43 protein-coding genes are annotated in these 51,369 nt (G+C 72.9%); 29 read left to right on the top strand and 14 right to left on the bottom strand.

Features of this window, described 5'->3' with window-relative positions:
• Window positions 1-229: 229 nt before the first annotated feature.
• The 6 genes from RNC47_RS26065 to RNC47_RS26040 all read left to right on the top strand — a co-directional run bounded on the left by RNC47_RS26065 (window position 230) and on the right by RNC47_RS26040 (window position 7,402).
• Complete coding sequence (locus tag RNC47_RS26065; RefSeq protein ID WP_311602091.1) at window positions 230-496, top strand: hypothetical protein; 267 nt, start codon at window positions 230-232, stop codon at window positions 494-496.
• 381 nt (window positions 497-877) lie between these two features.
• Window positions 878-2,185, top strand: coding sequence for an extracellular solute-binding protein (locus RNC47_RS26060; protein WP_311602090.1), 1,308 nt, complete (start codon window positions 878-880; stop codon window positions 2,183-2,185).
• An 11-nt stretch (window positions 2,186-2,196) separates the two neighbouring features.
• Complete coding sequence (locus RNC47_RS26055) at window positions 2,197-3,111, top strand: carbohydrate ABC transporter permease (protein ID WP_311602087.1); 915 nt, start codon at window positions 2,197-2,199, stop codon at window positions 3,109-3,111.
• Complete coding sequence (locus RNC47_RS26050; RefSeq protein ID WP_394814882.1) at window positions 3,108-4,019, top strand: carbohydrate ABC transporter permease; 912 nt, start codon at window positions 3,108-3,110, stop codon at window positions 4,017-4,019. Before RNC47_RS26055 ends, RNC47_RS26050 begins: the two co-directional genes overlap by 4 nt.
• Before the next feature lie 49 nt (window positions 4,020-4,068).
• Window positions 4,069-6,429 carry a beta-xylosidase/alpha-l-arabinosidase gene (locus RNC47_RS26045; protein WP_311602085.1) on the top strand — a complete coding sequence of 787 codons (2,361 nt, stop codon included), beginning with the start codon at window positions 4,069-4,071 and terminating at the stop codon, window positions 6,427-6,429.
• A gap of 52 nt (window positions 6,430-6,481) precedes the next feature.
• Window positions 6,482-7,402 (top strand): oxidoreductase, encoded by a 921-nt coding sequence (locus RNC47_RS26040; RefSeq protein WP_311602083.1) that lies wholly within the window; start codon window positions 6,482-6,484, stop codon window positions 7,400-7,402.
• 20 nt (window positions 7,403-7,422) lie between these two features.
• On the opposite strand, the gene RNC47_RS26035 is transcribed toward RNC47_RS26040, so the two are convergent.
• Genes RNC47_RS26035 through RNC47_RS26025 form a run of 3 tightly spaced genes read right to left on the bottom strand, consistent with a single transcriptional unit; the run spans window position 7,423 to window position 9,234 of the window.
• Window positions 7,423-7,689 carry an Imm49 family immunity protein gene (locus RNC47_RS26035; protein ID WP_311602082.1) on the bottom strand — a complete coding sequence of 89 codons (267 nt, stop codon included), beginning with the start codon at window positions 7,687-7,689 and terminating at the stop codon, window positions 7,423-7,425.
• On the bottom strand, window positions 7,644-8,222 hold the full coding sequence (locus RNC47_RS26030; protein ID WP_311602080.1) for a hypothetical protein: 579 nt from the start codon (window positions 8,220-8,222) through the stop codon (window positions 7,644-7,646). Before RNC47_RS26030 ends, RNC47_RS26035 begins: the two co-directional genes overlap by 46 nt.
• Before the next feature lie 55 nt (window positions 8,223-8,277).
• A complete protein-coding gene (locus RNC47_RS26025; RefSeq protein WP_311602078.1) occupies window positions 8,278-9,234 on the bottom strand; it encodes a Bug family tripartite tricarboxylate transporter substrate binding protein in 957 nt (318 codons plus the stop codon).
• Between the two features lie 113 nt (window positions 9,235-9,347).
• Here RNC47_RS26025 and RNC47_RS26020 point away from each other — a divergent pair, with 113 nt between their 5' ends.
• Together RNC47_RS26020 and RNC47_RS26015 are read left to right on the top strand one after the other, a co-directional pair.
• The gene (locus RNC47_RS26020) at window positions 9,348-11,006 is read left to right on the top strand and encodes a sensor histidine kinase (protein WP_311602076.1); all 1,659 of its coding nucleotides are present in this window, start codon (window positions 9,348-9,350) and stop codon (window positions 11,004-11,006) included.
• Window positions 11,003-11,704 (top strand): response regulator, encoded by a 702-nt coding sequence (locus RNC47_RS26015; RefSeq protein ID WP_311602074.1) that lies wholly within the window; start codon window positions 11,003-11,005, stop codon window positions 11,702-11,704. Before RNC47_RS26020 ends, RNC47_RS26015 begins: the two co-directional genes overlap by 4 nt.
• Window positions 11,705-11,713: 9 nt before the next feature.
• On the opposite strand, the gene RNC47_RS26010 is transcribed toward RNC47_RS26015, so the two are convergent.
• Window positions 11,714-12,679 (bottom strand): ArsR/SmtB family transcription factor, encoded by a 966-nt coding sequence (locus RNC47_RS26010; RefSeq protein ID WP_311602073.1) that lies wholly within the window; start codon window positions 12,677-12,679, stop codon window positions 11,714-11,716.
• A 558-nt stretch (window positions 12,680-13,237) separates the two neighbouring features.
• On the opposite strand from RNC47_RS26010, the gene RNC47_RS26005 reads away from it, so the two are divergent.
• From RNC47_RS26005 to RNC47_RS25980, 6 genes are all read left to right on the top strand, one after another.
• Complete coding sequence (locus tag RNC47_RS26005; protein WP_311602071.1) at window positions 13,238-13,930, top strand: DUF4328 domain-containing protein; 693 nt, start codon at window positions 13,238-13,240, stop codon at window positions 13,928-13,930.
• Between the two features lie 68 nt (window positions 13,931-13,998).
• Window positions 13,999-14,625, top strand: a complete 627-nt coding sequence (locus tag RNC47_RS26000) for a DUF4178 domain-containing protein (protein WP_311602070.1) — start codon at window positions 13,999-14,001, stop codon at window positions 14,623-14,625.
• Window positions 14,622-15,128 (top strand): DUF2617 family protein, encoded by a 507-nt coding sequence (locus tag RNC47_RS25995; RefSeq protein ID WP_311602068.1) that lies wholly within the window; start codon window positions 14,622-14,624, stop codon window positions 15,126-15,128. The genes RNC47_RS26000 and RNC47_RS25995 overlap by 4 nt, the downstream gene beginning before the upstream one ends.
• Window positions 15,125-15,553 (top strand): DUF4247 domain-containing protein, encoded by a 429-nt coding sequence (locus RNC47_RS25990; protein ID WP_311602067.1) that lies wholly within the window; start codon window positions 15,125-15,127, stop codon window positions 15,551-15,553. Before RNC47_RS25995 ends, RNC47_RS25990 begins: the two co-directional genes overlap by 4 nt.
• Window positions 15,554-15,616: 63 nt before the next feature.
• Complete coding sequence (locus RNC47_RS25985; protein WP_311602065.1) at window positions 15,617-16,054, top strand: DUF350 domain-containing protein; 438 nt, start codon at window positions 15,617-15,619, stop codon at window positions 16,052-16,054.
• Complete coding sequence (locus tag RNC47_RS25980) at window positions 16,051-17,598, top strand: polyamine aminopropyltransferase (RefSeq protein WP_311602063.1); 1,548 nt, start codon at window positions 16,051-16,053, stop codon at window positions 17,596-17,598. The genes RNC47_RS25985 and RNC47_RS25980 overlap by 4 nt, the downstream gene beginning before the upstream one ends.
• On the opposite strand, the gene RNC47_RS25975 is transcribed toward RNC47_RS25980, so the two are convergent.
• Window positions 17,595-18,023: a winged helix-turn-helix transcriptional regulator gene (locus RNC47_RS25975; protein WP_311602061.1), complete on the bottom strand. Its 429-nt coding sequence runs from the start codon at window positions 18,021-18,023 to the stop codon at window positions 17,595-17,597. The two genes, RNC47_RS25980 and RNC47_RS25975, sit on opposite strands and share 4 nt — an antisense overlap.
• Before the next feature lie 101 nt (window positions 18,024-18,124).
• Here RNC47_RS25975 and RNC47_RS25970 point away from each other — a divergent pair, with 101 nt between their 5' ends.
• The 4 genes from RNC47_RS25970 to RNC47_RS25955 all read left to right on the top strand — a co-directional run bounded on the left by RNC47_RS25970 (window position 18,125) and on the right by RNC47_RS25955 (window position 23,269).
• Window positions 18,125-19,573, top strand: a complete 1,449-nt coding sequence (locus RNC47_RS25970; RefSeq protein WP_311602060.1) for an MFS transporter — start codon at window positions 18,125-18,127, stop codon at window positions 19,571-19,573.
• 408 nt (window positions 19,574-19,981) lie between these two features.
• On the top strand, window positions 19,982-21,271 hold the full coding sequence (locus RNC47_RS25965; RefSeq protein WP_311602058.1) for an MFS transporter: 1,290 nt from the start codon (window positions 19,982-19,984) through the stop codon (window positions 21,269-21,271).
• The gene (locus RNC47_RS25960; RefSeq protein ID WP_311602056.1) at window positions 21,268-22,404 is read left to right on the top strand and encodes a mandelate racemase/muconate lactonizing enzyme family protein; all 1,137 of its coding nucleotides are present in this window, start codon (window positions 21,268-21,270) and stop codon (window positions 22,402-22,404) included. Before RNC47_RS25965 ends, RNC47_RS25960 begins: the two co-directional genes overlap by 4 nt.
• Before the next feature lie 82 nt (window positions 22,405-22,486).
• Window positions 22,487-23,269, top strand: coding sequence for a hypothetical protein (locus RNC47_RS25955; protein ID WP_311602054.1), 783 nt, complete (start codon window positions 22,487-22,489; stop codon window positions 23,267-23,269).
• Here RNC47_RS25955 and RNC47_RS25950 read toward each other — a convergent pair.
• The 3 genes from RNC47_RS25950 to RNC47_RS25940 all read right to left on the bottom strand — a co-directional run bounded on the left by RNC47_RS25950 (window position 23,253) and on the right by RNC47_RS25940 (window position 32,130).
• Window positions 23,253-27,725 carry a DUF6531 domain-containing protein gene (locus RNC47_RS25950; protein WP_311602053.1) on the bottom strand — a complete coding sequence of 1,491 codons (4,473 nt, stop codon included), beginning with the start codon at window positions 27,723-27,725 and terminating at the stop codon, window positions 23,253-23,255. The two genes, RNC47_RS25955 and RNC47_RS25950, sit on opposite strands and share 17 nt — an antisense overlap.
• A gap of 280 nt (window positions 27,726-28,005) precedes the next feature.
• Entirely contained in the window at window positions 28,006-30,705 is a 2,700-nt protein-coding gene (ppdK, locus tag RNC47_RS25945; RefSeq protein ID WP_394814883.1) for a pyruvate, phosphate dikinase, read from the bottom strand.
• Between the two features lie 228 nt (window positions 30,706-30,933).
• Complete coding sequence (locus RNC47_RS25940; protein ID WP_311602052.1) at window positions 30,934-32,130, bottom strand: ROK family transcriptional regulator; 1,197 nt, start codon at window positions 32,128-32,130, stop codon at window positions 30,934-30,936.
• 168 nt (window positions 32,131-32,298) lie between these two features.
• On the opposite strand from RNC47_RS25940, the gene RNC47_RS25935 reads away from it, so the two are divergent.
• Together RNC47_RS25935 and RNC47_RS25930 are read left to right on the top strand one after the other, a co-directional pair.
• Complete coding sequence (locus tag RNC47_RS25935; RefSeq protein ID WP_394814881.1) at window positions 32,299-33,681, top strand: MGH1-like glycoside hydrolase domain-containing protein; 1,383 nt, start codon at window positions 32,299-32,301, stop codon at window positions 33,679-33,681.
• Between the two features lie 54 nt (window positions 33,682-33,735).
• Complete coding sequence (locus RNC47_RS25930; RefSeq protein WP_311602050.1) at window positions 33,736-35,685, top strand: amylo-alpha-1,6-glucosidase; 1,950 nt, start codon at window positions 33,736-33,738, stop codon at window positions 35,683-35,685.
• A 335-nt stretch (window positions 35,686-36,020) separates the two neighbouring features.
• On the opposite strand, the gene dusB is transcribed toward RNC47_RS25930, so the two are convergent.
• Together dusB and RNC47_RS25920 are read right to left on the bottom strand one after the other, a co-directional pair.
• The gene (gene dusB, locus RNC47_RS25925; protein WP_394814880.1) at window positions 36,021-37,172 is read right to left on the bottom strand and encodes a tRNA dihydrouridine synthase DusB; all 1,152 of its coding nucleotides are present in this window, start codon (window positions 37,170-37,172) and stop codon (window positions 36,021-36,023) included.
• On the bottom strand, window positions 37,172-38,074 hold the full coding sequence (locus RNC47_RS25920; protein ID WP_311602046.1) for a helix-turn-helix transcriptional regulator: 903 nt from the start codon (window positions 38,072-38,074) through the stop codon (window positions 37,172-37,174). The genes dusB and RNC47_RS25920 overlap by 1 nt, the downstream gene beginning before the upstream one ends.
• Before the next feature lie 100 nt (window positions 38,075-38,174).
• Between RNC47_RS25920 and RNC47_RS25915 the strand changes: the two genes are divergently transcribed.
• From RNC47_RS25915 to RNC47_RS25900, 4 genes are read left to right on the top strand one after another with little or no spacing between them, the layout of a single operon-like run.
• Window positions 38,175-39,620 (top strand): MFS transporter, encoded by a 1,446-nt coding sequence (locus RNC47_RS25915; protein WP_394814879.1) that lies wholly within the window; start codon window positions 38,175-38,177, stop codon window positions 39,618-39,620.
• 41 nt (window positions 39,621-39,661) lie between these two features.
• On the top strand, window positions 39,662-40,699 hold the full coding sequence (locus RNC47_RS25910; RefSeq protein ID WP_311602045.1) for an aldo/keto reductase: 1,038 nt from the start codon (window positions 39,662-39,664) through the stop codon (window positions 40,697-40,699).
• Between the two features lie 35 nt (window positions 40,700-40,734).
• The gene (locus RNC47_RS25905) at window positions 40,735-41,316 is read left to right on the top strand and encodes a TetR family transcriptional regulator (protein WP_311602043.1); all 582 of its coding nucleotides are present in this window, start codon (window positions 40,735-40,737) and stop codon (window positions 41,314-41,316) included.
• A 51-nt stretch (window positions 41,317-41,367) separates the two neighbouring features.
• Complete coding sequence (locus tag RNC47_RS25900; protein ID WP_311602041.1) at window positions 41,368-41,964, top strand: Uma2 family endonuclease; 597 nt, start codon at window positions 41,368-41,370, stop codon at window positions 41,962-41,964.
• 51 nt (window positions 41,965-42,015) lie between these two features.
• Here RNC47_RS25900 and RNC47_RS25895 read toward each other — a convergent pair whose 3' ends face one another.
• A complete protein-coding gene (locus RNC47_RS25895; protein ID WP_311602040.1) occupies window positions 42,016-43,398 on the bottom strand; it encodes a glycine--tRNA ligase in 1,383 nt (460 codons plus the stop codon).
• Window positions 43,399-43,577: 179 nt separating this feature from the next.
• Here RNC47_RS25895 and RNC47_RS25890 point away from each other — a divergent pair, with 179 nt between their 5' ends.
• The 4 genes from RNC47_RS25890 to RNC47_RS25875 all read left to right on the top strand — a co-directional run bounded on the left by RNC47_RS25890 (window position 43,578) and on the right by RNC47_RS25875 (window position 46,788).
• Window positions 43,578-44,606 (top strand): metal ABC transporter substrate-binding protein, encoded by a 1,029-nt coding sequence (locus RNC47_RS25890; protein ID WP_394814878.1) that lies wholly within the window; start codon window positions 43,578-43,580, stop codon window positions 44,604-44,606.
• A gap of 14 nt (window positions 44,607-44,620) precedes the next feature.
• Window positions 44,621-45,394, top strand: a complete 774-nt coding sequence (locus RNC47_RS25885) for a metal ABC transporter ATP-binding protein (protein ID WP_311602038.1) — start codon at window positions 44,621-44,623, stop codon at window positions 45,392-45,394.
• Window positions 45,394-46,269, top strand: a complete 876-nt coding sequence (locus RNC47_RS25880) for a metal ABC transporter permease (protein ID WP_311602037.1) — start codon at window positions 45,394-45,396, stop codon at window positions 46,267-46,269. The genes RNC47_RS25885 and RNC47_RS25880 overlap by 1 nt, the downstream gene beginning before the upstream one ends.
• A gap of 72 nt (window positions 46,270-46,341) precedes the next feature.
• Window positions 46,342-46,788: a Fur family transcriptional regulator gene (locus RNC47_RS25875; protein WP_311602035.1), complete on the top strand. Its 447-nt coding sequence runs from the start codon at window positions 46,342-46,344 to the stop codon at window positions 46,786-46,788.
• Window positions 46,789-46,807: 19 nt separating this feature from the next.
• Here RNC47_RS25875 and RNC47_RS25870 read toward each other — a convergent pair whose 3' ends face one another.
• The 3 genes from RNC47_RS25870 to recO all read right to left on the bottom strand — a co-directional run bounded on the left by RNC47_RS25870 (window position 46,808) and on the right by recO (window position 50,100).
• On the bottom strand, window positions 46,808-48,340 hold the full coding sequence (locus RNC47_RS25870) for a hypothetical protein (RefSeq protein WP_311602034.1): 1,533 nt from the start codon (window positions 48,338-48,340) through the stop codon (window positions 46,808-46,810).
• A 135-nt stretch (window positions 48,341-48,475) separates the two neighbouring features.
• Window positions 48,476-49,300, bottom strand: coding sequence for an isoprenyl transferase (locus tag RNC47_RS25865; protein ID WP_311602033.1), 825 nt, complete (start codon window positions 49,298-49,300; stop codon window positions 48,476-48,478).
• Window positions 49,301-49,350: 50 nt separating this feature from the next.
• A complete protein-coding gene (recO, locus tag RNC47_RS25860) occupies window positions 49,351-50,100 on the bottom strand; it encodes a DNA repair protein RecO (protein WP_311602032.1) in 750 nt (249 codons plus the stop codon).
• 72 nt (window positions 50,101-50,172) lie between these two features.
• Between recO and RNC47_RS25855 the strand changes: the two genes are divergently transcribed.
• On the top strand, window positions 50,173-51,342 hold the full coding sequence (locus RNC47_RS25855) for a PP2C family protein-serine/threonine phosphatase (RefSeq protein ID WP_311602030.1): 1,170 nt from the start codon (window positions 50,173-50,175) through the stop codon (window positions 51,340-51,342).
• Window positions 51,343-51,369 lie beyond the last annotated feature (27 nt).

Here is a 51,369-nt window from a genome sequence, read left to right as displayed (position 1 = left end):
CTGCGCGCTCCGCGCGGGCGATGCCCGCCTGCGGTGGGTTCGCCGGCCCGGCATGCCCGGCGGCTCCGCCGCCGGGCTGCATCAGCCCCGCCCATCCGCCCCGACACGCGCTGCGCGCGCCCCAGCCGGCTCCGCCGCCGAGCGGCGCCGCGGCATGGCCAGCGGAAGCCGGAGCACGCGCCTGACGCTTCGCGGCGCAGCCGCCCAGCGCGCGCCCCGGGAGCGCGGCGTGCGCTGCGCGCAGCCCGAGCGCGTCCCCGGCGACCGCACCGCCGAACGGCGGCGCGGCAAGGCCGGCGCGGCAGGGGCACGCCTGACACTCGGCGGCGCAGCCGCCCAGCGCGCGCCCCGGGAGCGCGGCGTGCGCTGCGCGCAGCCCGAGCGCGTCCCCGGCGACCGCACCGCCGGGCGGGCGGCCGGCGCTGCGCGCGCCCCAGGCGGCTCCGCCGCCAAGCGGCGGCGCGGCATGGCCGGCAAGGCAGGGGCACGCGCCTGACGCTTCGCGGCGCAGCCGCTCAGCGCACCCGGGCCCCCGGGCCGCACGCACCCCCGGGCAGTGTGGCGCGCGCTGCGCGCGGGCTGAGCGCTGTGCCGCCGGGCGGCAGCCCGGCGCTGGGCGCCGCGGCGCGGCCGCTCAGCGCACCCGCACCCGCACCCCCGCCGCGGCCACACCGCGCCGCGAGGCGCGGGCGCTGGGCCCGCCAGGGCGTGGACGTATCGCCCGAACCGGCAGACACCCAACAAACAGCCACCACAGGTCCCTTCGGGGCGTTCCGCCCGCCAGGGCGCGAGGGCTTGACCGCGTGCCCGGCGGGTCGTACGTTGCTTCGGCACTTGATCCGATAATTTTCGGCGAGTTTCCGGAAGGTGTGCGACGATGCAAAGCCTTAGCAGCCGGCGAATACGTCACCTCACGGCCGTGGCGGCCGGCGTCCTGTCGATGAGCGCCCTGGCGGCCTGTGGGAGCAGTGGGCCGGCGGGGCGTGGTGGTGGGGACGGTCTCGAGGTGTGGGTGTACCAGGACGGGTCGACCGTGATCCAGGAGGAGTTCGTCGAGCGCTTCAACGAGAGCTCCGACATCGACATCAACCTGACCCAGATCCCGGGCGAGAACTACCAGGACCGGATGCGCACCGCGATGGGCGGTTCCAACGCGCCGGACATCTTCTTCAACTGGGGCGGCGGCAGCATCTCCGACTTCGTCGAGCAGGACATGCTGGTCGACCTCACGGACATCATCGCCGAGGAGCCGGGGCTGAACGGCGCGTTCATCCCGTCGATCCTGGAGGCGGGCGGGATCGACGGGCGGATCTACGGGGTTCCGATGCGCGGCGTGCAGCCGGTGATCCTGTTCTACAACCAGACGCTGTTCGAGGAGGCAGGCGTGGAGCCGCCCGTGTCCTGGGACGACCTGATGGGTCTGGTGGACACGTTCACCGAGCGCGACATCACCCCGGCCGTGCTGGCCGGCGGCGACCCGTGGACCGAGCTGATGTGGCTCGAGTACCTGCTGGACCGGGAGGGCGGCGCCGAGGTGTTCGCGCGGATCCGGGGCGGTGACTCCGCCGCCTGGGGTGACCCGGCCGTGCTGGCGGCGGCCGAGCGGGTGACCGAGCTGGTGGACGCGGGGGCGTTCGGCAACAACTACCGCTCGGTGCGGTACACCACGGACGGCGCCTCCACGTTCTTCGCCCAGGGCGAGGCGGCCATGCACCTGATGGGCTCCTGGGAGTACGCCAACCAGCTCGCGCAGCAGCCGGAGTTCACCGAGAACGACCTGGCCTTCGCCGCCTTCCCGGCCATCGAAGGTGGCGCCGGCGATCCCTCGGCCGTGGTCGGCAACCCGACGAACTACTGGTCGGTTCACTCCGACGTCGAGGGCGAACGCCTGGACGCGGCCGTCGAGTTCCTGTCGCTGATGGCCAGCGAGGAGTACGCGCAGGCGCTGATCGACAACGGCGACGTCCCCACCACCGCCAACGCGGAGGCGCTGCTGGACAGCCACAGCAACCCGGAGTTCGCGCACTTCCAGTACGACATGGTCACAGGCGCCTCGGACTTCACGCTCTCCTGGGACCAGGCCCTGCCGGCCTCGCAGTCCACACCGATGATGGACAACATCGAGCAGCTCTTCGGCGGCGACCTGTCGGCGCAGGAGTTCGTCGACGCGATGCAGGACATCTAGGCGGTCGTCGAATGAGTCGCCAATCCGCGCGGGACTCCGCCATCGTCCCGCACGCCGGTCGCCCAGGCCTCGCCTGGGCGATCCCGGGCGTGTTGTTCTTCCTCGTCTTCGCCGCCGCGCCCATGGTGCTGGTCGCCTACCTGTCGTTCACCGACTGGGACGGCCTGGCCAGCCCCTCGTGGATCGGCTTCGACAACTGGACCCGGCTGTGGAACGACGACGGCATGCGCAACGCCATCTGGCTGAGCGTGCTGCTGACCGTGTTCACCTGGGCCGTGCAGACCCCGATCGCGCTGCTGCTCGGCGTGTGGGCGGCCGGCCGGCAGCGTTACCGGGCCGTGCTGTCCGCGATCTTCTTCCTGCCGCTGCTGGCGTCCTCGGTGGCGTTGGCGCTGCTGTGGCGCACGCTGTTCGACCCGAACCTCGGGCTGGCCGCGGACGTCGCCGAGTGGTTCGACCTGGAGACCGCCGACCTGCTCGGCTCGTCGCGCGGCGCGTTCATCGCCATCGTCTTCGTGGCCAGCTGGCAGTTCGTCCCGTTCCACACGCTGATCTACCAGGGCGGCGCCCGGCAGATCCCGCGTTCGCTCTACGACGCGGCGTCCATCGACGGCGCCGGCACCGTGCGGCAGTTCTTCTCCATCACGCTGCCGCAGCTGCGCAACACGATCATCACCTCGTCCGTGCTGATGGTGGTCGGCGCGCTGACCTACTTCGACACCGTGCTGATCCTCACCAACGGCGGTCCGGGCGACGCCACCAGGATCCTGCCCTTCCTGATGTACGAGGAGGGGTTCCGCACCTTCGAGCTGGGCTACGCCAGCGCCATCGCCGCCACCCTGGTGATCATCGCCACCGCCGTGTCGCTGCTGCTGGTGCGGCTGACCGGGTTCACCAGGATGCAGAGCACCAGGGAGGGGCTGTGACGCAGACCCACGCCGAGACCGTCGCGAAGCGGCGGCCCGAGCCACACCGGGAGCCGCCCGCGGCGGGCCCGCGGCGCGCGCCGCGGCGGCGGCTGCCGAGGGCCAACTACCCGGCCGGCTTCGCCGCGTTGCTGTGGTTGGGCATCGTGGTGGTCCCGCTGTACGTGCTGGTGATGTCCACCCTCCAGGACCGTGCCTCCTACCTGGAGAACGGGCCGCTCTCGCTGCCCACCAACCCGTCGCTGGACAGCTACCAGCGGGTCCTGGAGGGCGAGTTCCCGCGCTACCTGCTCAACACCCTGGTGGTGACGGTCTCCTGCGCCACGATCGCCGTCGTGCTGTCGGTCACGGTCGCCTACACGGTGGTGCGCAACCGCTCCGCGATCTCCCGGCGGGCCTTCCAGCTCTTCCTGCTCGGCCTGGCCATCCCGTCCCAGGCCGTGATCATCCCGATCTACTGGATCATCACCAGGCTCGAGCTGTACGACACGCTGCTGGCCGTGATCCTGCCGACGGCCGCGTTCTCGCTGCCCGTCAGCGTGCTGATCCTGGTGGGCACGATGCGCGACATCGACGAGGAGCTGTACGAGTCGATGGCGCTGGACGGCGCCAGCCAGACCAGGATCCTGCTGCAGCTGGTGGTGCCGATGTCCCGGGCCGGGATCTCCACGGTCGGGGTGTTCTCGGCGCTCGGCGCGTGGAACGGCTTCCTGTTCCCGCTGATCCTCACCCAGTCCCAGGAGAACCGGGTGCTGACGCTCGGCCTCTACGACTACATCGGCGAGTACCGGGCGGACATCCCCGCCCTGCTCTCGGCCGTCGTGCTCTCCATCGTGCCGATCTTCACCGCATACCTCTTCGCCCGACGGCAGTTGATCAACGGCCTGATGGGCGTCGGCGGCAAGTAACCCGCGCCGACCGCCGCCCAGCGGACCCGAGGGCTACAGAAGGAGCCTCATGCCCGAGCACAGCCACCACTCCGAACGCCCGTGGCAGGACCCGTCCCTGCCCCCAGAGGCCCGCGCGGCCGAGTTGCTCTCCCGGATGACCCTGGAGGAGAAGCTCGCCCAACTGGTCGGCATCTGGCCCGACTCGGAGGAGACCACCGGAGAGGACGACGCCGACGTCGCCCCACGCCAGCACGAGATCAACTCCTCGACGCCCGACCCTCGTTCGGTCGTGGTGCATGGACTCGGGCACCTCACGCGGCCGTTCGGCACCGGTCCGGTCGACCCGACCGAGCGGGCGCGGACGTTGGCCGAGGACCAGCGCAGGATCGCGGCGGGCAACCGGTTCGGGGTGCCGGCCATCGCGCACGAGGAGTGCCTGACCGGGTTCAACGCCTGGCAGGCCGCCATCTTCCCGACGCCCCTGGCCTGGGGCGCGTCGTTCGACCCCGAGTTGGTGGAGGAGGCGGCCCGGCTGATCGGGATCTCGATGCGGTCGGTCGGCGTCCACCAGGGGCTCTCCCCGGTGCTCGACGTGGTGCGCGACCCGCGTTGGGGCCGCACCGAGGAGTCGATCGGCGAGGACCCGTACCTGGTGGCCACCATCGGCGCCGGCTACGTGCGGGGCCTGGAGTCGAGTGGGATCGTCGCCACCCTCAAGCACTTCGCCGGCTACTCGGCTTCGCGCGGCGCCCGCAACCACGCGCCGGTCTCCATCGGGCCGCGCGAGCTGGCCGACGTCATCCTGCCGCCGTTCGAGATGGCGCTGCGCGAGGGCGGCGCCCGCTCGGTGATGGCCGCCTACAACGACCTGGACGGGGTGCCGGCGACCGCGGACCCGGAGCTGCTGACCCGGCTGCTGCGCGAGGAGTTGGGCTTCGACGGCGTCGTGGTCTCGGACTACTTCGGCGTCTCCTTCCTGGAGTTGAGCCACGGCGTGGCCGGCTCGTCGGCCGAGGCGGCGGTGTTGGCGCTCGCGGCCGGCGTCGACGTCGAGCTGCCCGCCGGGCGCTGCTACGGGGAACCGCTGTTGAAGGCGATCAGGTCGGGCGAGGTGGCCGAGGAGCTGGTGGACCGCTCGGTGCTGCGGGTGCTGACGCAGAAGGCACAGCTCGGCCTGCTGGACCACGACTGGTCGGGCGAGCCGTCCGCGCTCGCCGACGGGGCGGACCGGGTCGACCTGGACCCGCCGGCGATGCGGGCGGTGGCGCGGCGTCTCGCCGAGGAGTCGGTGGTGCTGCTGGCCAACGAGGGCGGCGCGCTGCCGCTGCCGCCCCGCGCGCGGATCGCGGTGCTCGGCCCGCTGGCCGACGACCCGGCGGCGATGCTCGGCTGCTACACCTTTCCCCGGCACGCCGGCGCCCAGCACCCCGGGCTGCCGCTGGGCGTCGAACTCCCCACGCTGCTCGACGGGTTGCGCGCGGAACTGCCCGAGGCCGAGATCAGCCGCGTCGACACCCCCGAGGAGGCGGCGGGCGCCGAGGTGTGCGTGGTGGTGGTCGCCGACCGCTCGGGCCTCTTCGGGCGCGGCACCTCGGGCGAGGGGTGCGACGCCGCGGACCTCGAACTGCCGGACGGGCAGGGCGCCGTGGTGGACGCGGCGCTGGCCACCGGCGTGCCGGTGGTGCTGGTGCTGCTCACCGGCCGGCCGTACGCGCTCGGCCGCTGGGCCGACCGGCTCGCCGCCTGCGTCCAGGCATTCTTCCCCGGCGAGGAGGGCGGCGGCGCGGTGGCCGGGGTGCTCTCGGGCCGGGTCGACCCGTCGGGCCGGCTGCCGGTGGGCGTGCCGGAGCACCCGGGCGGCCAGCCGTGGTCGTACCTGGCGCCGCCGCTCGGCCAGCCGGGCGAGGCGAGCTCCGTCGACCCGACGCCCCGCTACCCCTTCGGGCACGGCCTGTCGTACACGGAGTTCGCGTGGGCCGACGCCACGGTCGACGCCGAGGCGGTGGCCACCGACGCCGGGGCCGAGGTGCGGCTGACCGTCACCAACACGGGCGAGCGCGCCGGCACCGAGGTCGTCCAGCTCTATCTGCACGACCCGGTGGCCAGGACCGCGCGCCCGGTGAACCGGCTGATCGGCTACGCGCGGGTGGATCTCGCGCCGGGCCGGACGGCCGAGGTGCGGTTCGGCTTCCACGCCGACCTGGCCGCGTACACGGTGGCCCCCGGGCGGCGGGTCGTGGACCCGGGCGCGCTGGAGCTGCGGCTGGCGGCGTCGAGCGCCGACATCAGGCACCGGCTGCCGTTGACGCTGACCGGTCCCGAGCGCGTCGTCGGCCGCGACCGGCGGCTGCGCTGCCCCGTCACCGTGACGCCGGTGGATACGGGAGCGGACCCGGCGGACAGCCCGGCGGACAATCCGCGCACGTGACCGGGGGTTGACTCGTATCGCACGACACCGCGGCGCGGCCTACGCTTGGCGCATGGGCTGGACCGTGCGCGACATCCCCGATCTCAAGGGCCGCACCGCGGTGGTCACCGGCGCCAACAGCGGGCTGGGCTTTGTCGTGGCGCGCGAGCTGGCGCGCCGCGGCGCCCGGGTGGTGCTGGCCTGCCGCAGCCAGCAGCGGGGCCAGGCGGCTCTGGAGCGGCTGCTCGGCGAGGTCCCCGAGGCGCGGGCCGAACTGCGGCTGCTCGACCTGGCCGACCTGGCGTCGGTGCGGGCCTTCGCCGGCGACTGGGGCGAGCGGCGGCTCGACGTGCTGATCAACAACGCGGGGCTGATGGCCATCCCGTTCTCCCGGACGGCGGACGGCTTCGAGACCCAGTTCGGCGTCAACCACCTGGGGCACTTCGCGCTGACCGGGCTGCTGGCGCACCGGCTGCTGGAGACCCCGGGCGCGCGGGTCGTGGTCGTCTCCAGCCTGGCGCACCTGATGTCCAACATCGACCTGCGAGACCTCAACTCCGAGCGCCGGTACCGGCCCTGGATCGCGTACGCGCGGTCCAAGTCGGCCAACCTGCTGTTCACCCACGAGCTGGCGCGCCGGCTGCGCGGCCACGACGTGCTGGCGGCCGCCGTGCACCCCGGGTACGCGGCGACGGAGCTCCAGGCCAAGGGACCGCGGCTGGCCGGCAGCGCCTTCCAGGAGCGGGCGGCGGGGCTGCTCAACCGGCTGGTCGCGGCCCCGCCCGAGGTGGGCGCCACCCCGCTGCTGTACGCCGCGACCGCGCCGCGCGTCGCGCCGGACTCGTTCACCGGGCCCAGCGTCCTGGGCGCCCGCACCCTGCGCGGCGGCCCGGGCGGGCCCTGGCGGGCGGCCTGGACCAGGAACGACGCGATGGGCGAGCGGCTGTGGGCCGCCTCCGAGGAGCTGACGGGCATCCGTTTCGAGATCCCCTAGCGGGTTCGGAGATCCGGCCGTCAGTCGGGGACGACCTCCACGCGCTCGCCGTTCACGAGGTACGTCGGGAGGTACGGCTGCTTAGGGTCGACGGGGAACCCGCGCTCGTGGGCCAGGCTCGCCATCGCCAGCGGGCCGAGCGCCACCCGGGCGCGGGGCGCCGCCGAACCGCCCCAGTAGGCGCCGTGATGCGCGAGCGCCTCGGCGAGCGCCGCGCCGAAGGCGGCGTGGTCGCCGGTGATCAGCCGGCGGAAGAGCGCGGCCGGCTGGTAGTCGATCCGGTCCACGAACTCCCCAGGCGCCCCAGCGAGTGCAGCGGCACGCCACGCTCGACGGTCACCTCCCGGTGCTCGACGGGCACCCGCAGCAGGTTCGCGAAGCCGGCCTCGTCCAGTTCCCCGAGCCCGGCGCGCTCCACGTCCCGGTCGGTGAGGACGCGCACCGAGGTGGGTCCGTCGAGGGCGTGGACGAGGACCAGCCCGTCGGCCACCACGCGCGCGTAGCGCATCGCGTCCGCGAGCTCGGGGGTGAGGGCGTCGGCCGGCAGCAGCCGGGCGTGCGTGCCGCGCAGCAGTTCTTCGGCGCTCTCGCCGCCCTGGCTGGCCTCCCGCAGGGCGGCGAAGTGCGCCGCCACCAGCTCCGGCCAGCGGCTCTCCGGTTCCCGGCGGCACAGGAACCCGAGGTTCCGCAGGGAGGTGACGCGGTCCGCGTCGAGCCGGGGCGCGGCCAGCGCCCGCAGGTACGCCGCCTGGGCGGCGGTCAGCATGGACAGTTCGTGGTTGGGGGAGTCCGGTGGTGCCGGAGCGCTGTCGTGGGTCATCACCCCGACCCTACGGGCCTGTTGATCGTCGTCATGCCCAGGGAGACCGGGGGCCTCACGCGGCGAAACGGTCGAGCAGCGCCCCGACCCGCCGGGTCTCCGAGGCGAGGAAGTCGCCGAACGCCGCGCCCGGGAGGTACGCGTCGCCCCACCCGTTCTCGCGCAGCGCGGACCGCCACTCGCGGCGCCCGTGGAGCCGCTCGATCAGGTCGCGGAGCCGGTTCAGCCGGTCCTGGGCGAGGCCCGGCGGGGCGAGCAGCCCGCGCCAGTTGGTCACCTCGACGTCGTAGCCGCACTCCCGCAGCGTCGGCGCGTCGAGACCGGTCACCCGGCGCGGGCCGGTGACCGCGAGCACGCGGAGTTCGCCGGCCGCGACCGCGTGGCGGAGCTCGCCGAGGCCGCTGACGATCACGTCGGCCTGGCCGCTGAGCAGCGCGGCCAGCAGTCCGCCGCCGCCGTCGTACTGGTCGAAGGTGACCGCGTCGGGCGGCAGGCCCACGGCGTCGGCGGTCAGCATCAGCGCCAGGTAGTCGGGGCCGCCGGGCAGCGAGCCGATGCCGGCGGTGAGGCGGCCGCGCCGCCAGTCGACCAGCAGTTCGTCGAAGGTGCGGTACGGCGAGGAGGCCGCGACCACGATGGTGCCCGGCTCGTCGACGAGCCTGGCCAGCGGCGTGGCGTCGCCGATCCGCACCGGCGGCGAGCCGGTGTGCAGGCTGCCGACCAGGCCGAGGCCCATCTGCAGCAGCAGCTCGTCGTTGCCCGACTCGTGGACCAGGCGGGTCAGGGCGACCGTGCCCATGCCGCCGGTGAGGTTGAACACCTCGACCTCGCCGGCGAGCCCGGACTCGCGCAGCGTGATCGCCAGCGTGCGGGCGGTGAAGTCGTAGCCGCCGCCCGCCACCGTGGGCACCATCACCCGCAGCCGCCTGTCGCTCGGACCGGCCGCGCAGCCGGCGAGCAGCAGGCCCGGGACGGCCAGCAGCGCGGTGACCCGCGCCCGGTTTGGCAGCATCGCGGGGGATATCGGAACGGGCTTCACTCGGCGTAACGTACCTCGCGACGGGTCGGATGGACAGGGCCGCGCGTAGGGTCCGGTCGAGAGCGGCGAGAGGAGGTGGTGTTCCGATGCGGTTCCGGCTGCCCAGCCTGGCCAGGCTGTCGTTGGCCCGCCAGTTCCTGACCCTGCAGCTCGGCCTGATCGTCGTCGTGCTCGTGGTGATCGCCGGGGTGTCGATCGCCCAGGCGAACGCCGACTTCCGCCGCACCGAGGGCGGCCGGCTGCTGAACGTGGCGGAGAACGTGGCCTCGCAGGAGGCCGTGCGGATCGGCCTGGCCGACGCCGAGCACCGGGGCATCCTGCAGGCGTCGGCGGAGAGCGCCCGCAGCGTCTCCAGCGTCTCGTACGTGGAGATCACCGACGCCTCGCGCCGCATCCTGACCGCCGCCGACCCGCGCCGCATCGGCGAGGAGCTGCCGCTGGCGGACAGCACGGTCCTGCAGGGCCGGTCGTGGACGGGCTCGACCACCGACGGCTCGGGGAACACGTCGCTGGTGGCGCACGTGCCGGTGTTCGGCGAGAGCGGCGAGCTGCTCGGCGTCGTGGCGGCGGGCCGGGACACCCGTGGCTTCGCGGAGCGGGTGCGTACCGCGACGCCCGAGCTGCTGCTCTACCTCGGCATCGCGATCGGGCTCGGCGCGGCCGGCTCCTTCCTGCTGGCCCGCCGCATCAAGCGGCAGACGCTCGGCCTCGAACCGGGCGAGATCACGGCGCTGGTCGAGCACCGCGAGGCGATGCTGCACGGCATCAAGGAGGGCGTGATCGGCCTGGACGCGCAGGGCAGGCTGACGTTGGCCAACGACAGCGCGCGGGAGCTGCTGCGGCTGCCGGCCGACGCGCCGGGGCGGACGCTGGCCGAGCTGCGGGTGACGGGCCGGCTGCACGACGTGCTGACCGGGCGGGCGAAGGGCCGGGACCAGGTGGTGTTCACCGGGGAGCGGGTGCTGACCGTGAACCGGATGCCGCTGGTGACGCGCGGGCAGCCGGCCGGCTCGGTGACCACGATGCGCGACCTGACGGAACTGACGGCGTTGCAGCAGCAGTTGGAGGCGACGCGGAGCGCGACCGACACATTGCGGGCGCAGGCGCACGAGTTCTCCAACCACCTGCACGTGATCGCCGGCCTGGTGGAGCTGCGGGAGTATCCGGAGGTGGCGCGCTATGTGCGCGGCGTCAGCGGCACGCACGCGCAGCGCAGCGCGGACGTCAACGCGCACGTCGCCGACCCGTCGTTGGCGGCGCTGCTGATCGCGAAGGCGAGCCTGGCCGCCGAGCAGGGCAGCACGCTGCGGCTGACGGCGGACAGCGACCTCGGCCCGGTGCCGGAGTCGCTCGCCTCGGACCTGGTGACGGTGGTGGGGAACCTGGTGGACAACGCGCTGGACGCGGTGCGGGGCCGGGCGGGCGGGGAGCAGAGGGGCCGGGCGGGCGGTGAGCCGGCCGGGGAGGGCTGGGTCGAGGTGCGGCTGACGGAGACGCCGGAGGGCATCGACGTGCTGGTGCGGGACTCGGGTCCCGGGGTGGCGCCCGAGTTGGCGGAGGAGATCTTCCGGCACGGCTTCACCACCAAGGCGGCGGCCCGGGACTCGGGGCGCGGCCTCGGGCTCGCGCTGACCCGCCTGGTGTGCACCCGGCGGGGCGGCGAGGTGACGGTGCGCGGCGCCGAGTTCAGCGCGCGGCTGCCGCGCACGGCGCGGGAGAGGGCTTTGGAGGGGGCGGGTTCGTGATCCGGGTGCTGATCGTCGACGACGACTTCATGGTGGCGAGGCTGCACCGCAAGGTGGTGGAGCGGACGCCGGGGTTCGAGGTGGTCGGCGAGGCCAGGACGGGCGCGGAGGCGCTGGTCGCGGTGCGTGAACTCCGCCCGGACCTGGTGCTGTTGGACATCTACCTGCCGGACATCAGCGGTCTCGACGTGCTGCGCGAGCTGCGCGGCGGGGTGGCGGCCGAGGTGGGGCACGAGCCGGACGTGCTGGTGATCACGGCGGCCCGTGAGGTGGAGACGGTGCGGGGGGCGCTGCGCGGCGGGGCGGTGCACTACGTCATCAAGCCGTTCGAGGTGCCGGTGTTGCAGGAGCGGTTGCGGGACTACGCGCGCCGCTCGCGGGAGTTGGCGGCGATCGCGTCGTCGTTGCCGGGACAGGACGCCGTGGACCGGGTGTTCGGGGCCGCGGTGCCGCCGCCGCGGCTGCCGAAGGGTCTTTCGGAGGAGACGGCGGAGCTGGTGCGCAACACGCTGCTGGCGTGCGACGAGGACCTGTCGGCGGCGGAGTGCGCGGCGCGCAGCGGCCTGTCCCGGGTGAGCGCCCGCCGCTACCTGGAGCACTTCGCGGCCACCGGGCGGGTGGCGGTGACCCTTCGGTACGGCAGCACCGGCCGTCCCGAGCGCCGCTTCCGCTGGGCCGCCGCGCCCGACCGGCCGTAGGGGGCGGGCCTAGTGGCGGTGGTCGGCGGGGAGCAGGCCGAGGCCGTGCGGGGTGAGGGTGTGCAGCACCTCGTTGCCGCGGCGCATCGACATCACGAGTCCCGCGTCCCGCAGCACCCTGGCGTGCTGGCTGGCGGAGGCGAGTGACACCCCGGCGCGCAGGGCGAGTTCACCGGTGGTGGTGCCGTTCTCGATGCAGCGCAGCACGCGGGCCCTGGTGGTGCCGAGCAGCCGGCCGAGCGCCGCCGCGTTCTCGGGCGCGGCCTCGGCGTGCTCGATCGGGTAGACGAGGACGGGGGTGAGGTCGCCGTCGGCGTAGGTGACGGGCAGCCGCCAGCAGAAGAACGAGGGGACGAGCAGCAGGCCGCGGCCGGCCGGGTGGACCTCGCGCTCGACGGGGTAGTCGGACTCCAGCACCGGTGGGTTCCAGCGCAGCACGGGGCGCAGTCCGGCGAGCAGCCCGTCGATGCCGCCGGCCAGCAGGTGGCGGACGCGCAGTGCCCGGTCGGCGTCGACCTCGGCCTGGACGCGGCGCCAGACGCCGTCGGCGCGGATCGCCCGCTGGTGGTAGCGCTGGAGGTCGGCGGCGAGCTGGTCGAGCGTGGCGCGGTCGCCGCGGGCCAGCGACCTGACCCAGGCGGGCAGCGGCTGTTTGGTGTCGAGCCGCTCGATCTCGGCGCCGAGCCTGCGCCGCGGGGTGGCCCGCAGCGCCTCGACGCCCTCGTCCCAACCGTGCGTGGACTCGGGCGGGTTGAGGAAGTCGGGGAAGTAGCCGGTGAGCGGGACCAGCGCGCGTAGGGTGGCGGGCAGCGCGCCGACGCGGCGGCGGGACTGCTCGCGCCAGTGTCCGTAGACGTGTGGTGCGCGGCGGTCGCGCAGCCGGTGCGAGCTGAGGATGGTCTCCCACATCGGGTCGGGCCGCTCCGCGATGCGGATCCGGGCAAGGTCGTCCCCGGTGAGGTGGATGCGCAGCACCCGGCAACCTCCTTTGCAGCAGCCCGTCGCGCTGACCACAGAGTTTCAGCCTACGCCGAAACCGCTCGCCCGATCGAGGCGTTGTCCGCCACTGTTGGTGGGTGTTCGGCAACCGCTCGGGGACGGGGGGATCAGTGGATCGCTCAGGCATGCGCTGTTGTCCATGCCGCGCCGCGGGTCTCGGTATCGCTGCCTCTTCCGCCCACGGCAAGGCCCCCCGAGCGGACGCCGGACGATCCTGAGCCGGCCGCTGTCGTCGCGCGCTGTTATCGTCTGGCCTTCCGCTTTCCGTAAGCGTTTCCGCACACACACGACACGTCAACGGGCGGGCCACAGAAGGGCCGTTCGTGTCAGGGGGGATCAGACATGGGCGCGCCACCGCCTCCGCCACCGCCGCACAGTCCGTACGGCCAGCAGCCGTACCCCGGACAGCCTTACGGGCAACCGTCGTACCCGGGCCAGCCGTACCCAGGCCAGCCGTACGCCGGCCAGCCGTACTCGCACGAGCTGGGATCGGTCGGACCGATCGCCCCGTACGGACCGATCGGCGCCCCGCCCGTGCCGGTCGGGCCGGGCGCCGTCTTCGTCAGCCCCCGCGGGCTGGCGACGGCGCTCACGGTGCTGCTGACCGTCTGCGCCGGTCTCAGCCTCCTCGGGTCCGCGGCGGCCAGCCGGATGCGGACGACGGTCGCCGACATCAGGGACGGCAACCTCCCGACGCTCCGGGAGGCCCAGGACGTCGACGACTTCTACAACGGCGCCATCACGATCCAGGCGCTCGGCCTGCTGGCCACCAGCATCGTCTTCATCATCTGGTTCCACCGGATCCGGGTGAACGCGGAGGTCTTCGACCCGGCCGGGCAGCGGATGCGCCGGGGCTGGGCGATCGGCAGCTGGTTCGTCCCCGTGGTGAACCTGTGGTTCCCGAAGATGATCGCCAACGACGCCTGGCGGGCCAGCACCCCGTGGGGGGTCGATCCGGCGCGGGGCGTGGTGAACGCCTGGTGGGTGCTGTGGCTCCTGTCCTCGCTCGTCGACTTCTCGGCCCAGGTCCAGGACCTGGGCGGGGAGGGTCTCGGACACGCCGAGGACCTGGAGGCGCTGGAGAACCAGGCCAGCATCCTCACCCTGAGCGGCGTGCTTGGCGTGGCGGCCGCCGTGCTGGCGATCCTGTTCGTCCGGCGGCTGAGCCAGCGGCAGCAGACCAAGTTCGACCAGGGTCCGATTCCGCCCATGACGCCCGCTACCTGAGCCGCTCGCACGGCGTGCGATAGTGTCCCCCGTTCACTGTGGTACCGAACGGGGGATCGCCGATGGGCATGGCCCTGGCAATAGCTGTCGTCATCGTGTTGGCGCTGGTCGTCATCGTGCTGCTGGCGCGCCGGTCGCGGACGCCGGCCGCGCCGCCGGTGCCCCGGGATCCGTTCGCCCCCGGGGGGTACACGGCGGGGGATCCCCGGTATCTGAAGGCCGGGGACATGGTCGACTACCTGGGCGAACGGCTCTTCGTCCGCGGCTCGTTGCGGCTGGCCGAGGGCGACTACCGGTGGTCGGAGCACTTCGTCGACGCCATGAACGGCACGAGCGCGGGCCGACGGTGGATCTCCGTGGAGGCCGAGGTCGACCTCGAGGTCGTGATGTGGCACGAGTACCGCGGCGCGGTCCCGCTGCTGCCCGGCCAGCCGACCATCACCGTGGACGGCGTCACGTACCACCACAAGGAGCACGGCACCGCCGGCTACCTCTCCGAGGGGACCACGGGCCTCCCCCCGACCGGCCGCGTCGAGTACGTGGACTACGAGGGCCCTGACGGGCGCGGGCTCGCCTTCGAGCACTTCCTGAACGAGCCGGGCCTGGACGCGCGGGGGCAGGGCCGTTGGGAGGCGTCACTCGGCGAGCGGGTGCCCCCCGGCACCCTCACCATCTACCCGGGCGGCGGCGCGTGAGCGGCATAGCCGCCCTGGCCGCCCCCTATCTCGACACCAGCGCCGACCAGTTGTCCTACTCGCTGGGCGCCCCCACCCAGCCGGCGCTGGCCGTCGCGATGGTCGAACTCGACGGTCTCCTCGTGGAGTTGCGGCTGCTCGGCGCCTCGCACCAGGTGTTCGCCGGACCCGTGCGGGAGACCCTGGCCTGCCTTCCGGGCCAGCCGGGCGGCGGCCCGCCGCCCTCCGTCGACCGGCGCCTGGACGGCTGGAGTTACCGCTTCACCTCGCGCGTCGAGAACTGCGCGCCGGCCGACCTCTCCGCGCGGGTGACCGCGCTGCGCGCCCGACTCGCCGACCGCGACGGGGCGTTGTGCGGCGTCTTCCCCGGCTCGCCGGACGCGGTCACCGCGCTGTGGGCCAGGCGCACCGCGGACGGCGCCGGCGTCGAGTGGCGCACCTGGCACGCCTATCCGCAGGCCGACCAACTCGTCACGACCAGAACCAGGCTGGAGACCCCATGAGGCGTACCGCCATCTCCGCCGCCGCGCTCCTCGCCCTCCTGCCCCTGGCCGGCTGCGGCAGCGGCGACGACGAGCCCGACGTGCCGCTCGGCTTCATATCCGCCACCTACGAGCGCACCGGCAGCAGTTACGAGAACCGTTTCCTCGACCGCGACGCCACGCCCGCCCTCGTGGCGGACGCCATCGAGCGCGAGCGGGCGGCCATGGACCGGATCGAGGACGACGGTTCCGTCTTCCTCCGCTACGACGACGACATCGTGGCGATCGCCCCCTACGGTTCCGCCCTCGCCGGCAGCGAGATCGACGTCGACGACTACCGCTCCGGGCGCTCCCGCTACAGCGCGCACGTCGGCCACCGCTGGCCGGCCGCGCAGCGCGACAGCGGCGGCGACTTCCGGGGCGGCGGCCCCGGCAGCGGCAAGTAGCACCGACGTCCACCACCCGACCTCAGCGAGCAGTACCGACCTCACCGAAAGGACAGCGACATCATGGGGGAGATCCTCGAATCGGCCGGCGAGACCCTGCTCTACGGACTCGTCGGCTTCGCCGTGATGGCCGTGGCGTTCGTCGCCCTGGACCTGCTCACCCCCGGCCACCTGGCCAAGCAGGTCTGGAAGGAACGCAACAAGGGCGCCTCGATACTGCTGGCCGGCCAGATGCTGGGCGTGGGCATCGTGCTCCGGGCGGCCATCGGCGCCAGCGAGTCGGAGGACGGGCTCGACGACGGACTGCTGTCCACCGCCCTGTACGGCCTGGCCGGCGTGGTGTTGATGACGCTGGTCTTCTTCGTGGTCGCGGCCCTCACCCCGGGCCGGCGCGGCGCCTCCGTGATGGAGGACCGGGACGGCCACGCGCACCCCGCCGCCTGGGTGCACGGCGCGATGTACCTGGGCACCGCGCTGATGGTCGGGGCGGCGGTGTCGTGATCGCACGCCCCCGGCTGGCTCGTTTCCTGCTGCTGCTCACCGTCTTCCTGTGCGCGGCGTGCGGACTCGTCTACGAGCTGGCGCTGGTGGCGCTCGGTGGCTATCTGATCGGCAACACCGTCCTCCAGACCTCCCTGGTGCTGTCGATCATGGTCTTCGCCATGGGGGTCGGCTCGCTGGCCGCCAAGCCGCTGCAGCGCCGGGCGGTCGGCGCGTTCGCCCTGGTGGAGGGGGCGTTGGCGCTCATCGGCGGCTGTTCCGTGCTGACGCTCTACGTGCTGTTCGCGGTGCTCGGCGTCTACACCTCCGCGATGGTGGTGGTCGCCTTCGTCGTCGGTCTGTTGATCGGCGCCGAGATCCCGCTGCTGATGACGATGTTGCAGCGGATCCGCCGGCAGGAGGCGGGCGGCGCGGTCGCGGACATGTTCGCCGTCGACTACCTGGGCGCGCTGGTCGGCGGCCTGTGCTTCCCGCTCCTGCTGCTGCCCACCTTCGGGCAGTTGAAGGGCGCGCTGGTGGTCGGCATCGTGAACGCGGTGGCGGGCGTGGCGGTGGTGCTGTGGATCTTCCGCCGCCAGACCCGCCGCCTGGTGCGGGTCGGCCTGCTGGCCGGCATGGCCGCGATCGTGGCGGTGCTCTCCACCGCCTACTGGTTGGCCGACGACATCGAGGTCACCGCGCGGCAGCGCCTGTACCGCGACCCGATCGTGCACGCGGAGCGCACCCCGTACCAGGAGATCGTGCTGACCCGCTCGTTGGCCTTCACCGGCGACACCGACCTGCGGCTCTTCCTCAACGGGGACCTCCAGTTCTCCTCCGTCGACGAGTACCGCTACCACGAGGCGCTGACGCATCCGGCGCTGGCCGGCGGGCGCTCCCGGGTGCTGATCCTGGGCGGCGGCGACGGCCTGGCGCTGCGCGAGGTGCTGCGCTACGACGACGTACGCCGGGTCACCCTGGTGGAGCTCGACCCGGCCATGACCGAACTGGCCGCCGAATACGGGCCGTTGCGCGAGCTCAACGCCGACGCCCTGTCCGACCCGCGGGTCGACGTCGTCAACGACGACGCCTTCAACTGGCTGCGCGGCGCCTCGGGCCGCTACGACGCGGTGCTGATCGACTTCCCCGACCCCGAGGACACGGCGACGGCCAAGCTCTACTCGGTGGAGTTCTACGCGATGCTGGCCAACGTCCTGGCGCCCGACGCGCGGGTGGTGGTCCAGTCGGGATCGCCGTTCTTCGCCCCGCGCACCTACTGGTCGATAGACGCCAGCATCCGGCAGGCCGGCTTCGCCACCACCCCCTACCAGGTGGACGTGCCGAGCTTCGGCAACTGGGGCTTCACCCTGGCCACGCTCTCCCCCGACCCTCCCGACCTGCGCCTGCCCGCCGACGTACCCGCCCTCCACTTCCTCGACGAGGACGTGCTCACCGCCGCCGGCGTCTTCCCCGTCGACCGCCGCGCCCGCGACGACGTCCGCGCCTCCACCCTGATGGACCCGGTGGTCGTGGAGTACGCGCGCGGCGAGTGGCGGTTCGACTAGGGCGTGTCCCCCGTGGCGCGGGCATCGTAGGCCGCCCGCGCCGCCGCGATCTCCTCCTGGTGGGACTCGGTCCACCGCACCAGCGCCTGGATGGTGTCGTGCAGCGTCGCGCCGAGCGGCGTGAGCTCGTAGTCCACCCGGGGCGGCACGACCGGGTGGACGGTGCGCCGGACGAGGCCGTCCCGCTCCAGGTTGCGGAGGGTGACGGTGAGCATGCGCTGGCTGATCCCGTCGATCTCGCGCCGCAGCTCGGTGAACCGCCAGGAGCCCTGGTCGAGCAGCGCCACCACGAGCAGTGACCACTTGTCGGCCACCCGGTCGAGGATCTGCCGGACCTCGCAGTCCTCCCGGACGTCCCACTGGCGCACGGCGTCGTCCTTGGTGCCCTTGCAGTGACTCGGTGACTTCAGAGTGCCTTCTTCCACGCTCACCGAGGATGCCGCAGCATGAGGCTCGGTAACAAGAGGGAACCGACCCGCGTTCCCGTAACCATCACCTCGCCGTGTCGTCGAGAGCTGGAGCCACCATGCCCGCGCCCGCTTCGTCCCCACCCCGCTCGTCCTGGGGACTGCTCCTCGTGCTCTGCGGAGCGATCTTCCTGGAGGGCATCGACATCGCCATGCTCAACATGGCGCTCCCCACCATCCGCGCGGACATGGGCATGTCGACCGGCTCCCTGCAGTGGGTGATGAGCGCCTACGTGCTGGGCTACGGCGGCTTCATGCTGCTGGGCGGCCGGGCCGCCGACGTCTTCGGGCGCCGCCGGATGTTCGTGGCCTGGCTGGTGGTCTTCCTGCTCTTCTCCGGGCTCGGCGGCCTCGCCACCGAGGGCTGGATGCTGATCGTGGCCCGCTTCGTCACCGGCGTCGCCGCCGCCTTCATGACGCCGGCCGGGCTCTCGATCATCACCACCACCTTCGAGGAGGGCCCGCGCCGCAACCGCGCGCTGCTGGTCTACTCGGGGACGGCGGCCGGCGGCTTCTCGTTGGGCCTGGTCCTCGGCGGCTTCCTCGCCGCCCTCGACTGGCGCTGGGTCTTCTTCGCCCCGGTCATCCTGTCCTTCCTCATCCTGCTCGGCGCCCTCGCCCTCATCCCCCGCGTCGACGAGCCGCGGACCGCGGACCGCCGCATGGACGTCGCCGGCGCGGTCACCGTCACCGCCGCGATCGTCCTGTTGGTCCTCGGCGTGGAGCGGGCCACCCACACGGCCGGCGGCTGGACCGCGCTCACGATCGCCGCCAGCCTGGCCCTGTTCACCGCCTTCGTCCTCGTCGAACGCCGCGCCGCCACCCCGCTGTTGCGGCTGGGCCTGCTGCGCTCGTGGCCACTGCTGCGCGCCAACCTCGTCGCGCTGTTGCTCTTCGGCGCCTTCTACGGCTTCCAGTTCGTCGCCGTGCTCTACCTCCAGGAGCTGCGCGGCTGGTCCACGCTCCAGACCAGCTTCGCGATGCTGGTGCTGGGAGCGGACGCCGTCATCTCGCCGACCGTCGTCCCCCGGCTCGTCGACCGCTTCGGCAACGCCCGGGTGATCCTCGCCGGCATGGCCACGGCCGCCCTGGCCTACCTGCTCTTCCTGCCCGTCGGCGCCGACTGGACCTATCTCGCGATGTTCCCCAGCTTCGCCCTCCTCGGCCTGTCCTTCGCCCTCGCCTACGGCCCGCTGACCATCGCGGCCACCGAGGGCGTCGCCGAGGAGGACCAGGGCGTGGCCGGCGGCCTGCTCTACACGTCCTTCCAGTTCGGCGCGGCGCTCGGCCTGTCGGCCGTGACCGCCGTCAACGTGGCCGCCACCGGCGACGGGGGCTCCCCGGCCGCGCTGCTCGACGGCTACCGCGCCGCCCTGCTGGTGCCGCTGGGCTGCGCGCTGCTCGCCACCGTGGTGAGCGCCTTCGGCGCCTTCGCCCGCCGCCGCCCCGCGCCGAAGGCGCCGGCCGAGGCGACGCCCCCGATCTCCGCCGAGGCGCCGGCGCGCTGACGCACCGCCCGGCCAAGGACCCAGGCCCCGCCCGCGCTTGTCGGGCGGGGCCCGATTTTGTCAGAAGCGTTGACGAATGCCGTGGCCACTCCTACCGTCATCGCGTCGCACATCGTACGTCATATATGAGGGTCCGTTATGTCTGGTCAGGGCGCCCCCACAGCCCTTCGCAACGTCGGCCGCCCCGCTCACTCCCCCACGCCGTCGACCCGGTCGACGACGGCCGACCGGCCGCTCACCGCTCACTGAACCGAGAACCGCGGCCCGTTCACCGCCAAGATCCCGGGCCGCGACCGAGGACGAACGAACACTCCCTCTTCGGGGGAGCCTACCCAACTCCCTGGAGCCACGGTGTCCCTTTCCCCTGCCCGAAAGCCCGTCCCCACCCCCGCCCTCCACCGCAGCCGCATGCGCTGGACGATCGTCGGCTTCTCGGCGCTCGGCCTCACCATCGCCTACCTCGACCGCGCCGCGCTGAGCGTGGCCATGCCCTACATGTCGGACGAGTTCCACATCAGCGACGCCATGCAGGGCGTCATGCTCTCCGCCTTCTTCTGGACGTACGCCCTGTTCCAGATCCCCTCCGGGTGGCTGCTCGACCGCTTCGGGCCCCGGGTCGTCTACCCGATCGCGGTCGGCTGGTGGTCGATCTGGACGGCGCTGACGGCGCTGGCCCGGGGCGTCGGGTCCGTCATGGTGTTCCGCCTCGGCCTCGGCATCGGCGAGGCGCCGGTGCAGCCGGCCAACGTGAAGGTCGTCTCCCGCTGGTTCCCCCGCAAGGAACGCGCCTTCGCGTCAAGCCTGTTCGACATGGGCCAGCAGATCGGCACCACCCTGTCGATCCCCGTCGTGACCGGCCTCGCGTTCATCGGCGGCTGGCGCCTCGCCTTCGTCGTGATCGGCCTGGCCGGCATGCTGTGGATCGTCGGCTGGCTGGCCGTCTACCGCGAGCCCGAGGAGCACCCCCGGGTCTCCGCCGCCGAACTCGCCCACATCCACTCCGACCGGGAGAACGAACCGACCACCGCGGCCACCGCCAGCGGCCCCACCGAGGTCCCCTGGCGGAACCTGGTGAGCGACAACCAGGTCTGGGCGCTGACCATCGGCTACGTGTTCCGCTCGCTCTCCGGCGCCTTCTTCCTCACCTGGTACCCCAGTTACCTGCTCGACGACCGCGGCTTCTCCGAGGCCGACTTCGGCATGGTCGGCTGGATACCCTCGCTCATCGCCATCGGCTCCACCGTCCTCGGCGGCGTCGTCTCCGACCGGCTGCTGGCCGCCGGCCACTCCCCGAACCTGGCCCGCAAGATCCCCATCGTCACCGGGCTCGGCATCAGCGCCTGCATCGGCTTCGCCCCGTTCATCGACAGCAACCTCAACCTGATGATCCTGCTCACCGTCAGCAGCGCCGCCCACTCCTTCGCCGGCGCCGCCGTCCTGAGCCTGCCGGCCGAGGTCGCCAGCTCCTCCGACCACGTCGGCGCGGTGGCGGGCTTCCAGAACTTCGGCTCCCAGGTCGGCAACCTGATCAGCCCCATCGCCATCGGCATCTTCCTCACCACCAGCGGCGGTTCCTACGTCGGCCCGCTCGTCGGATCCGCCGCCTGCTGCCTCGTCAGCGCCGCCATCTACCTGTTCTGGGTGCGCATCAAGCCCGTCGTCACCGCCCCCGAGACCGTCCAGGAGCCAGCAGCGTGAAGATCGACTCCCTCACCACCTACCGGCAGCGCGTCGGCGACCGACCGCGGGTCCTGGTCAGGATCCGCACCGACGACGGCCTCGACGGCTGGTCCGAGGTCTACAACCACGGCCCCGACCTCGCCTACCCGCCGCTCCTCGACTACCTCTTCGAGCAGATCAGGGGCATGGACGCCGGCTCCCCCGGCCGCGTCAACCAGTTCCTCCTCCAGTCCAGCCGCTTCCCCCAGGGCGCCCTCGGCCTGGCCGCCATCGCCGCCATCGACCACGCGCTGTGGGACATCGCGGCCAAGGCCGTCGGCGTGCCGGTCTACCAACTCCTCGGCGGCGCCGTCCGCGACCGCGTCAAGGTCTACGCCGGCCTCTACAACGCCCCGGACGTCGCCGAACTCCGCGACACCACCGCCGCGTTGCACGAACGCCTCGGCGTCACCGCCTTCAAACTCAGCCCCTACCGCAGCGACCCGCACCGCACCCGCTTCGGCCTGCTGGCCCGCGAACTCGGCGACTACTTCGGCGCCGTCCGCGCCGCCCACCCGGCCGACTGGGACTTCGCCTTCGACGCCCACGCCGTCCTGTGGGAGCCCCGCCAGGCCGTCGACCTCGGCGCAGCCCTCGCCCCCAACGAACCGCTCTTCCTCGAAGAACCCATCCGCCCCGAGCACATCCCCGCCTGGTCCCGAATCCGCTCCGAGCTCACCGTCCCGCTGGCCACCGGCGAATGCCTCTACTCCCCCCACGAGTTCCTCGCCCTCCTCACCGCGGGCGGCGCCGACATCGTCCAACCCGACATCTGCGTCGTCGGCGGCCTCACCCAGATGACGAAGATCGCCACCATCGCCGACGCCCACTACGTCCCCGTCGCCCCCCACAACCCCCTCGGCCCCCTCGCCACCGCCGCCAACCTCCACTTCGCGGCCGCCACCACCAACTTCGCGATCCTCGAGTACAAACCCGACGACGTCTCCTGGTGCCCCGACCCCTACCTCCCGGTCGACGGCCACCTCCCCCTCCGCCCCGACCGCCCCGGCTGGGGCATCGACATCGACGAGTCCGCCCTCACCACCGACGACTGGACCGACTGGCACCGCAGGGTCCCGGTACGCCCGGACGGCTCGACGGCCTGGATGTGACGGCCCGGCGGCGCCGTGGCCCGCCGTCGGAACGGCGTGCGTCGGGGGTTGACGCCGTGCGCACGCCGTTACGATTGCTCGCATGTCCGTTGATCCGGAGACCGCCTACCCGAGCCTGCCCGAGGACGCGGCCCGGCTCTACTCCGGCCTCGGCGTCCATCCCACCGGGGACTTCCACCGCGACCTGGTGGAGCGTCTCGGCGGCTCGGGCGTCCCGGAGCGAGCGCGCGCCGCCATCGAACCGCTGGTGCGCGCCGGCCTCTTGGAGGCGACGGGCCCGGACCGCTACCACATGGCCCCCGCCGTGTGGCGGCACGCGCGGACCGTGCCAGGCTGGCGCGAAGACGCGCTGTCGGGCATCGCCGGCTGGTATCTGCGCCGGCTCGCCGCCGTCGACCTGCTGGTCGTGGACCGGCCGCGCTGGGGCCGGGCCTTCCGGCTCCGCGAGGTGATCGACCACGGCTTCGAGGGGCCGGAGCAGGCCCTCGCCGCCATGGACGCCGACCGCGACAACGTGCCGCGGGTGGTCGAACTGCTCCACGCCGAGGGCCGGTACGGATACGTGTACCAGCTCGCCGAGGCCATGCACGGCTACTACGTTCGCCGCCGGCTCCACGACGAGTGGATCTCCTGCCTGCACACGGCGGTCACGGCCGCGGAGGCCGCCGGCTCCGGGACGGCGCTGGCCCGCATGCACCTGGAACTGGCCGCGGCCCACCTGGACCGCTCAGGCCCCGACGACCGGGGCGCCGCCCGCCGCCACTACACGCTGGCCGGGGAGACGGCCCGCGCCCTCGTGCCACCGCACCAACCCACCGTCGACGCCGCGGAGGCCGGCCTCGCCTCGCTCACAGCGACCAGTTGATGGCGTTGAGGCCCGGCGCCAGATCCGACGCGCCGTTGGCCACCAGCACGCTCTGACACGACAGGCACGCCGCGTCCGGAACACCATCGAGCCGCAGCGTCAGGAACTCGATCTCCTGGAACATGTTCGCGGTGTCGCCCAGATGGTTCATGTCGGCACCGAACTCGCCGATCAGCGCGTTGACGGCGCGAATCTCGGCGCAGTTCGCCGCGTCCCAGTCCATCTGGCCGCCGTTGCGCAGCGCGTCCGCCAGTTCCTGCTCCATGTAGGACGGTCGGCCGGCCGGGCCGGAGAAGCCCGTCGCGACCATGTCGGTCCCCCGGATGCGCGCGACGGCGATCCTGCTGATGGACGGGCCCCCGGCGGCGTTGTGCCGCAGCGCGTCGGCCTGCGCCTGGCGCAGGGCCGCCGCCATGCAGTCCGGCGGGGACAGGCCCCAGGGGTCGCACTGGGACTGCGGATTGGGCACGTAGTTGCGGTTGTCGGGTCCTCCGGCCAAGCCGATGGGGTCGGGCGAGCAGTAGCGCGCCGACTCGGGATCGTAGTAGCGGCGCAGGTTGTAGTGCAGGCCGGTCTCGCGGTCGAAGAACTGTCCGGGGAAGCGCAACGGGCAGTCGGCGGTACCCGTCGCCGGCCCTGCCGCCGCGCCCCACAGGGTGAACGGCTGGTGCCAGGCCACCTCACCACCTGGTGTCAGCAGCTCGGTGGGGGTGCCGATCTGGTCGGTCACGATCGCGTAGAAGCGTCGGTCGACCTCGTCCTGGCTCAGCTGCCGCCGCTCCGCCTGGCACAGCGGGCGGTGCGAGTCGGGCATGTACTCCCAACCGACCACGCCCTGTTCCGTGTGACACTCCACCAGCCGGCTGCCGTCCCAGACGAAGTCGGTGCGCTCGGCGGTCTCCCCGTCGTCGCCGAGGCGCAGCTTGGCGATCCGCCGCCCCATCGGGTCGTAGAGGTAACGCCAACGGGTGCCGTCCGGGGTCGTCACCTCGGTGAGGCGGTCCTCGGCGTCCCAGACGTACGCCCAGGTCCTGCTACCGCCCGACAGGAGTTTCCGGACCCGCCGGACGACGCGCCCCCGCCGGTCGTGCGTCGTGCTGGTGCGCGGCCCGCCACGCACCAGGGTGCCGGCGCGATCGTACGCGTAGCTCTCGGTGCCGGCCGGCGTCCGCACGACGGTCACCCGGCCCATGGGGTCGAGTTCCATGGCCTGCTGGCCGTACTCGCTGTCGGTCATGGCGGTCAGACGGCCGTCGGCGCGGTAGGCGTAGTCACGCCGACGCTCGCGTCCACCCACGTCGTGCAGGAGTTGCGCCGTGATCCGGTTCCTGTCGTCCCATGAACGGCTCACAAGTCGGGTTCCGTCGACCTCGCGGCCGATCTCGCGCCGCGCGGCGTCGAAAGAGAACCGCACCGAGTGCCCGGCGAAGTCGAGCGCCAGCGGAAGCCGGCCGGGTCCGTAGCGCCAGGCGCTGGCCATGCCGCCGGGGGTCACGCGCTCCAGGCGGCGGCCGACCTGGTCGTACGCGCTGCGCAGCGTGCGCCCGTTGCAGGTCTCCGCGATCAGCCGGTTGGCCCCGTCGTACTCCATGACGAGTACGGCGTCGGTGTTCGCGGCGCGCACCAGACGTCCCAGCGCGTCGTAGTCGAACGTCGTCTCCTGGTCGCCGCTGCGCGAGCTGACGACGCGCCCCATGGCGTCGTGGGTGAAGCGCACCCACTGTCCCTCGGCGTTGGTCCGCGTGATGAGCTGTCCGGCCGCGTCGCGCTCATAGCGAGTGGTGATCCCGGCGAAGTCTGTCTCCGCCACCACGTTTCCGGCCGGGTCGTAGTCGTACGACCATGTCTCGCCGGCCGGGTTGGTGATGGCCACGGGACGGCACTCCGTGTCGTAGCGGAACGTGAACCGACCGCCGTCCGGGTTGGTCCGGACCGTCATCCGGTCCAGGTGCCCGTACTCGAAGCGGGTGACGGCGCCCGTGGCGTCGACATGCTCGACCAGGTTTCCCTCGCCGTCGTACGTGTAGTGGTCGCTCGTGCCGTCCGGATGGTCGTGCTGGAGCAGATGACCGGAGGTGGACCAGCGGAACCGGTTGGACTTGCCCGCCGGGTCGACGATCTCCACGATCCGGCCCATGGCGTCGTAGGCGTAGCGCGCCTCGGCGCCTTCCTCGCTGATCCTCAGCGGCTGCCCCGCCGGGTCGGGCACGATCTCGCGCACTCGGCCCAGGGCATCGGTCATCCGAACGAGATGCCCCAGATCGTCGCGTACGTAGCGGGTGACGGCACCCGTGGGATCCACGGTGGAGACGAGCTCGCCCCTGTCGTCATGCCCTCGCTGCCACAGGGAACCGTCCGCCTCGGTGATGCGCGTGGGCTGTTCCATGCCGTCACACTCGATCACGGAGGTGGTTCCGTCGGGTCGGATGATGGTGACGGTGCCGTCGTCTCCGTACGCGTACCGGGTGGTCCTGCCGAGCGCGTCGGTGATGGAGAGCGGACGGTCGTAGCGATCCCAGGTCCGCGTCGTCGAGTGCCCGAGCGCGTTGGTCTCCTCAACGAGTTGGTAGCAGTCGTTGAACTGGAAGACGGTCGGGTGGCCGAGGGAGTCGACGTAGACCGTGCGGTTCCGCTCCGGATCGTAGGAGATGGCGCTGTTGAGGATGGAGTCGACGCCCTCCGTGGCGACGCACCGGCCCTCGGCGTCGTAAACGTAGCGGTACCAGTTGCCGTTGGTGTCCTCCCAGCCGGTGAGGCGCGAGCTGTCGTCGTAGCGCAGCCGCAGTGGTCGGTCGGCCAGCGGCCGGTGGATCTCGGTGAGGTTGCCGGCCGTGTCGTACCCGTAGCGAATGAGGGTGGGCCGCCCCGGGTCGCTCAGCAGGCTGAGGCCGATCACGAGGCCGTCCTCGGTGGTGACGCCGATCGTGTGACCGGCGCTGTGCCGGATCTCGGTTGGTGTGCCGTGGGAGTCCCGCAGCACGCTGATCGTGTTGCCGTTGCGGTCACTGATCGCCGCCAGCGGCAACTCGGTGCCGGGACGGCCGGCCGACGGGCGGAAGTGCAGGGTACGGCCGCTCTCCACCTGGGTGACCGACAGCGTGCCGTGCGCCTCGCCGTTCCACGAGAGGCCCCAGCGCGGGCCCTCCACCGGCAGCACGGGGTGATCCGGGTCGTCCAGGGGGACGGGGTAGTCCAGGATCATGCCGTCCTCGGTGAACAGCCGCACGCCTCCGCTCTCCAGCACGAGGCGCTGGTCCAGGGTCGAGGACCACGCGCCCCCCAGCCAGACGCCGGATGGGCGGGAGCTCACGTGCTGCCTGCTGAGGCGCAGCGGGAGCACCCCCGGAATCTCGACGTCGACGGCCGACATGACGACCTCGCCGGTGGCCATGTCGACGGGGTCGCCGCACGCGAGCCGGTCGCCGCCACGGATTCCCGTCATGCGGAGGTTCCGGCCGAGCCGCAGCGCTCCGGCACGGAGCCCGCGCAGTCCGGTGGTGGCGAGGGAGCGCATGCCTCGGGCGAGGCCGCCGAGGGTGGTGAGGCCTTTCATGCCGGGGATGCAGTCGAGGGCGGCGAAGGCGACGTCCCAGAGGGAGGCGCGGCCGTTGGCGTAGTCGTAGAGGGTGTCGGCCAACACCACCAGGGCGGCGGCGAGGACGACCCAGGCGAGGGGTCCGCCGATGATCATGACGACGATGCCGAGGACGGCGACGACGACCTTGCAGATCTCGACGATGGTGTCCCAGTTTTCTGAGACCCAGTGGATGGCGTCTTCCCACCAGCGGCGGTTCTGGATGCCGGCGTCGGAGGCGGCGTCGATCTCGGAGGCGCAGGTGCGGGCGGCCTCCTCCCGCATCTCCTTGGCATCCAGGGCGAGTTGACGCGCGGCGGAGAGTGCTTCCTCGGCGGCGTCAACGCGGGACTGGGCGGAGCTCGCGGCTTCGTTGGCGGCGGTGGCATCGCGGGTGGCCGCGCGGACCTCCGCCTCGGATGGCGGTTCGACGTTCTCGCGTTCGCCCTCGCGTTCCAGGCGTTCGGCCTCGTCACCGGCGCGGGAGACCCAGTCCTGCGCGTCCGTCAACGCCGCCTGCGCCGAGGAGAGGTCGGCCTGCGCCGCGATCGCCCGGTCCAACGCCCGATCCGCCATGCCCTGCGCGGTCTCCAGCTTCGGCCAGTACGTCTGTAACGCCTGGGCGGCCATGTCGTAGGACGTCTGGAGCTTCTCCAGGTTGCCCGGCACGCCGTCGAACTCCGAGCGGAAGGCTTCGGCCGACAGGCCAGCCCAGTCCATCACCGCCCGGTCCTCCGCCATCCCGCGAATGCGGCCCAGCGCCTCGCCGACGTCGTCCGCGAAGGTCTGGAGGTCGTCGGCGAGTTCCCGTACCTCGTCCGGATTGCCGGGAGTCGGGTCCCGGTCCATGTCCACCGGAGACCAGTCAGAAGGACGCGCCATGATCTTCCCCCCGTGACGATCAAGCATCGCTCGCTTTCCGAAAGCAACGGTAGACGCCAAGCAGGGGGCGACTCAATGGGGTTGCAGCCGCCTTGTCAACTACGCCGGCAGCGTCCTGAACGTCACCGACACCCGGCGATGACCGGGCCGAAGCACGGGAGCCAGTCGACGTGGCAGCGGCGGCGCGGACTCCCGGGAGGCGGGGGCGGCGCCTCCGCACAGGCGCCGCCCCCGAGGGTTCCCCGCCCGCCAGGGCGGGGGCTTCCACCGGTGAGGGTTGTCAGGGGGTGGTGGTCGCCCCCGCCGTGGCCGCCCGGCCGGCTTCGAGCCGGGCGACGGGGATGCGGAACGGTGAGCAGGACACGTAGTCCAGGCCCACCTCATGGAAGAAGTGCACCGACTCGGGGTCGCCGCCGTGTTCGCCGCAGACGCCGAGCTTGAGGTCGGGGCGTGCTGCCCGGCCAGCGGTCACGGCGGCCCTGACCAGCGAGCCGACTCCGTCGGCGTCGATGGTCTCGAACGGGGAGACTCCGAAGATGCCCTTCTCCAAGTAGGCGGTGAAGAAGCTCGCCTCGACGTCGTCGCGGGAGAATCCCCAGACCGTCTGGGTGAGGTCGTTGGTGCCGAAGGAGAAGAAGTCGGCGGACTCGGCGATCTGACCGGCCGTCAAGGCGGCGCGCGGCAGCTCGATCATCGTGCCGAGGGGGATGGACAGGGACACGTCGTGGGCGCGCTCGACCTCGGCGATCACGGCCTCGGCCTCGTCGCGGACGATCTCCAGCTCCTGCACGGTGCCGACCAGCGGGATCATGATCTCGGGGCGCGGGTTGCCGCCGGCGGCCCGGCGCCGGGCGGCGGCCTCGGCGATGGCGCGGACCTGCATGGTGAAAAGGCCCGGGACGACCAGGCCGAGGCGTACGCCGCGCAGGCCGAGCATCGGGTTCTGCTCGTGCAGCCGCCGGACGGCGGTCAGCAGGTGGGTGTCGCGCTCGTCGTGGTCGAGGGCGACGCGGACCGAGAGCTCGGTGAGGTCGGGGAGGAACTCGTGGAGCGGCGGGTCGAGCAGCCGGACGGTGACGGGCAGGCCGTCCATCGCCTCGAACAGCTCGGTGAAGTCGCCGCGTTGGAGGGGAAGGAGCGCGTCCAGCGCGGCGGAGCGCTCGCCTTCGCTCTCGGCGAGGATCAACCGCTCGACGAGCTCGCGGCGTTCGCCGAGGAACATGTGCTCGGTGCGGCACAGGCCGACGCCCTCGGCGCCGAACCGGCGTGCGCGGGCGGCGTCTTCCGCGGTGTCGGCGTTGGCGCGCACGCCCAGGTGGCGTTCCCGGTCGGCGAGGGTCATCAGCCGGTGGACGGCGGAGACCAGGTCGTCGGAGTCGGGGGCCGCGGTGCCCTCGAAGTACTCGACGACGGAGGAGGGCACGACGGCGACCTCGCCGGCGTAGACGCGGCCGACCGAGCCGTCGATGGAGATCACGTCGCCCTCGGTGACGACCGTGCCGTCGGCGGTGGTGAGGCGGCGGGCCGCCACGTCGACGGTGAGTTCCTCGGCGCCGCAGACGCAGGTCTTGCCCATGCCGCGGGCGACGACGGCGGCGTGCGAGGTCTTGCCGCCGCGTGAGGTGAGGATGCCCTGGGCGGCGATCATGCCGTCGAGGTCGTCGGGGTTGGTCTCGCGGCGCACCAGGATGACGCGCTCGCCGGCCGCGGCGCGGGCGACGGCGGTGGCGGAGTCGAAGACGGCGGCGCCGACGGCGGCGCCCGGGGAGGCGGCGATGCCGGTGGCGATGGGCTCGGGCGCGGACTCGGTGGTGAACCGGGGGAACATCAGCTGCGCCAACTGCCCGCCGCTGACGCGGCGCAGCGCCTCGCGCTCGTCGATCAGGCCCTGGTCGAGGAGTTGGACGGCGATGCGGAACGCGGCGGCCGCGGTCCGCTTGCCGACGCGGGTCTGCAGCATCCACAGCCGGCCGCGCTCGATGGTGAACTCGATGTCGCAGAGGTCGAGGTAGTGGTTCTCCAACACCTCCATGATGCGGAGGAGTTCCGCGTAGGAGGCGGGGTCGAGGCGTTCGAGTTCGGCGAGCGGCACGGTGTTGCGGATGCCGGCGACGACGTCCTCGCCCTGCGCGTTGGGCAGGTAGTCGCCGTACACGCCCTGGTGGCCGCTGGCCGGGTCGCGGGTGAAGGCGACGCCGGTGCCGGAGTCGGGGCCGAGGTTGCCGAAGACCATGGCGCAGACGCTGACGGCGGTGCCGAGGTCGTGCGGGATGCGCTCCTGACGGCGGTAGAGGCCGGCGCGTTCGCCGTTCCACGACGCGAAGACGGCGCGGATGGCGAGGTCCATCTGCTCGCGCGGGTCCTGGGGGAAGGCGCGGCCGGTGGCGGCGACCACGATCTCCTTGAAGTCCCGTACGAGGTCCTTGAGTTGGTCGGCGGTGAGTTCGACGTCGGTGGCCACCCCGGCGGCGGCGCGGGCGGCGTCGATGCGCTCCTCGAACCGGTCGCCCTGGATGCCGAGCACGGTCCTGCCGAACATCTGGATGAGCCGGCGGTAGGAGTCCCAGGCGAACCGTTCGTCGCCGGCCTGGGCGGCCAGGGCGCTCACCGACTCGTCGGAGAGGCCGATGTTGAGGACGGTGTCCATCATGCCGGGCATGGAGAACTTGGCCCCCGAGCGCACGGAGACCAGCAGCGGGTCGTCCCCCCGCCCGAGCCGCCTGCCCATGCGGCGCTCCAGGGCGTCGAGGTGCGCACTCACCTCGTCGTGGAGCGTGGCCGGCTCGCTGCCGGTGAGGAGGTAGGCCCGGCAGGCGTCGGTGGTGATGGTGAAGCCGGGTGGTACCGGGAGGCCGAGCCTGGTCATCTCGGCGAGGTTGGCGCCCTTGCCGCCGAGCAGGTCCTTGAGGTCCTTGTTGCCCTCGGTGAAGTCGTAGACGTACTTCGCCGTGGTGGCGGGGGCTATGGGGGGAGGGTTGATGAGGGATGGGGTTCGCGTATCCGGCACGGGACTCGACTCCTCGTGAACGGCTGCCCTGACAGCGGGAGGTTACCCCGCCAACCGCTCATCTGAGCGTTCCATTCATCATTCGTGGCAGGCATCACGCGCACGAACGGGCTATTTCCACCCTAAGCCGCCCAACGCGCCGGGGCGCGGGGAAGCGTCAGCGCCCCGAGCGGGGGAAGGGGAGAGGGCCGCGGCCCCGGATCAGCAGGCGGCCGCCAGCCGGCGGTCGGCCTCGGCCGGCGCGTACAGCGACTCGACGACCATGGCCGCCGCGCCCACCAGCCCCGCGCGGTCGCCGAGCCGGGAGGTCACCACCCGCAGGTCGGCGGTGGTGCGCGGCATCGCGCGTTGGTAGAGGAGCTCGCGGACGCCGGTCAGGAACGGCGGGCCGGCCAGGTCGCCCGCGATCATCAGGACTCCCGGGTTGAGCAGCGTCACCACCGTGGCCAGCACCTCGCCGACCAGCCGGCCCGCCTCGCGGGCCAGCCGTACCGCGTCCGGCTGGCCGATGGAGAGCTGGTCGCGGACGCCGGACCCGGAGGCCGTGGGTATGCCGGCCGCCGTCAACTGCTCCGCCAGGGCGCGACCGCTGGCCACGGCGGCCAGGCAGCCGTAGGAGCCGCAGCGGCACAGCGCGTGCGCGTACTCGCTGAGCCTGATGTGGCCTATGTCACCCGCGGCGCCGTCTATCCCCCGGTACATCTCGCCGCCGGCCACCACCCCGGCGCCGATGCCCGTGGAGACCTTGACCAACAGGAACGCCGCGCAGTCCGGATAGCCGTGGCGCTGCTCGGCGTAGGCCATGAGGTTGGCGTCGTTCTCCATCAGCACGGGTATCCCGGCGTCGCCACCGCAGTGCTCGGCGAACGCGCGCCGCATCCGCTCCCGGATCGGGTAGCGGTCCCAGCCCGGCATGATCGGCGGCTGGACGACGAGGCCGGCGGCCGCGTCGACCGGGCCCGGCACCGACAGGCCGATGCCGCACACCGACGAGGCCGGCACCGCCGTCTTCTCCAGCAGCGTCGCGAACCAGTGGCCGAGCCGGTCGAGCACCTCGTCGGGACCCTGGTTGATCAGCAGCGAACCCGAGTGCTCGGCGAGCAGCCCGCCCGCCAGGTCCAGCACGGCGACCCGCGCGTGCCGCGTCTCCAGGTCGGCGCAGAGCACCACCGCGTGCGAGGCGTCGAACTCGATGCGCACCGCGGGGCGCCCACCGGTCGGGGCCTCCACCGGATCGCCGGCGGTCTCCCTGATCCAGCCGGCGCCGAAGAGCTGGTCGAGCCGATGGCCGACCGTCGATCGGGAAAGGCCGGTGATCCGCTGGAGCTCGCCGCGCGTGGTCGCCTGCCCACCGCGGATCAACCCCAGCAGGTGCCCGGCGCTCGCCTGGTTCGTCACACCGCTCTGCCTTCCCCGTGACTGATTTCTCACCCCCCTTTAGCTTGTGAAGTAGATATTACAGCGGTACTTTTGCGTGTTAAGTAGACGTAACTCTGCGGTACCTTCGACAAAACAAGTGGTGCGGCCGCGCTGCGGCAGCAAAAGCCAGAGCCCTTCGGAGCCCACGTGGAACGCGCTGATCTGCCCCCCGGCCTCCCCTCGATCGCATACAACGGCGCGCGCGGCGTTCTCTCCCGCAACTGGACCGGCTCGTCCACGGTGCCCTCGCGAGCGCTCTACCCGCACCAGTGGAGCTGGGACTCGGCGTTCATCGCCATCGGACTGCGGCACCTCTCCCCCACCCGCGCCCAGCGCGAGCTCGAGACGCTGCTGTCCGCGCAGTGGGCCGACGGCCGCGTCCCGCACATCGTGTTCAACCCGGCCGTCCCCCTCACGGCCTACTTCCCCAGTCCCGACTTCTGGCGCTCCTCCACCGCCGGGGACAAGGCGGGGGCGCCCGCGGCCGTCGAGACCTCCGGCATCGTGCAGCCGCCCGTCCACGCCCTCGCCGCCTGGCTGGTCCACCAGGCCGATCCCGCCGCGTCCGCGCGGCGGGGTTTCCTGCACCGCGTCTACCCCCGGCTCGTCGCCTGGCAGCGGTACCTCACCGACCGCCGCGACCTCGGCGGCCGCGGCCTCGCGTCAATCCTGCACCCCTGGGAGTCCGGCATGGACAACAGTCCGTGTTGGGACCCGCCGCTCGCCAGGATCGCGCCCGTCGCCGCCGACACGTTCCACCGCGCCGACCTCGACCACGGCTGCCCCGCCGACCGCCCCACCGACCTCGACTACGGCCGCTACGTGCGGCTCGCCGAGACCTACCGCGACCGTGGCTACGCGGACGACGCCGACACGCACCCCTTCGCCGTCGAGGACCCCGCGCTCAACGCCCTGCTGATCGTCTCCGAGCACGCGCTGGCCCGGATCGCCACCGCCGTCGGCGCCGACCCGGCCGACCACCTGGTCCGCGCCGAGGAGCTCACCACCAGCATGCTGAAGCGCCTGTGGAACCCGGACGCCGGCATGTTCCTCTGCCACGACGTGATCGCCGGCGAGCCCATCCCCGAGCGCGGCGTCAGCGGCCTCATCCCGCTGATCGTCCCCGAGCTGCCGGAGGACGTCGCCGACACGCTGGTGCGCACCGCCGTCGGCGAGCACTTCGGCCTCGGCGGCGCCTGCCGCCTCGCCCCCAGCTACGACCTGACGGGCGCGTCGTTCGACCCCGCGCGCTACTGGCGCGGCCCCGCCTGGTTCAACATCAACTGGCTGCTGGAGCGCGGTCTGCGCCAGCACGGCGCGACGGAGCGGGCCGACGCGTTGCGGGCCGAGGCCCTGAGCGCCGCCACCGCCACCGGCTTCGCCGAGTACGTCGACCCGTTCACCGGCGAGGCGCGCGGCAGCCAGGACTTCAGCTGGACGGCCGCCCTCACCGTCGATCTGCTCATCGAACCGCTCGCCGAACCGCTCACCGAACCGCTCGTGGCCCAGGAGGCGTCGTCGCATGGGTGACGTCCCTCCCGCCCGGGGACACCGAAGACATCCCACAGACCTCAGGGGATCGCAGTGCTCACAACGCACCACTGCCTGCTCGTCCGGGACGGCACCTTCGCCGCGGTCGGGCCGTCCGGGGACATCACCGGCGAACGCGGCGCCTGGCCGGACGGCCTCTTCGCCCGCGACGCACGCCACCTGAGCCGCTGGCAGCTCACCGTCGACGGCGGCACCCCGACCGTCCTGGTGCCCGCGACCGCCGGCCGGGGCGCCACGGCCAGCTCCGTCTCGACGCCGCCCGGCGGCCGGGCCGACACGCCCGCGCTGACGGTCTTCCGCGAGCAGACGGTGCGGGCCGGCGGGCTCAGCGAGCGGATCAGGATCGGCAGCAACCGCGGCGAGCCCACGACCGCCGTGCTGGCGCTGACCGTCGACGCCGACTTCGCCGACCAGTTCGAGCTGCGCTCCGACCACCGCTGGTACGAGAAGCCACACGCCGTGCGCACCAGGGAACTCCGCCCGGACGGCGTCGAGTTCGGCTACCGGCGGCGCGAGTGGCACGCCCGCACCGTCGTCACCGCGTCGCCCGCGCCCGACGCGGTGGAGGAAACCGGCAGCGGAGCCCGGCGGTTACGCTGGCGGATCGAGCTGCCGGCCCACGGCAGCACCGAGTTGGCGCTCCGGGTGGACGCCCACCCGCACGGCGCGCCCGAGCCCGACCCCGTCCTCCCCACACCGGCCGGGGAGTTGGGCACCGGCGGCACCGCCGGCGTGCCGATCCCCGAAGACTGGCCCGAGTTGGCGACCGCCTGCGAGCAGGGCCTCGCCGACCTCGCCTGCCTCCTCGTCCCGGCCACCGGCCCGGACGGCGAGGCGCTGCGGGTGCCGGCGGCCGGCGTGCCGTGGTTCCTGACCCTGCTCGGCCGGCACGCGCTCGTCACCTCGCTGTTCACCCTGCACGCCAGGCCGGAACTGGCCGCCGCCACCCTGCTGGTGCTGGCCGCCACCCAGGCGACCGACGCGGACCCGGAACGGATCGCCGAGCCCGGCAAGATCGTCCACGAACTGCGCCACGGGGAGCTCGCCCACTTCGAACAGGTGCCGTACGGCCGCTACTTCGGCGCGGTCGACTCGACACCGCTGTTCCTCATGCTGCTCGGCGCGCACGCGGAGACCACGGGCGAGGAGAAACTGGCCCGCCGCCTCGAACGGCATGCCAGGGCCGCCGTCGAGTGGATGTTCCAGCACGGCGGGCTCGCCGACGGCGGCTACCTCGTCTACCACGCCGACCAGGGCGGGCTCGCCAACCAGAGCTGGAAGGACTCGCCGGGCTCCATCTGCCACGCGGACGGCACCCCGGTCAAGGGCGAGATCACGGCCGCCGTCGCCCAGGGCTACGCCTACGCGGCGCTCCGCGGGACGGCCGGGCTCGCCCGCACCGCCTGGGACGACGCGCCCTACGCCGACCTGCTCGACGACGCGGCCGAGGGGCTGCGGGCCCGCTTCGCCCGCGACTTCTGGCTGCCGGACCGGGACTTCCCCGCCCTGGCACTGGACGGCGCCGGCCGACGCGTCGACGCGCTCGCCTCGGACGCCGGCCACCTGCTCTGGACCGGCATCCTCGACCGGGAACGCGGCCGCGCCGTGGGCCGCCGCCTGCTGGCCCCTGACTTCTTCACCGGCTGGGGCATCCGCACGCTCGCCGCCGACCAGGCGGCCTACCACCCGCTCTCGTACCACCGGGGCTGCGTCTGGCCCCACGACAGCGCGATCGCGGCGCTCGGCCTCGCACGGTACGGACTGCGGGTGGAGGCGGAGACGGTCGCCCGCGGCATACTCGACCTGGCCGCGGCCACGTCCTTCCGCCTCCCGGAGGCGGTCGCCGGCTACCCGCGCGACCGGCATCCGGCGCCGATCCCCTACCCCCACGCGTGCACGCCACAGGCGTGGGCGGCGGCGACGCCGTTCGCGCTGACCTCAGCGCTGCGGCCTGCCGGCCTGAGCGGTCCGAAGGTCCCGTAACCCACGCGGCGCGCCCCTCGCGCTCCGCGCGGGGTGGGGTGCGGGGGCGCGCCGTGCGGCGCGCGGCCTGCGGCGGCCCGGCCGCCGGGTGCCGCCGTGGCGCTGCGCGCCGGGTTTTGCCCCACCCACCCGCCCTTTCCCACGCTGCGCGCGGGGTGGGGCGGGGTGGCCGCTCCGCGCGGGGCGGGCCGAACCGCGCTGCGCGCGGTGAGCGGTACGGCGGGGCCGGGTCCCGCGGCGGCTGCGCCGCCGGGCCACGCGACCCTGCCGCGCGAGGCCACCTGCCCAGGGGCAGGTGGGCACGGCACGGCCAACGCCGAGCGCGCAGCGGAACCTCAACCGCCCGAGGTCGCGGATTCCGCCTCGCAGCTCACGGCCGACGCGTCCCACGGGTCGGCGAGCCAGCCGTCCGGCAGTGCGACGCGGTTCTTCGCCGAGGTGCGGCCGCGTGGGCCGTCCGCGCCGGCGGGCCACGGCTGGTCGAGGTCCAACTCACCCAGCAGGTCGGAGAGTTCGGCGAGCGAGGCCGTGACGGCCAGCCGGTTGCGCAGGGTCGCGCCGACGGAGAAGCCCTTGGTGTACCAGGCGACGTGCTTGCGGAAGTCGATGACGCCACGCGACTCGTCGCCCAACCACTCGCCCAGCAGCCGCGCGTGCCGCAGCATCACGTCGGCGACCTCGCGGAGCGTGGGACGGGCCGGCGGGCCGCCCGTGCCGTCGGCCGCGAGCGCGCCGACGAGGTCGGCGAAGAGCCACGGCCGGCCCAGGCAGCCGCGGCCGACGACCACGCCGTCGCAGCCGGTCTCGCGCATCATCCGCACCGCGTCGTCCGCCGACCAGATGTCGCCGTTGCCCAGCACCGGGATCTCCGGCACCGCCTCCTTGAGCCTGGCGATCGCCGACCAGTCGGCCGTGCCGCCGTAGTGCTGGGCGGCCGTCCTACCGTGCAGGGCGATGGCGGTCACGCCCTCCTCGACCGCGATCCGGCCCGCGTCCAGGTAGGTGAGGTGCTCGTCGTCGATGCCCTTGCGCATCTTCATCGTGACCGGGAGGCCGCCCGCGTTGCCGACCGCGGCGCGCAGGATGGCCCGCAGCAGCGGGCGCTTGTACGGCAGCGCGGAACCGCCGCCGCGCCGGGTGACCTTGGGGACGGGGCAGCCGAAGTTGAGGTCGACGTGGTCGGCCAGGTCCTCGTCGGCGATCATGCGGACCGCCCGGCCGACCGTCTCGGGGTCGACGCCGTAGAGCTGGATAGAGCGCGGCTTCTCCGAGTCGTCGAAGTGGATGAGCCGCATGGTCTTGTCGTTGCGCTCCACCAGCGCCCGGCTGGTGATCATCTCGCTGACGAAAAGCCCGCGCCCGCCGGCGAACTCGCGGCACAGCGAACGGAAGGGCGCGTTGGTGATCCCGGCCATGGGCGCGAGCACCACGGGCGGGTCCACCGTGTGCGGGCCGATCTGGAGCGTCATCCCGCCATTCTCCCGCATCAGCGGACCGCCCCCTCGCCGGTGACCAGGGCGTGGAGGCGGTGCAGGCGCTCGCGGGACTCCTCGTCGGCGGGGACGTAGGCGACGAGCCGGGCGCCGCTCTGCGGTGCCAGCCACAGCCGGGTGCCGTCCAGGTGGAGCAGCCCGACGTGGTCGTTGCGGAACCGCTTGACCTTGGGGCTCACGCCCTGCAGCACCTCATGCCGCTCCCACAGCTCGCGGAACTCGGGCGACTCGCGCTGGAGCCGCTTGAGCATGGCCTTCCAGGCGGGTTCCGCGATGTGCTCGGCCATGGCGGCCCGGAAGTTGGCGGCCATCAGCCGGATCGTCTCGTCCCGGTCGACCAGCGTCGAGTACCAGCCGGGGTTGGTGAACGCCAGCCACATGCAGTTGTGGTCCTCCGGCGGGAGGGCGTCCAGGTCGCACAGCAGCCGCCCGTAGACGCGGTTGTAGGCGAGGAGGTCGTAGCGGCCGTTCTGCACGCAGGCCGGGATGGGTTCGAGTTGGCGCAGCATCTCGCGGAGCGCGGGCGGGACGGTGTCGGGCTCGGTGCCCGGCATGGGGTCGGGGACGCCGGCGAGGGTGTAGAGGTGGGCGCGCTCGTTGGCGTCCAGCAGCAGGGTGCGGGCGATGGCGTCCAGCACGCTGGCCGAGACCTGGATGTCGCGGGCCTGTTCCAACCACGTGTACCAGGTGACGCCGACGCTGGAGAGCTGGGCGACCTCCTCGCGGCGCAGCCCGGGCGTGCGGCGGCGCCTGCCCCGGGAGAGTCCGACCCGCTCGGGGGCGATCCGCTCGCGGCGGCTGCGCAGGAAGGCGGCGAGCTCGCGGCGGCGGACGCTGGAGTCGTTCGCCGGCGCCGAGGGGACGGGGGCCTGCGTGGTGTCCTGGGCGGTGGCCATGGTCCCAGGATGCCACCGGCCGAGACCGTTTCCAGTTAGTGCCGATACCAGGATAAGGAGGCTCTGGTACCTGCCTGGGGGCGGGCGCAGCCTGGGTGGCGTGACGCAACCCACGACAACACGACGACCCCCGGCACGCCCCGCGGCGACCCCGACGGCGGCGCGGGCGGGCTCGCTCAGCACCCTCGGCCTCCTCACCGTGCTGCTCGGCACCGCCCTGCCGCAGCTCGACTTCTTCATCGTCAACGTCGCCCTGCCGACGATCGACCGCGACCTGGACGCGGGCCCGGCGCTGCTTGAGCTGGTGGTGGCCGGCTATGGCGTCGGGTACGCCGTGCTGCTGGTGCTCGGCGGCCGGCTCGGGGACACCTTCGGCCGGCGCCGGCTCTTCGTGGTCGGGCTGGCCGGTTTCGGCCTGACCTCGCTGGCCTGCGGGCTGGCGCCCAACGCCTGGTCCCTGGTGGCGGCGCGGGTCGCGCAGGCGGCGACGGCGGCGCTGATGGCTCCGCAGACGCTGGCCACCATCCAGGCCACCATGACGGGCGAGCGGCGGGCGCGGGCGCTGAGCGTCTTCGGCGCCGCGGCCGGGCTCGCCATGGTGTCCGGCCAGATCCTGGGCGGTCTTCTGGTCTGGGCCGACCTGGCCGGCACCGGCTGGCGGCTGGTCTTCCTGGTCAACGTGCCGGTGGTGGTGGTCGGTCTCTGGCTCGCGCGGCGGCTGCCGGAGACCAGGTCACCGCGACCGGCGTCGGTGGACGTGCCGGGCACGCTGCTGCTCGCCGCGGCGCTGCTGGCGCTGCTGCTGCCGTTGACCGAGGGGCGGGCCACCGGGTGGCCGCTGTGGACCTGGGTGTCACTGGCGGTGGCGCCGGCCGCGGCGGTGGCGTTCTACGTGGTGGAGCGGCGGGCCGAGCGGTCGGGGACCAGGGTGCCCCTGCTGCCGCCGAGCCTGCTGCGCCTGGTGGGGATGCGGCGCGCGCTGCCGCCGCTCGCGCTGTGCGTGGGCGGCTTCTGCGGCTTCCTGTTCGCGACGGCGGTGGCCTTCCAGGACGGTCTCGCCTTCAGCCCGGTGCGTGCGGGCCTGACGCTGGCGCCGTACGCGACGGCGTTCCTGGTGGCCTCGCTGCTGGGGCCGCGGCTGGCGGGGCGGCACGGCGGCCGGCGCCTGGTGGCGACGGGGGCCGCGGTCCAGGCGGTGGGCATCGGCGCGCTGGCGCTGACCGTGTGGGCCGGCTGGCCGGAGCTCGGATTCCTCGCGCTGGCGCCCGGGCTGCTGGTGTCCGGCTTCGGGCAGGGGCTGCAGATGCCCACGCTGATGCGGCTCGTGCTGACCGATGTGCCGGCCGAGCGGGCGGGCGTCGCGGGCGGGGTGCTGACGACGGCCTCGCAGTCCGGGGGCGCGCTCGGCGTGGCGCTGCTCGGCGCGCTGTTCCTGGCGCTGGTGGACTCGGCGGGGATGGGGGACGCGCTGGCCATGACGCTGGGCGCCCAGTTGGCGGCGGCGCTGGCGGTGCTCGCGCTCAGCACGCGACTGCCGAACGGGTGACAGATATTGAAATCTGTCACCCGATAGGTCATCCTCGTCCTATGACACCTCCTCCCTCCCCCTCCGCTTCGACGCTTCCGGTCCGCCGTCTCGGGACGGCGGGCCCGGAGGTCTCCGCGCTCGGCCTCGGCTGCATGGGCATGTCCGCGCTCTACGGGCCCGCCGACCGGGACGAGTCGATCGCCACCATCCACGCCGCCCTCGACGCCGGCATCACCCTGCTCGACACCGGCGACTTCTACGGCATGGGCCACAACGAGCTGCTGATCGGCGAGGCGCTGCGCACCGCGCCGGCCGCGGCCCGCGAGCGGGCGCTGACCAGCGTGAAGTTCGGCGCGCTGCGCGCGGTCGAGGGCGACTTCCTCGGCTACGACGGCCGGCCGGCGGCGGTGAAGAACTTCGCCGCCTACTCGCTCCAGCGGCTCGGCCTCGACCACATCGACGTCTACCGGATCGCCCGCGTCGACCCGGCCGTGCCCATCGAGGAGACGGTGGGCGCGATCAGCGAGCTGGTGGACGCGGGGCACGTGCGGTACATCGGCCTGTCGGAGGCCGGCGCCGACACCGTCCGCCGGGCCGCCGCCACGGCGCCCATCGCGGACCTGCAGATCGAGTACTCGCTGATCTCGCGCGGCATCGAGCGCGAGATCCTGCCGACGCTCCGGGAGCTCGGCATCGGCGTCACCGCCTACGGCGTGCTGTCCCGTGGGCTGATCAGCGGGCACTGGACGGCGGACCGTGGCACGGCCGCCAACGACTTCCGCAGCCGCAGCCCGCGCTTCAGCGGCGAGAACCTGAAGCACAACCTGGGGCTGGTGGAGACGCTGCGGGAGATCGCGAACGACCACGGGGTGAGCGTCGCCCAGTTGGCCATCGCCTGGGTGCTGGCCCGCGGCGAGGACATCGTGCCGCTGGTCGGGGCCCGCACCAGGGAGCGGCTCGGTGAGGCGCTGGGGGCGCCTGCCGTTACCCTCGACGCGGACGATCTGGCCGCGATCGAGCGGGCCGTGCCGGCGGACGCCGCCCGCGGCGAGCGGTACGACGCGGCGCAGATGGCCATGTTGGACAGCGAGAAGTAGCGGGCGAGGGCCATGCGGATGCGGGGGACGACGGGATGACCGAGGCGCTGACCCCCGAGCGCATCCTGGCGGCGACCGAGGACGTGCTGCGGCGCTACGGGCCGGCGAAGGCCACCGTGGTGGACGTGGCGCGGGCCCTCGGCGTCAGCCATGGCTCGGTCTACCGGCACTTCCGCACCAAGACGGCGCTGCGCGAGGCGGTCACCAAGCGCTGGCTCGACCACACCACGACCCTGTTGGAGCCGCTGGCCGCTGGCCCCGGGCCGGCGGCGCGGCGGATGGCCGACTGGCTCACCGTGCTGTTCCACGCCAAGCGGCGGAAGGCGTTCGACGATCCGGAGCTGTTCGCCACCTACCAGGTGCTGGTCGCCGAGGTGAGCGGGGTGGTGGCCGAGCACGTGGCGGAGCTGGTCGGCCAGCTCACGCGGATCGTCGAGGACGGCAGGGCCGAGGGCGTCTTCGCGCCGGGCCCGCCGGACGCCCGTACGCTGGCCCGCGCCGTCTTCCAGGCCACGTACCCCTTTCACAAGCCCTCCTACGCCGCCGACTGGGCCCGCCCGACCGCCGAGGCGGACTTCACGGCCCTCCGCGACCTCGTCGTCCGGGGCTGTCAGTAGTCGCCCATACACTGTGCGTACTACTGGATAAGCCGCCGAAGGAGGCGCATCATGACGATGATGATGGAGCGACCCCAACCCATACAGCCCACTGGTGAACCAGGTTTCGAGGAGCTGTGCCAGACACTGGAAACGATGGACGTGCCCGTCGGCTTCCGGGCGGAAATCATCAGGGGTGGGATCGTCTTGTCGCCGTGGTCTCAGGGCTTCTATCTCAACATCATGGATTCCCTGGCCGACCAGCTCGCCCCGCACGCCCCAAAGGGCCACCGGGTCAGCCAAGCGCCCTGCCTCTATGAGTTCCCCCATCAGTCACGAGCGTTCGGCCCTGACGTTCACGTAGCCGATCGGGAGGCCGTCGAGCTTGCCAGCTCACGCCTACCCGGCGACGCGCTGTCGTTGGTCGCCGAGCTGACCTCCCGAGCCACCGCGGACAATGACCGCCGGGACAAGGTGGAGCGCTACGGAATGGCCGGGATCCCGGTATACATCCTGGTCGACATGCTGCTGGCCAAGGTGGTGGTGTTCTCCTCACCCACCGCGAACGGGTACAAGGCGCAGGACGAGATCAAGTTCGGCGAAACGATCCACGTTCCGGCTCCGTTCGACTGCGAGTTGGACACATCCGACTGGAAGGCCAAGCCATAACCACGGGTGGCGCGGGCCAGGGCCCGCGCCACCAGCACGGCAGAGCGAACGTCAGCAGCCGATGAGGCGGCCGGCCAGGTAGGACTCGACCTGGTCGAGGGAGACGCGCTCCTGCTTCATGGAGTCACGCTCCCGCACCGTGACGGCGTTGTCCTCGAGGGTGTCGAAGTCGACGGTGACGCAGAAGGGGGTGCCGATCTCGTCCTGGCGGCGGTAGCGGCGGCCGATCGCGCCGGCGTCGTCGAACTCGATGTTCCAGTGCCTGCGCAGCGCCGTGGCCAGGTCCTTGGCCTTCGGGGAGAGCTGCGGGTTGCGGGAGAGCGGGAGGACCGCGACCTTGACGGGGGCGAGGCGGGGGTCGAGGGCCATGACGACCCGCTTCTCCATCTTGCCCTTGGCGTTGGGGGCCTCGTCCTCGCGGTAGGCGTCGAGCATGAAGGCCAGCATGGTGCGGCCGACGCCGGCGGCCGGCTCGATGACGTAGGGGGTCCAGCGCTCGCCGGCCTCCTGGTCGAAGTAGCTCAGGTCCTGACCGGATGCCTTGGAGTGGGAGGTGAGGTCGTAGTCGGTGCGGTTGGCGACGCCCTCCAGCTCACCCCACTCGGAGCCGCCGAACTGGAAGCGGTACTCGATGTCGGCGGTGCGCTTGGAGTAGTGGGAGAGCTTCTCCTTGGGGTGCTCGTACCAGCGCATGTTCTCCTCGGAGAGGCCGAGGTCGCGGTACCAGTTCCAGCGCTGCTCCATCCAGTAGCCGTGCCAGTGCTCGTCCTCGCCGGGCTTGACGAAGAACTCCATCTCCATCTGCTCGAACTCGCGCGTGCGGAAGATGAAGTTGCCGGGGGTGATCTCGTTCCGGAAGGACTTGCCCATCTGCGCGATGCCGAAGGGCGGCTTGCGGCGCGAGGTCTGCTGCACCTGGGCGAAGTTGGTGAAGATGCCCTGGGCGGTCTCGGGGCGCAGGTAGGCGACCGAGCCGGTGTCCTGGGTGGGGCCGAGGTGGGTGGCGAGCAGCCCGGAGAACTGCTTGGGCTCGGTGAAGCCGCCCTTGTTGCCGCAGTTGGGGCAGTTGATGTCGGCTAGGCCGTTGGCCGGAACGTGCCCGTGCTTCTCCTCGTACGCCTCTTCCAGGTGGTCGGCGCGGAAGCGCTTGTGGCAGGAGGTGCACTCGGTCAGCGGGTCGGTGAAGGTGGCGACGTGGCCCGACGCCTCCCAGACCTCGGTGGCGAGGATGACCGAGGAGTCGATGCCCACGACGTCGTCGCGCGAGGTGACCATGGCCCGCCACCACTGCCGCTTGACGTTCTCCTTCAGTTCGACGCCCAGGGGTCCGTAGTCCCAGGCGGCGCGCTGACCGCCGTAGATCTCGCTGCAGGGATAGACGAAGCCACGGCGCTTGCTGAGGCTGACGATGGTGTCGATCTTGTCGGCGGCCACGGTGCTCTCTTCGGGACGAAGGACGAGATGGAATTGCCTCAGGTTACCGGCCGTCGAGGGGGCGGCAGCAAATCGGTAAGGGGCTGGGGAAGAAGGGCGGCTCGGGCCCGGCGGTGCGGGCGAGGCGACGGTCACATCCCGGCATCTTCAGTTGACAATGGTTTCCATAAAACTTGAAAATGGCTGTCATGACCGTAAGTCCTCGCGCCCGCCGTTCCCGTTCCCGAATATCCCGAATGCCGCTGGCCGGCGTCGCGGCCCTGGGTCTGCTGGCGTTGTCCGCCTGCGGCTCGGGTGACGACGGCGGGGGCGGGGGCGGTGAGGGCGGCGGCCTCGACGTGGTCGCGTCGTTCTATCCCATGGAGTTCCTGGCCGAGCGCATCGGCGGCGAGCACGTCTCCGTCTCCACCCTCACCGAGCCGGGCGTCGAGCCGCACGATCTCGACCTGAGCCCCCGGGAGACCGCGCGGCTCAGCGAGGCCGACCTGGTGGTCTACCTCCAGGGCCTCCAGCCGGCCGTCGACGAGGCCGTCGAGCAGTCGGGCGTCGAGCACGTCGCCGAGGCCACCTCCTTCACCACGCTCGAGACCCACGGGGACGAGGTGGACGGCGAGGACCACGCCGACGAGGGGCACGAGGAGGAGGGGCACGCCGAGGAGGGCGACGGGCACGACCACGAGCACGAGGGCGGCGACCCGCACATCTGGCTCGACCCGGTGCGCTACGCCGAGGTGGCCGAGGGCGTCGGCGACGCGCTGGCCGAGGCCGACCCGGACCACGCCGCCGACTACGCCCGGAACACCGAGCAGCTCGTCGGGGAACTCCAGGCCCTGGACGAGGAGTTCGCCGCCGGTCTGCAGGACGCCCCGTCCCGGACCTTCATCACCACGCACGCCGCCTTCGGCTACCTCGCCGAGCGCTACGAGCTGCACGAGGAGGCCATCACGGGGATCGACCCCGAGTCCGAGCCCAGCGCCGCCCGGATGCGCGACCTCCAGGAGATCGCCCGCGAGGACGGGGTGACCACGGTGTTCTTCGAGACGCTGGTCAGCGACGAGACGGCACGCACCCTCGCCGACGACCTCGGGCTCGAAACGGCCGTGCTGGATCCGGTCGAGGGAATCACCGACGACTCCCCCGGCGCTGACTACCTCGAGGTGATGCGCGCCAACCTCGCGGCCCTCCAACAGGCACTGGGCGCGCGCTAGGAGTCGTGAAGGCCATGGAGCCCGTCATATCCCTGACCGGCGTGACCGCCGAGCTCGGCGGTCGGCCCGTGCTGCGCGGCGTCGACCTGACCGTGCGGCCCGGCGAGGTGGTGGCGCTGCTCGGCGCCAACGGCTCGGGCAAGTCCACCGCCGTGCGGGCCACCGTGGGGCAGGTGCCGGTCACCGGCGGCGAGCTGACCCTGTTCGGCACCCCCGTGCACCGCTTCCGCGACTGGCGGCGCCTCGGCTACGTGCCGCAGCGCTCCACGGCCGCCGGCGGGGTGCCCGCCACCGTGCGGGAGGTCGTCTCGTCCGGCCGGCTCGCCAGGCGCGGGCTGCGCCCGCTCGGCCGGGCCGACCGGGCCGCCGTCGACCGGGCCATCGACCTGGTGGGGCTCGCCGACCACGCCGGGGACTCGGTGGACGCGCTCTCCGGGGGCCAGCACCAGCGGGTCCTCATCGCCCGCGCGCTGGCCGGCGAGCCCGAGCTGCTGGTGATGGACGAGCCGCTGGCCGGCGTCGACCTGGCCAGCCAGGCGGTGCTGGCCGAGACGCTGCGCGGCCAGCTGGCCGGCGGGGCCGCGGTGCTGCTGGTGCTGCACGAGCTCGGACCGCTGCGGCCGCTGATCGACCGGGCGGTGGTGCTGGCGCACGGCCGGGTCGAGCGCACGGTGGACCGACCCGGTGGCAGCGGGGCGGACGGGGCGCTGCCCGAGGAGCCGGCCTGCCACACCCACGACGCCATCGACGCGCGCGGGACGTCCGCGCTCCAGACCGGGATCCTGTGATGTTCGAAGTCCTCGACTACCCCTTCATGCAGCGGGCGCTGCTCGCCGCCCTGCTGATCGGCGCGGCCGCGCCCGCCGTCGGGATCTACCTGGTGCAGCGCCGGCAGGCGCTGATGGGCGACGGCATCGGGCACGTGGCGCTGACCGGTGTGGCGCTCGGCTTCCTGTTCAACACCAACCCGGTGTGGATGGCGGTGGCCGTCTCGGCCGTCGGCGCGGTCGGCATGGAGCTGCTGCGCTCGTCGGGGCGGGCGCGCGGGGACATCGCGCTCGCCATGCTCTTCTACGGCGGCATGGCCGGCGGCGTGATGATCATCAACCTGGCGCCTGGCGGCTCGACCGCCAACCTCACCTCCTACCTGTGGGGCTCGGTCACCACCGTCTCGCCCGAGGACATCACCGCCATCCTGTGGCTCTCGGCCTTCGTGCTGCTGATCTCGCTGGGGCTGCGCCGCCAGCTGTTCGCGGTCTGCCAGGACGAGGAGTTCGCGCGGGTGACCGGGCTGCCGGTGCGGGCGCTCAACCTGCTGCTGGCCGTGACCGCGGCCGCCACCGTGACGGTGGCCATGCGGGTGGTGGGGCTGCTGCTGGTCAGCGCGCTGATGGTGATCCCGGTGGTGGCCGCCCAGCAGGCCACCAGGGGCTTCGCGGTGACGCTCGGGGCGGCGATCGGCTTCGGCGTGCTGGTGTCGGTGTCCGGCACGGTCACCTCGTACTACGCCGACGTGCCGCCCGGCGCCACCATCGTGCTGATCGCGCTCGGCCTGTTCGCGCTGGCCTCGCTGCTCGCGTTGCCGCTGGCCAGGAGGCGCGCCCGGCGCGCACTCCCCGCGCAGGCGCCGGCGCCGGCGACCGTGCCGGCCGCCCGTCCGTGAGCCCCGGCAAAGCGGCTACCCTGGCCACGCAGGACCGGTGAGGGCAGCAGCACGCCGACCCAGGGAGGACTCGTGGAGACGTCAGGACCGCCGGTGCGTGGCCGTTCGACGCGTCAGCGGGCGGCCGTCGCCGCCGCGCTCGCGGAGGTCGACGAGTTCCGCAGCGCCCAGGAGCTGCACGACATGCTCAAGCACCGGGGCGCCTCCGTCGGTCTCACCACCGTCTACCGCACCCTCCAGTCGCTCGCCGACGCGGGCGAGGTCGACGTCCTGCGCACCAGCGACGGCGAGTCCGTCTACCGCCGGTGCAGCACCGACGACCACCACCACCATCTGGTGTGCAGGTCCTGCGGCAAGGCCGTGGAGGTGGAGGGCCCGGCGGTGGAGAAGTGGGCGGACACCGTCGCGCAGGAGCACGGCTTCGTCGACGTCCGCCACACCGTGGAGATCTTCGGCACCTGCGGCGACTGCGCCGCCGCGCGGTCGCGCGGCGGCGCCTCCCAGGCGGCTCGCGGGTAGCGAGCCCGGCCGGGAGCCGTCAGGGCTGGGCCCCGACGGCGTCGAGTCGATGCGCGTAGAGCACGCGCCCGCAGGGAGTGCTGTTGCGGCACGAGGGGTCGTCGATGTCGGCGCGGTGCTCGGAGACCGACCACAGGCGGGGCGGGTTCCCGGTGGTCGCGCCGTGTTCGAGGTAGAGGTCCTCCGGGCCGACGGCGGTGCGGATCTCGCCACCCTGTAGGCCGAGCCGGCCGCCGGTGACGGTGGCCCGCCACAGGCTGCCGTTGCTGTAGCGGTGGCTCTGGTTGACGTAGTACCGGCCCTCGTACCGTGCCACGCCCTGCGCCTGGTGCACGGGCAGGAACCAGGTCGAGCCGGCCGTGGCCGGCACGGTGCCCGAGCGGCGTTCGAGTTCGGCGATCGGCCAGGCGCCGACGCGCCCGGTCGACGGCTGCGCGGTGGTGGTCGAGCAGTACTCCCCCACCACCAGGTGGTCGACGCCGCTGCGGTCGAGGGAGAGGTACGACGCCTTGGGGGCGCCGACGTCGTAGCAGGCCGAGCCGTCGTTGTACTGGGTGGCGGTGTACCGCCAGGTGGCCACCTGCGGCATCACGTAGCGGTAGCCGTGGCCGTACCAGACGTTGTTCTGCCGCCCGACCCGCCGGCCGTCCCCCACATCGCTGCTGAGGCCGTCCGGGGTGGGGTCGTCGGTGGCGGCGTCCTGGTCGGGGTTGAGGTCGAAGACGTACCGCATGTCGAAGACGCGGATGCCGTTGTAGGTGTCGGCGACATAGAGGTAGTTGCCGTACCAGACGATGCCGCCGGCGTGGATGCCGGTCTGGCCGCCGCTGGAGTGGATGGGCTCGTAGGTGATGTTCCCGCCGGAGTCGTAGTACGGCCACACCAGCAGGACGTGCCGGTAGGTGCCGGCGGCGGGGTCCGCGAAGGTGACCCGGACGCCCTTCTCGAAGCAGAGCCCGGAGGTCGAGGCCGAGCAGTTGCCCGCCGCGTCGCGCCCGGGGTTGTAGCTGTCGTACCAGCCGGTCAGGAGCGTCCCGGTGGCGGTTCCCCACGCCTCGTCCTGCTGGGCGTCGGAGACCCCGGTCAGCCCCTGGGGTATCCACTCCTGGCCGAGTGAGTCGTCCTCGTCGAAGCAGCGGACGGTGTCCGGCTCCAGCGGCGGCTTGGGGGTCGGGTCGCTCGGCGAGGTCGCGTCTCCGCCGCCGAACGGGTCGGCGCACTCACCGCCACCGCCGAGGTCGCGGTTGGCCTGGGCCAGCAGGTTCTGCACGCCCTGCCGGGGCAGCGAGGCGGTCAGGTCGGCTATGCGCCCGCTGAGGTCGCTGCCCGCGGTGAGCGTGAACTCGCCGGCGGGCGCCGGGGCGCCCGCGCCGGGGAAGGCCTGCGCGGCCAGCTCACGTTGGCGTGGGCCGAGAGTGCCGGCCTCGGCCAGCGGCTCCTGGGTCTGCCATCGCTCGCCGCCGGGCGCGGGCTCGTGGGCGGGCGCCGCGGCGGCGGGCGCCGGGCCCGTGAGGAGCACGCCGAGCGGCAGGATCAGGGTCGCGGTCAGCACGGCCCCCGCGCCGCGCAGCCCTCGTCTTCGTAACCATCGTCGCGTCAAGGCTCGCCTCTCGAAGGCATCGTCGAGTAAGGACGACCTCAGCGTGACATGTACACAATAGAAACAGAAGGCCCACCGGGCCCGGTGTCACCGCGCCTGGGCGGGAACCTCGTTGGGCAGGGCGCCACCGAACCGCCGGTCCCGCGAGGCGTACTCCACGCACGCGTCCCACAGGTTGCGCCGGTCGAAGTCCGGCCAGAGCACGTCCTGGTAGACCATCTCCGCGTAGGCGCTCTGCCAGATCAGGTAGTTCGACGTGCGCTGCTCGCCCGACGGCCGCAGGAACAGGTCCACGTCCGGCATGTCGGGGAAGTACAGGTACTGGCCGAGCGTGCGCTCGTTGACCTTCTCCGGCGATATCCGGCCGGCCCGCACGTCCTCCGCGAGCCGGGCGGCCGCGTCCGCGATCTCGGCGCGCCCGCCGTAGTTGACGCACATGTAGAGCGTCATCGCGTCATTGTCCCTGGTGCGCTCCTCGGCGTCCTGGAGCTTACGGACCACCGACTTCCACAGCCGCGGCTCGCGCCCCGCCCACCTGATGCGCACGCCGAGCGCGTCGAGCTCCTCGGTGCGGCGGTCGATGACGTCCCGGTTGAAGCCCATCAGGAACCGCACCTCCTCCGGGGAGCGCTTCCAGTTCTCCGTGGAGAAGGCGTACAGCGACAGGTTGCGGACGCCCAGCTCCAGGCAGCCCTTGACCACGTCGAGGACGACCGCCTCGCCCCGCTTGTGCCCCTCGGTACGAGGCAGACCGCGCTGCTTGGCCCAACGGCCGTTCCCGTCCATCACCACGGCCACGTGCCGCGGGATCAGCTCGCCCGGCAGCTTGGGCGGCTGGGCGCCGGACGGGTGCGGGTCGGGGGCGCGGTACTCGCGACGCCGCCTGGACGACAGGATTCCGCGGGCAGCCATAGGGGACTCCGTAACGTCGGTGCGTTCCTGGCAGCCGAGGGTATCGCCGCTCAGCCCTTCTCCACGAATCTCAGCGAGCGCAGTCCCCGCTCCAGATGCCAGTGCAGATAGGCCGAGACGAGCCCGCTGCCCTCCCGCACGTGGCGGGCCTCGGCGCGGTCGGCCGTCTCCCAGTCCCCGGTGAGCAGCGCCCCGAGCAGCCGCAGCGCCTCGGGCGAGGGCACCACGCTGCCCGGCACCCGGCAGTCGCCGCACACCGCGCCCCCGGCGGCGAGCGAGAAGAACCGATTCGGCCCGGGGAGGCCGCACTTGGCGCAGTCCTCGAAGCTCGGCGCGTAGCCGCCGACCGCCAGCGAGCGGAGCAGGAAGGCGTCGAGCACGAGCCCGGGGGCGTGCGCCCCGGCGGCCAGCGTACGCAGGCCGCCGACCAGCAGCAGGTACTGCTGGACGTTGGGCTCGCCCTCGTGGTCGGTGAACCGCTCCGCCGTCTCCAGCATCGCCGTGCCCGCCGTGTAGCGGGCGTAGTCGGACACGATGTGCCGGCCGTAGGGGGCGATGGTCTCGGCCTGGGTGCACAGCGGCAGCGAGCGGCCGACCAGCGCGCTACCCCGCGCGTAGAACTGCACGTCGACGTGCGAGAAGGGCTCCAGGCGCGCGCCGAACTTCGACTTGGTACGGCGCACGCCCCGCGCGACCGCGCGCACCCGGCCCTGCCCCCGGGTGAGCAGGGTGATGATCCGGTCCGCCTCGCCCAGCTTCTGGGTGCGCAGCACGATGCCGTCGTCGCGGAACAGGCTCATGCCGCCATTCTGGCCCACCGGCCGGGCGCCGCCGCCGTGCGGGGGCGCCCGGCTTCCCGGATCGTGGGAGCTGTGAAACCCGACGGGCCCGGCTCCCCCTCCCGGTGGCGCGGCCGGTCCCTGTTCACCGACGAACCGGCGTTGCGGATCGGGCGCTGGGACGTGTCCTGGCTGCTGCCCGCGGCGCTGCTGGTGATCATCGCGGCCGCCGACTGGAACGCCTCCGGCGACTTCCGGGTGGTGTCCTGGCTCGCGATCGTGCCGATCGTGGCGTCGGCCACCGGCGGGATGACGACCACGGTGATCTTCGCGGTGCTCGCCCCGACGGCCTATGTGCTGCTCGACCTGTCCTGGGAGCACCAGAACCAGATGGGCCCGGGCGACTTCGCGCTGGTGGTGGCGGGTGGCGCGCTCGGCGTGGGCTCCCGCTGGCTGCGCGGCCGCGCCTACCGGCACCTGACGAGCGTGGAGAACGCGGCCGAGGCGACGCGGCTCGCGGTGCTGCGGCCGATCCCGCCGACGGCCGGCGGGCTGCGGACGGCCAGCGCCTACCTCGCGGCCGACAGCGCCGCCCAGGTCGGCGGCGACTTCTTCGACGTCCAGCCGTCGCCCTACGGCGCCCGGGTGCTGCTGGGCGACGTGCAGGGCAAGGGCACCTCGGCGGTGGACGCGGCGGCCGCGCTGCTCGGCACGTTCCGGGAGGCCGGGTACCAGGAGCGGCTGCTGGCCACGGTGGCGGAACGGCTTGAGGACCGGATGCGGCGGGAGAACGCGTACGCGGCGGGGTTCGGCCAGCGGGAGGACCGGTTCGCCACGGCGGTGCTCGTGGGGTTCCCCGCGGTCGACACGGGCTGGGTGGAACTGGTGAACTTCGGCCACGCCGGGCCGCTGGCCATCGGCGGGGACGGCGTCCGGCAGCTGCCCGAGGGTAGTGGCGCGCCGCTCGGCCTGACCGCGCTCGCCGACACGGGCGGCGCGGAGGCGCCGTCGGTCGGGCTGCCGCCGGTGCTGCGGGTGCCGTTCGAGCGGGGCGAGACGTTGTTGCTGGTCACGGACGGGGTGACGGAGGCCCGCGACCGGTCCGGCGAGTTCCTGCCGCTGGCGGACCACCTGGCGGCGCGGATCACCGAGGCGGCGGCATCGCCGGACCGCCTGGTGGCGCTCGTGGAACGGGCGGTGCGGAGGCACACGGGCGGGACGCTGGCCGACGATACCGCCGTCCTGGCGGTCCGCCGCGCCTGATGTCCGGACGGGGGGTTCTCCCCCACC

The organism is Streptomyces millisiae (assembly GCF_031845425.1).
Lineage (GTDB): Bacteria > Actinomycetota > Actinomycetes > Streptomycetales > Streptomycetaceae > Streptomyces > Streptomyces millisiae.
This window is presented reverse-complemented; position numbering and strand designations above follow the sequence as displayed.

Coding starts and splice junctions, on each gene's coding strand:
- RNC47_RS26060 (WP_311602090.1), top strand. CDS start 878: ATGCAAAGCCTTAGCAGCCGGCGAATACGTCACCTCACGGCCGTGGCG.
- RNC47_RS26055 (WP_311602087.1), top strand. CDS start 2,197: ATGAGTCGCCAATCCGCGCGGGACTCCGCCATCGTCCCGCACGCCGGT.
- RNC47_RS26045 (WP_311602085.1), top strand. CDS start 4,069: ATGCCCGAGCACAGCCACCACTCCGAACGCCCGTGGCAGGACCCGTCC.
- RNC47_RS26040 (WP_311602083.1), top strand. CDS start 6,482: ATGGGCTGGACCGTGCGCGACATCCCCGATCTCAAGGGCCGCACCGCG.
- RNC47_RS26030 (WP_311602080.1), bottom strand. CDS start 8,222: ATGACCCACGACAGCGCTCCGGCACCACCGGACTCCCCCAACCACGAA.
- RNC47_RS26025 (WP_311602078.1), bottom strand. CDS start 9,234: ATGCTGCCAAACCGGGCGCGGGTCACCGCGCTGCTGGCCGTCCCGGGC.
- RNC47_RS26020 (WP_311602076.1), top strand. CDS start 9,348: ATGCGGTTCCGGCTGCCCAGCCTGGCCAGGCTGTCGTTGGCCCGCCAG.
- RNC47_RS26000 (WP_311602070.1), top strand. CDS start 13,999: ATGGCCCTGGCAATAGCTGTCGTCATCGTGTTGGCGCTGGTCGTCATC.
- RNC47_RS25990 (WP_311602067.1), top strand. CDS start 15,125: ATGAGGCGTACCGCCATCTCCGCCGCCGCGCTCCTCGCCCTCCTGCCC.
- RNC47_RS25985 (WP_311602065.1), top strand. CDS start 15,617: ATGGGGGAGATCCTCGAATCGGCCGGCGAGACCCTGCTCTACGGACTC.
- RNC47_RS25970 (WP_311602060.1), top strand. CDS start 18,125: ATGCCCGCGCCCGCTTCGTCCCCACCCCGCTCGTCCTGGGGACTGCTC.
- RNC47_RS25965 (WP_311602058.1), top strand. CDS start 19,982: ATGCGCTGGACGATCGTCGGCTTCTCGGCGCTCGGCCTCACCATCGCC.
- RNC47_RS25955 (WP_311602054.1), top strand. CDS start 22,487: ATGTCCGTTGATCCGGAGACCGCCTACCCGAGCCTGCCCGAGGACGCG.
- RNC47_RS25950 (WP_311602053.1), bottom strand. CDS start 27,725: ATGGCGCGTCCTTCTGACTGGTCTCCGGTGGACATGGACCGGGACCCG.
- dusB (WP_394814880.1), bottom strand. CDS start 37,172: ATGCGGGAGAATGGCGGGATGACGCTCCAGATCGGCCCGCACACGGTG.
- RNC47_RS25920 (WP_311602046.1), bottom strand. CDS start 38,074: ATGGCCACCGCCCAGGACACCACGCAGGCCCCCGTCCCCTCGGCGCCG.
- RNC47_RS25910 (WP_311602045.1), top strand. CDS start 39,662: ATGACACCTCCTCCCTCCCCCTCCGCTTCGACGCTTCCGGTCCGCCGT.
- RNC47_RS25905 (WP_311602043.1), top strand. CDS start 40,735: ATGACCGAGGCGCTGACCCCCGAGCGCATCCTGGCGGCGACCGAGGAC.
- RNC47_RS25900 (WP_311602041.1), top strand. CDS start 41,368: ATGACGATGATGATGGAGCGACCCCAACCCATACAGCCCACTGGTGAA.
- RNC47_RS25890 (WP_394814878.1), top strand. CDS start 43,578: ATGGCTGTCATGACCGTAAGTCCTCGCGCCCGCCGTTCCCGTTCCCGA.
- RNC47_RS25885 (WP_311602038.1), top strand. CDS start 44,621: ATGGAGCCCGTCATATCCCTGACCGGCGTGACCGCCGAGCTCGGCGGT.
- RNC47_RS25880 (WP_311602037.1), top strand. CDS start 45,394: ATGTTCGAAGTCCTCGACTACCCCTTCATGCAGCGGGCGCTGCTCGCC.
- RNC47_RS25865 (WP_311602033.1), bottom strand. CDS start 49,300: ATGGCTGCCCGCGGAATCCTGTCGTCCAGGCGGCGTCGCGAGTACCGC.
- recO (WP_311602032.1), bottom strand. CDS start 50,100: ATGAGCCTGTTCCGCGACGACGGCATCGTGCTGCGCACCCAGAAGCTG.